At 65.1% G+C, this 55,630-nt stretch carries 55 protein-coding genes, 1 tRNA gene and 1 pseudogene (1 of these 57 cut by a window edge); 24 read left to right on the top strand and 33 right to left on the bottom strand.

Annotated elements, in window-relative coordinates; all coding sequences use genetic code 11:
* Together CJZ82_RS03975 and CJZ82_RS03980 are read left to right on the top strand one after the other, a co-directional pair.
* Positions 1 to 41 carry the end of a hypothetical protein gene (locus CJZ82_RS03975; protein ID WP_094554496.1) on the top strand. 145 nt of this gene lie to the left of the window's left edge, so only the last 41 of its 186 coding nucleotides appear in the window; its start codon lies off the left edge, out of view; the stop codon is at positions 39 to 41.
* A gap of 219 nt (positions 42 to 260) precedes the next feature.
* Entirely contained in the window at positions 261 to 488 is a 228-nt protein-coding gene (locus tag CJZ82_RS03980; RefSeq protein WP_094554497.1) for a FeoA family protein, read from the top strand.
* Here CJZ82_RS03980 and feoB read toward each other — a convergent pair.
* From feoB to CJZ82_RS04005, 5 genes are read right to left on the bottom strand one after another with little or no spacing between them, the layout of a single operon-like run.
* A complete protein-coding gene (gene feoB / locus CJZ82_RS03985; RefSeq protein ID WP_094554498.1) occupies positions 481 to 2,289 on the bottom strand; it encodes a ferrous iron transport protein B in 1,809 nt (602 codons plus the stop codon). The genes CJZ82_RS03980 and feoB overlap by 8 nt on opposite strands.
* Entirely contained in the window at positions 2,286 to 2,939 is a 654-nt protein-coding gene (locus CJZ82_RS03990; RefSeq protein ID WP_094554499.1) for a DUF938 domain-containing protein, read from the bottom strand. Before CJZ82_RS03990 ends, feoB begins: the two co-directional genes overlap by 4 nt.
* 8 nt (positions 2,940 to 2,947) lie before the next feature.
* Positions 2,948 to 3,778, bottom strand: coding sequence for a tryptophan synthase subunit alpha (trpA, locus tag CJZ82_RS03995; RefSeq protein ID WP_094554500.1), 831 nt, complete (start codon positions 3,776 to 3,778; stop codon positions 2,948 to 2,950).
* Positions 3,779 to 3,821: 43 nt separating this feature from the next.
* The gene (locus CJZ82_RS04000; protein WP_094554501.1) at positions 3,822 to 4,157 is read right to left on the bottom strand and encodes a DUF3007 family protein; all 336 of its coding nucleotides are present in this window, start codon (positions 4,155 to 4,157) and stop codon (positions 3,822 to 3,824) included.
* Positions 4,154 to 4,390 (bottom strand): NAD(P)H-quinone oxidoreductase subunit L, encoded by a 237-nt coding sequence (locus CJZ82_RS04005; protein ID WP_094554611.1) that lies wholly within the window; start codon positions 4,388 to 4,390, stop codon positions 4,154 to 4,156. The genes CJZ82_RS04000 and CJZ82_RS04005 overlap by 4 nt, the downstream gene beginning before the upstream one ends.
* Positions 4,391 to 4,465: 75 nt before the next feature.
* Between CJZ82_RS04005 and CJZ82_RS04010 the strand changes: the two genes are divergently transcribed.
* Positions 4,466 to 4,549, top strand: a tRNA-Leu gene (locus CJZ82_RS04010).
* A 108-nt stretch (positions 4,550 to 4,657) separates the two neighbouring features.
* On the opposite strand, the gene CJZ82_RS04015 is transcribed toward CJZ82_RS04010, so the two are convergent.
* The gene (locus CJZ82_RS04015; protein ID WP_094554502.1) at positions 4,658 to 5,251 is read right to left on the bottom strand and encodes a hypothetical protein; all 594 of its coding nucleotides are present in this window, start codon (positions 5,249 to 5,251) and stop codon (positions 4,658 to 4,660) included.
* Between the two features lie 105 nt (positions 5,252 to 5,356).
* Positions 5,357 to 5,596, bottom strand: coding sequence for a DUF3136 domain-containing protein (locus tag CJZ82_RS04020; RefSeq protein ID WP_094554503.1), 240 nt, complete (start codon positions 5,594 to 5,596; stop codon positions 5,357 to 5,359).
* Between the two features lie 354 nt (positions 5,597 to 5,950).
* Between CJZ82_RS04020 and CJZ82_RS04025 the strand changes: the two genes are divergently transcribed.
* Positions 5,951 to 6,358 (top strand): 4a-hydroxytetrahydrobiopterin dehydratase, encoded by a 408-nt coding sequence (locus CJZ82_RS04025; RefSeq protein ID WP_094554504.1) that lies wholly within the window; start codon positions 5,951 to 5,953, stop codon positions 6,356 to 6,358.
* Here the strand turns inward: CJZ82_RS04025 and CJZ82_RS04030 are convergent.
* Together CJZ82_RS04030 and CJZ82_RS04035 are read right to left on the bottom strand one after the other, a co-directional pair.
* On the bottom strand, positions 6,298 to 7,194 hold the full coding sequence (locus tag CJZ82_RS04030) for a transglutaminase family protein (protein WP_094554505.1): 897 nt from the start codon (positions 7,192 to 7,194) through the stop codon (positions 6,298 to 6,300). The two genes, CJZ82_RS04025 and CJZ82_RS04030, sit on opposite strands and share 61 nt — an antisense overlap.
* 478 nt (positions 7,195 to 7,672) lie before the next feature.
* Positions 7,673 to 9,091 (bottom strand): diguanylate cyclase, encoded by a 1,419-nt coding sequence (locus tag CJZ82_RS04035; protein ID WP_255380780.1) that lies wholly within the window; start codon positions 9,089 to 9,091, stop codon positions 7,673 to 7,675.
* Between the two features lie 75 nt (positions 9,092 to 9,166).
* Between CJZ82_RS04035 and CJZ82_RS04040 the strand changes: the two genes are divergently transcribed.
* Genes CJZ82_RS04040 through CJZ82_RS04050 form a run of 3 tightly spaced genes read left to right on the top strand, consistent with a single transcriptional unit; the run spans position 9,167 to position 12,470 of the window.
* Positions 9,167 to 9,817 carry a succinate dehydrogenase gene (locus CJZ82_RS04040; RefSeq protein ID WP_233130031.1) on the top strand — a complete coding sequence of 217 codons (651 nt, stop codon included), beginning with the start codon at positions 9,167 to 9,169 and terminating at the stop codon, positions 9,815 to 9,817.
* Positions 9,817 to 11,727 (top strand): fumarate reductase/succinate dehydrogenase flavoprotein subunit, encoded by a 1,911-nt coding sequence (locus CJZ82_RS04045; RefSeq protein WP_094554508.1) that lies wholly within the window; start codon positions 9,817 to 9,819, stop codon positions 11,725 to 11,727. The genes CJZ82_RS04040 and CJZ82_RS04045 overlap by 1 nt, the downstream gene beginning before the upstream one ends.
* Positions 11,724 to 12,470: a succinate dehydrogenase/fumarate reductase iron-sulfur subunit gene (locus CJZ82_RS04050; protein WP_094554509.1), complete on the top strand. Its 747-nt coding sequence runs from the start codon at positions 11,724 to 11,726 to the stop codon at positions 12,468 to 12,470. The genes CJZ82_RS04045 and CJZ82_RS04050 overlap by 4 nt, the downstream gene beginning before the upstream one ends.
* Before the next feature lie 70 nt (positions 12,471 to 12,540).
* Here the strand turns inward: CJZ82_RS04050 and CJZ82_RS04055 are convergent, their stop codons facing one another.
* Positions 12,541 to 13,353, bottom strand: coding sequence for a transglutaminase family protein (locus tag CJZ82_RS04055; RefSeq protein ID WP_094554510.1), 813 nt, complete (start codon positions 13,351 to 13,353; stop codon positions 12,541 to 12,543).
* A gap of 530 nt (positions 13,354 to 13,883) precedes the next feature.
* Here CJZ82_RS04055 and CJZ82_RS04060 point away from each other — a divergent pair.
* A complete protein-coding gene (locus tag CJZ82_RS04060) occupies positions 13,884 to 15,437 on the top strand; it encodes a bifunctional orotidine-5'-phosphate decarboxylase/orotate phosphoribosyltransferase (protein ID WP_094554511.1) in 1,554 nt (517 codons plus the stop codon).
* A gap of 35 nt (positions 15,438 to 15,472) precedes the next feature.
* Complete coding sequence (locus tag CJZ82_RS04065) at positions 15,473 to 16,846, top strand: cation:proton antiporter (protein WP_094554512.1); 1,374 nt, start codon at positions 15,473 to 15,475, stop codon at positions 16,844 to 16,846.
* Here CJZ82_RS04065 and pyrC read toward each other — a convergent pair.
* Positions 16,843 to 17,913 carry a dihydroorotase gene (gene pyrC / locus CJZ82_RS04070; RefSeq protein ID WP_094554612.1) on the bottom strand — a complete coding sequence of 357 codons (1,071 nt, stop codon included), beginning with the start codon at positions 17,911 to 17,913 and terminating at the stop codon, positions 16,843 to 16,845. The genes CJZ82_RS04065 and pyrC overlap by 4 nt on opposite strands.
* A gap of 53 nt (positions 17,914 to 17,966) precedes the next feature.
* Positions 17,967 to 18,224 (bottom strand): potassium transporter TrkG, encoded by a 258-nt coding sequence (locus tag CJZ82_RS04075; RefSeq protein ID WP_369820015.1) that lies wholly within the window; start codon positions 18,222 to 18,224, stop codon positions 17,967 to 17,969.
* 241 nt (positions 18,225 to 18,465) lie between these two features.
* Between CJZ82_RS04075 and CJZ82_RS04085 the strand changes: the two genes are divergently transcribed.
* The 4 genes from CJZ82_RS04085 to CJZ82_RS04100 are packed head-to-tail and all read left to right on the top strand — an operon-like array spanning position 18,466 to position 22,557.
* Positions 18,466 to 19,536 (top strand): amino acid ABC transporter substrate-binding protein, encoded by a 1,071-nt coding sequence (locus CJZ82_RS04085; RefSeq protein WP_094554514.1) that lies wholly within the window; start codon positions 18,466 to 18,468, stop codon positions 19,534 to 19,536.
* A complete protein-coding gene (locus CJZ82_RS04090; protein WP_094554515.1) occupies positions 19,533 to 20,522 on the top strand; it encodes an ABC transporter permease subunit in 990 nt (329 codons plus the stop codon). Before CJZ82_RS04085 ends, CJZ82_RS04090 begins: the two co-directional genes overlap by 4 nt.
* Before the next feature lie 4 nt (positions 20,523 to 20,526).
* Complete coding sequence (locus CJZ82_RS04095) at positions 20,527 to 21,810, top strand: amino acid ABC transporter permease (RefSeq protein WP_094554516.1); 1,284 nt, start codon at positions 20,527 to 20,529, stop codon at positions 21,808 to 21,810.
* A gap of 3 nt (positions 21,811 to 21,813) precedes the next feature.
* Positions 21,814 to 22,557, top strand: coding sequence for an amino acid ABC transporter ATP-binding protein (locus CJZ82_RS04100; RefSeq protein WP_304442151.1), 744 nt, complete (start codon positions 21,814 to 21,816; stop codon positions 22,555 to 22,557).
* Positions 22,558 to 22,625: 68 nt separating this feature from the next.
* Here CJZ82_RS04100 and CJZ82_RS18825 read toward each other — a convergent pair whose 3' ends face one another.
* On the bottom strand, positions 22,626 to 23,564 hold the full coding sequence (locus CJZ82_RS18825) for a glycine betaine ABC transporter substrate-binding protein (protein ID WP_369820016.1): 939 nt from the start codon (positions 23,562 to 23,564) through the stop codon (positions 22,626 to 22,628).
* Positions 23,565 to 23,653: 89 nt separating this feature from the next.
* Positions 23,654 to 24,202, bottom strand: a pseudogene (locus CJZ82_RS18830) (ABC transporter permease); the annotation flags it as partial.
* Between the two features lie 247 nt (positions 24,203 to 24,449).
* On the opposite strand from CJZ82_RS18830, the gene CJZ82_RS04110 reads away from it, so the two are divergent.
* Positions 24,450 to 24,788: a P-II family nitrogen regulator gene (locus tag CJZ82_RS04110; RefSeq protein WP_094554517.1), complete on the top strand. Its 339-nt coding sequence runs from the start codon at positions 24,450 to 24,452 to the stop codon at positions 24,786 to 24,788.
* A 76-nt stretch (positions 24,789 to 24,864) separates the two neighbouring features.
* Positions 24,865 to 25,602 (top strand): GAP family protein, encoded by a 738-nt coding sequence (locus CJZ82_RS04115; RefSeq protein WP_094554518.1) that lies wholly within the window; start codon positions 24,865 to 24,867, stop codon positions 25,600 to 25,602.
* 10 nt (positions 25,603 to 25,612) lie between these two features.
* Here CJZ82_RS04115 and CJZ82_RS04120 read toward each other — a convergent pair whose 3' ends face one another.
* From CJZ82_RS04120 to CJZ82_RS04145, 6 genes are all read right to left on the bottom strand, one after another.
* Positions 25,613 to 26,014, bottom strand: coding sequence for a fasciclin domain-containing protein (locus tag CJZ82_RS04120; RefSeq protein WP_094554519.1), 402 nt, complete (start codon positions 26,012 to 26,014; stop codon positions 25,613 to 25,615).
* Positions 26,015 to 26,046: 32 nt separating this feature from the next.
* A complete protein-coding gene (locus CJZ82_RS04125) occupies positions 26,047 to 27,339 on the bottom strand; it encodes a CO2 hydration protein (RefSeq protein WP_094554520.1) in 1,293 nt (430 codons plus the stop codon).
* Positions 27,336 to 28,817 (bottom strand): NADH-quinone oxidoreductase subunit M, encoded by a 1,482-nt coding sequence (locus CJZ82_RS04130; RefSeq protein WP_094554521.1) that lies wholly within the window; start codon positions 28,815 to 28,817, stop codon positions 27,336 to 27,338. The genes CJZ82_RS04125 and CJZ82_RS04130 overlap by 4 nt, the downstream gene beginning before the upstream one ends.
* A 27-nt stretch (positions 28,818 to 28,844) precedes the next feature.
* On the bottom strand, positions 28,845 to 30,671 hold the full coding sequence (locus tag CJZ82_RS04135; RefSeq protein ID WP_094554522.1) for an NAD(P)H-quinone oxidoreductase subunit F: 1,827 nt from the start codon (positions 30,669 to 30,671) through the stop codon (positions 28,845 to 28,847).
* Positions 30,672 to 30,840: 169 nt separating this feature from the next.
* The gene (gene ppsA, locus CJZ82_RS04140; RefSeq protein ID WP_198949651.1) at positions 30,841 to 33,267 is read right to left on the bottom strand and encodes a phosphoenolpyruvate synthase; all 2,427 of its coding nucleotides are present in this window, start codon (positions 33,265 to 33,267) and stop codon (positions 30,841 to 30,843) included.
* A gap of 27 nt (positions 33,268 to 33,294) precedes the next feature.
* Entirely contained in the window at positions 33,295 to 34,437 is a 1,143-nt protein-coding gene (locus CJZ82_RS04145; protein ID WP_094554523.1) for a histidine kinase, read from the bottom strand.
* 145 nt (positions 34,438 to 34,582) lie between these two features.
* On the opposite strand from CJZ82_RS04145, the gene CJZ82_RS04150 reads away from it, so the two are divergent.
* On the top strand, positions 34,583 to 35,368 hold the full coding sequence (locus CJZ82_RS04150; RefSeq protein WP_233130034.1) for a Tic22 family protein: 786 nt from the start codon (positions 34,583 to 34,585) through the stop codon (positions 35,366 to 35,368).
* A gap of 30 nt (positions 35,369 to 35,398) precedes the next feature.
* Here the strand turns inward: CJZ82_RS04150 and CJZ82_RS04155 are convergent, their stop codons facing one another.
* The 5 genes from CJZ82_RS04155 to hemH all read right to left on the bottom strand — a co-directional run bounded on the left by CJZ82_RS04155 (position 35,399) and on the right by hemH (position 39,715).
* On the bottom strand, positions 35,399 to 35,614 hold the full coding sequence (locus CJZ82_RS04155; protein ID WP_094554525.1) for a GIVxVP protein: 216 nt from the start codon (positions 35,612 to 35,614) through the stop codon (positions 35,399 to 35,401).
* Positions 35,611 to 35,997, bottom strand: coding sequence for a hypothetical protein (locus CJZ82_RS04160; protein ID WP_094554526.1), 387 nt, complete (start codon positions 35,995 to 35,997; stop codon positions 35,611 to 35,613). The genes CJZ82_RS04155 and CJZ82_RS04160 overlap by 4 nt, the downstream gene beginning before the upstream one ends.
* Before the next feature lie 23 nt (positions 35,998 to 36,020).
* Positions 36,021 to 37,793: a biosynthetic-type acetolactate synthase large subunit gene (gene ilvB, locus CJZ82_RS04165; protein WP_233130051.1), complete on the bottom strand. Its 1,773-nt coding sequence runs from the start codon at positions 37,791 to 37,793 to the stop codon at positions 36,021 to 36,023.
* A 184-nt stretch (positions 37,794 to 37,977) separates the two neighbouring features.
* Complete coding sequence (locus CJZ82_RS04170; RefSeq protein WP_233130035.1) at positions 37,978 to 38,577, bottom strand: M23 family metallopeptidase; 600 nt, start codon at positions 38,575 to 38,577, stop codon at positions 37,978 to 37,980.
* Positions 38,540 to 39,715: a ferrochelatase gene (hemH, locus tag CJZ82_RS04175; RefSeq protein WP_094554527.1), complete on the bottom strand. Its 1,176-nt coding sequence runs from the start codon at positions 39,713 to 39,715 to the stop codon at positions 38,540 to 38,542. The genes CJZ82_RS04170 and hemH overlap by 38 nt, the downstream gene beginning before the upstream one ends.
* A 142-nt stretch (positions 39,716 to 39,857) precedes the next feature.
* Between hemH and CJZ82_RS04180 the strand changes: the two genes are divergently transcribed.
* The 5 genes from CJZ82_RS04180 (at position 39,858) to CJZ82_RS04200 (ending at position 44,224) form a co-directional block, all read left to right on the top strand.
* Positions 39,858 to 40,979 carry a site-specific integrase gene (locus tag CJZ82_RS04180; RefSeq protein WP_094554528.1) on the top strand — a complete coding sequence of 374 codons (1,122 nt, stop codon included), beginning with the start codon at positions 39,858 to 39,860 and terminating at the stop codon, positions 40,977 to 40,979.
* A 46-nt stretch (positions 40,980 to 41,025) separates the two neighbouring features.
* Positions 41,026 to 41,703 carry a cob(I)yrinic acid a,c-diamide adenosyltransferase gene (gene cobO, locus CJZ82_RS04185; protein ID WP_094554529.1) on the top strand — a complete coding sequence of 226 codons (678 nt, stop codon included), beginning with the start codon at positions 41,026 to 41,028 and terminating at the stop codon, positions 41,701 to 41,703.
* Positions 41,704 to 41,783: 80 nt separating this feature from the next.
* Positions 41,784 to 42,497 (top strand): UMP kinase, encoded by a 714-nt coding sequence (gene pyrH, locus CJZ82_RS04190; RefSeq protein WP_094554617.1) that lies wholly within the window; start codon positions 41,784 to 41,786, stop codon positions 42,495 to 42,497.
* A 24-nt stretch (positions 42,498 to 42,521) separates the two neighbouring features.
* Positions 42,522 to 43,061, top strand: coding sequence for a ribosome recycling factor (gene frr / locus CJZ82_RS04195; RefSeq protein WP_094554530.1), 540 nt, complete (start codon positions 42,522 to 42,524; stop codon positions 43,059 to 43,061).
* A gap of 2 nt (positions 43,062 to 43,063) precedes the next feature.
* Positions 43,064 to 44,224 carry an NAD(P)/FAD-dependent oxidoreductase gene (locus CJZ82_RS04200; protein ID WP_094554618.1) on the top strand — a complete coding sequence of 387 codons (1,161 nt, stop codon included), beginning with the start codon at positions 43,064 to 43,066 and terminating at the stop codon, positions 44,222 to 44,224.
* On the opposite strand, the gene CJZ82_RS04205 is transcribed toward CJZ82_RS04200, so the two are convergent.
* The 5 genes from CJZ82_RS04205 to CJZ82_RS04225 form a co-directional block, all read right to left on the bottom strand.
* Positions 44,221 to 44,595 carry a Crp/Fnr family transcriptional regulator gene (locus CJZ82_RS04205; protein WP_094554531.1) on the bottom strand — a complete coding sequence of 125 codons (375 nt, stop codon included), beginning with the start codon at positions 44,593 to 44,595 and terminating at the stop codon, positions 44,221 to 44,223. The genes CJZ82_RS04200 and CJZ82_RS04205 overlap by 4 nt on opposite strands.
* 3 nt (positions 44,596 to 44,598) lie before the next feature.
* Positions 44,599 to 45,777, bottom strand: coding sequence for a transaldolase (locus CJZ82_RS04210; RefSeq protein WP_094554619.1), 1,179 nt, complete (start codon positions 45,775 to 45,777; stop codon positions 44,599 to 44,601).
* Between the two features lie 64 nt (positions 45,778 to 45,841).
* Positions 45,842 to 47,698: a penicillin-binding protein 2 gene (locus tag CJZ82_RS04215; protein ID WP_094554532.1), complete on the bottom strand. Its 1,857-nt coding sequence runs from the start codon at positions 47,696 to 47,698 to the stop codon at positions 45,842 to 45,844.
* Positions 47,699 to 47,700: 2 nt separating this feature from the next.
* On the bottom strand, positions 47,701 to 48,219 hold the full coding sequence (locus tag CJZ82_RS04220; RefSeq protein WP_198949652.1) for a hypothetical protein: 519 nt from the start codon (positions 48,217 to 48,219) through the stop codon (positions 47,701 to 47,703).
* Positions 48,220 to 48,278: 59 nt separating this feature from the next.
* Entirely contained in the window at positions 48,279 to 49,646 is a 1,368-nt protein-coding gene (locus tag CJZ82_RS04225; protein WP_094554620.1) for a CPBP family intramembrane glutamic endopeptidase, read from the bottom strand.
* 172 nt (positions 49,647 to 49,818) lie between these two features.
* Here CJZ82_RS04225 and CJZ82_RS04230 point away from each other — a divergent pair, with 172 nt between their 5' ends.
* Together CJZ82_RS04230 and CJZ82_RS04235 are read left to right on the top strand one after the other, a co-directional pair.
* Positions 49,819 to 51,174 (top strand): histidine phosphatase family protein, encoded by a 1,356-nt coding sequence (locus CJZ82_RS04230; protein WP_198949653.1) that lies wholly within the window; start codon positions 49,819 to 49,821, stop codon positions 51,172 to 51,174.
* A complete protein-coding gene (locus CJZ82_RS04235; protein WP_094554534.1) occupies positions 51,174 to 52,439 on the top strand; it encodes a dihydroorotase in 1,266 nt (421 codons plus the stop codon). Before CJZ82_RS04230 ends, CJZ82_RS04235 begins: the two co-directional genes overlap by 1 nt.
* Here CJZ82_RS04235 and lepB read toward each other — a convergent pair.
* Complete coding sequence (lepB, locus tag CJZ82_RS04240) at positions 52,381 to 53,058, bottom strand: signal peptidase I (RefSeq protein ID WP_094554621.1); 678 nt, start codon at positions 53,056 to 53,058, stop codon at positions 52,381 to 52,383. The genes CJZ82_RS04235 and lepB overlap by 59 nt on opposite strands.
* 214 nt (positions 53,059 to 53,272) lie before the next feature.
* On the opposite strand from lepB, the gene CJZ82_RS04245 reads away from it, so the two are divergent.
* A complete protein-coding gene (locus CJZ82_RS04245; protein ID WP_233130037.1) occupies positions 53,273 to 54,814 on the top strand; it encodes a hypothetical protein in 1,542 nt (513 codons plus the stop codon).
* On the opposite strand, the gene CJZ82_RS04250 is transcribed toward CJZ82_RS04245, so the two are convergent.
* Both CJZ82_RS04250 and CJZ82_RS04255 read right to left on the bottom strand, forming a co-directional pair.
* Positions 54,723 to 55,151, bottom strand: coding sequence for a Spx/MgsR family RNA polymerase-binding regulatory protein (locus CJZ82_RS04250; RefSeq protein ID WP_094554535.1), 429 nt, complete (start codon positions 55,149 to 55,151; stop codon positions 54,723 to 54,725). The two genes, CJZ82_RS04245 and CJZ82_RS04250, sit on opposite strands and share 92 nt — an antisense overlap.
* Positions 55,148 to 55,510 (bottom strand): 2Fe-2S iron-sulfur cluster-binding protein, encoded by a 363-nt coding sequence (locus tag CJZ82_RS04255; protein ID WP_094554536.1) that lies wholly within the window; start codon positions 55,508 to 55,510, stop codon positions 55,148 to 55,150. Before CJZ82_RS04255 ends, CJZ82_RS04250 begins: the two co-directional genes overlap by 4 nt.
* Between the last annotated feature and the right edge of the window lie 120 nt (positions 55,511 to 55,630).

The following is a 55,630-nucleotide window of genomic DNA, read 5'->3' on the forward strand; positions in this document are numbered from 1 at the left end:
CCCTGGATCAGCTCCAGCAGCTGGACACAGCCAGCAGCTGAACAATGTTCCGCGCTTGAGCTCCATACCTCCGTGCCTGAGCTCCATTCCAAGGAGACCCGTAGTGATTCCCATCCGCTTCCTGATCTGCTCCCGCCTCCTGGGCGGCACCACCCGCCTGCTTCTGCTTGGAGCGCTCACGGCCGCCCTCGGCGAACTCCTCCTGCTCTCCGGCCTCTGATCGCCGCGCTGCTTCAATCCAGACAGCCCTGAGCGAGGACATGAACCTGGCTGACGCGCCGCTGGATCAACCTCTGGAGCTGCTCAGCCTGCCCAGTCGTCCCAGCCTCGAGAGCCGCCTGCGCGCCATGGGGGTCAAGCCAGGCTGCCAGCTGATGGTGATGCGCCGGGGACGCCCCGGAGGAATCCTGCATCTGCGCATGGGACTGCTCGATTTCATGCTGCGTCGAGCCGATGCCGCTCAGATGGGAGTGCAGCCACTCAGCTGAAGCCGAGGCGCACCCCCCCCTGGTAGAGGAGAAAAGACATCACCCAGGCCAGGCTGAACGACCACAGCAGCGACAGCCCCACGAAGCGACCGCTGCGGCTTTCCTTCAGCTGTACCGCCACCGTGGATAGGCATGGGGTATAGAGAAGGGTGAACATCATGAAACTCAGGGCCTGCAGCGGCCGGATCGCCCCCACCACCGCGGTGGCCAACCCGCTCTCACGGGTGGCATAGATCACCGCCATCGCCCCCAGCAGAATTTCCTTGGCAATAAAGCCGAAGATCAGTGAGATCGTCAGCTCCGGGTTCATGCCGATTGGACCCAGCAGTGGTTGTACCGCCCGTCCGATCTGGCCTGCAAACGATTGACCGGAGAGGTGATCGACCCCGAGGGGGAGATTGTTGAGCAACCAGATGGCGATCACTCCCAGGATGATAAAACGGCGGGTGGTGAAGAAGAAGGTCACCATTTCGCGCCAGGCGCGGCTGAGCACCGTGCCCAGGCTGGGAGCCCGATACGGTGGCAACTCCAGGACGAACCCCCCCTCACTGGGGAACACCTGCTTGAACAGAAGGGCGGTAAGCACCGCAGCAGCGAAGCTGACCACATAGAAACCGAAGATCACCGCTCCAGCTGCCCACCTGGGCCTAGGGAAAAAGGCGCCTGCCATGAACACAAACACCGTCAGCCGAGCCTGGCAGAGGGAAAACGGAATCATCAGCATCGCCAGCCAGCGCTGGGGCCTGTCACGAATCACGCGGGTGCCCATGATCGCAGGCACGTTGCATCCGAATCCCATGATCTGCAGCACGAAGCTGCGGCCATCAAGGCCCAGCCAATGCATCACCCCATCCATCAGGAAGGCCGAGCGGGCCAGATAGCCCGAGTCTTCAATCAGGGCGATCATCATGTAAAAAAGAAAGATGATCGGCATGAAGCTGATCACCGTGGTGGCTCCCATCCACAGCCCTTCGCTGACCAACCGTCTGAAAAAATCCGGGAGCGCCAGGCTCTGCAGGGCCGGTTGCAACAAATTGGCCTCCAGGCCATCGAAGAGCGTGCCCAGTTGGGTCTGGATCGGTCCTCCCACGGCATAAATCAGCTGGAAGATCGCCAGCATCACCATAAAAAAACAGAGCACCCCCAGCAGCGGGTGCAACAGCAGCTGATCCAGGCGATCCCGCTGGGGATCCGGGTTCGGTTGGTCGTGCCCTTCGATGCAGCTCGCCACCAGCCGGGCCCGCTGCGCCTCCAGCTCCGTCTCAGACAGCAGCCGGGAAGGTCCTGGCTGGAGCTGGGCATAGCCGTGGATGCACTCCAGCAACGACTCGAGTCCCCGGTCGTGGCGGGCGCTGATCACCAGCACCGGCAACCCCAGGTCCGCCGCTAGACGCTTCTCGTCGATGCGGACCCCGAAGCGCTGGGCCTCATCGCCCATATTCAGCGCCAGGATCAGGGGCAGCCCAGTGGCCTGGAGCTCCAGAGCCAGCCTCAACTGGGTGTCGGCATGGCTGGCGTTGAGCACCGCCACAGCCAGATCCGGACGGGTGGCGCTGAGAAAGCGGCGCACGATCGCCTCATCCTCACTGCTGCCGCGCAGGTCGTGGATACCAGGCAGATCGATCAGGTCGTAGGGGCGGCCGGTGGCGTCGGCAGGCAGGGAACCGCGCAGAAGCTCCACCGTGAGCCCAGGCCAGTTGGCCACGTGGGCATGGCCGCCCGTGAGCCTGTTGTACAGCGTCGACTTGCCGGTGTTGGGAAGACCCAGCAGGGCCACCTGGACCGCGGCGTCGGTGGTCACGGCTGGGGCTCGGACTCCGCAGCCGCCACTCGGCGGAACACCAGCAGCCGGTTGTTGGCGGGCATCGGCAGATCATCGATGGCCTGCAGACCGCAGTCAGCGGCCAGGGCGGTGAGCTCCAGGGCATCGCGGACGCCCATGGCGGGATCAAGGCTGCGCAAGTGCTGATCAAAAGCGGCGTTGCTGGGGCTGGTGTGACGGCCGCCCTCGTGGAAGGGGCCGTAGAGCAGCAGCAGGCCCGAGCACCGCAAGACCCGGGCACTGCCCTCCAGCAATCTCGGAACGGCACTCCAGGGCATGATGTGAGCTATGTTGGCGCTGAAGACCGCATCGAACGGTCCATCAGGCCAGTGCGGCTGCAGCACGTCGAGTTCGACGGGAGGGAGCAGCCAGCCCAGCTGAGCGTCGGTCTGTCCCTCGAGTTGGCAGCGGCGGCGCAGATCGCTCAGGTTGATGGTCCTGTCGCTGGGTTGCCAAACCACCCGCAGATGGCGGCAGACATGGACTGCGTGCTGGCCCGTGCCGGAGCCCACCTCGAGCACCCGGTTTCCTTCAGCCAACCACTGGCTAAGGGCTGCCAGGATTGGCTCCTTGTTGCGTTCGCAGGCCTCCGAAAAGGGCAGCGCAACGCGTGATTCCTCAGGTGCCATGGCAGGCCTCAGGTGTCGAGGGCCCGGCGCAGGCCGGCGATGAATGCCGCGGCAGCGCGAGCCGGATCGGTGCCCTCCTGATGAGCCGCGGCCATCACCTTCACCAGAGCACTGCCCACGATCGCGCCATCGGCGCCCCAGTCACGCACCTGCCTGGCTTGCTCGGGGCCCGAAATTCCGAAACCCACCGCCACGGGTCTGGGGCCCAGGCCCTTGAGCTGTCGCACCAGGTCGCCCACCCGGCTCTCAAGACTCGTGCGCACCCCGGTCACCCCCGTCACGCTCACCAGATAGGTGAAGCCGCGACTGGCCTCAGTGATCCTCGCCATCCGCTCGGCCGGGGTGGTGGGAGCCACCAGAAGCACCAGATCGAGGCCATGGCCAGCGGCAATGGGCGAGAGACGCTCCGCCTCCTCCAGGGGTAGGTCGGGCACCACCAGCCCGGCGGCCCCGGCAGCGGCAGCTTCACGGCAAAAATTCTCGAGCCCGCGGTTCAGCAAAGGATTGGTGTAAGTGAAGAGCACCACAGGAAGCGTCAGTTCACCCTTCAAGCTGGAGAGCATCTCCAGGACAGCCGTGGGGGTGGTGCCGGCGGCAAGGGCCCGGCTTGCGGCAGCCTGAATCACCGGCCCATCTGCCAGGGGATCGCTGTAGGGGATGCCCAGCTCGATCAGATCGCTTCCCTCAGCCTCAAGGGCCAGCAGAGTGTTGCGGGTGGTGGCCAGGTCAGGGTCCCCTGCCATCAGAAAAGGCATCAGGGCACATCTCCCCTGCTGCCTGAGACCGGCGAATCGCCGCTGGATCGGTGTGCCTGCAAGGGTGGCGGAAGCAGCACTCATCGGGGCCGTGATGCGGGGGCGGTCAGGCTCCGAGCCTATGGGGTCAGGCCGCGGCGTCGTCCTGCCACTGACCGATCTCGCGCAGCAGCTTTTCCTGCTCCCCAGGGCTGAGGGCATCGAATTCTTTCTGCAATTCCTCAGTGGTGAGAGCATCAAAGGCCGCGCGGTATTGGCGCCGCTGCTCCATGAAACTCATCTTTCCGGTGACTACCCGCAGCAGGTAGGAGCCCGTCCAGCCCAAAACCAGCAGGATCAGCAGGGCCTCGGCGGCGATGCCGGCTGAAAAGCCCTCGAATCCCGCCGCTTTGAAGCCCCAATAGCCGAGCCCTCCTGCCAGGAACACTCCCAGCCCGATCAGAAGTGCCTGACCACGGTTCATTCTCCCTGACCCGCCATGCGCAGATTCAGAAAGGGTGCGAACAGGATCAGGCCGGGAAAGAACAGAAACACCAGGCCGTAGACGGCCGTCCGCTCGATTTTGCCCATCACGGTCCAGCGCTTGTGCATCCAGGCGTAGAGCGCCAGGGGCACCACCACCAGATAGGCGCCAGCAATAACCGCATAGGCGCCCAGCACCAACAGAGTGTCGGGGGAGAGCATCCCAAGAGTCATCGTCATCGAACTGAGCAACCCGGGCAGCGGCACGACCGTGAAGTCAAGGTGGCGCAAATCTAGGATCCAAACGTCGGGGGCATGGCGAAATTGGTAGACGCAGCGGATTTAAAATCCGCAGACGGCGACGTTGTGGGGGTTCAAGTCCCCCTGCCCCCATCGCCACAGCGCCTTCTGGACTGGGCCCATGCCGGCGGCTGCATGTGTAATGAGCCGATTGGGATCTGCCCCACAGCGGCAATCTGAGGGTGCTCTGAGCCCCCTTGCTCAGGGTGCAGCAGGCAGGGCTGCTGGCTTGGCAGCTGGTTTCGCAGCGCCGGGCTGGGACGGGGCTTCGCTGGCGGGGTTGGCCAGCGGCCGGGCATTGGCGCAGAGGTTGGCCACCATCTGGTCCTCGCCTCCTATGGCAGCTGATTCGCTCAGGCTCAACGGCAGCCGCCACGACTCCCACTGGGCATCGGCGACCTGTCGGCTGATGCGCAGGCTGGGGCAGAAGACCGCCACATTCCCCGTGATCGGTGGGTCTCCGCAGCGAAAGTTGGTGGTGCGAACCCCTTTTGCGCTCAAGCGCCAGGCGGTCCAGTCGTACTGGCAGGCCCCGAAGCTGCGCCAACGGGGGGCCTTCAGCCTGCGGATCTTCTCCAGCAGCTCCCTTTCCCTCGCGGTCGGTGCATCAGCTGGCTCAGGAGCGGCCTCCACCGCCGGCGTGGCCACAGCTGGAGCTGGTGTCTCCCCTGACTCTGCTTCTGGTGGAGCCTCTTGCTGAGCCAGGGCATGACCACTGGCCAGGTCAGGGAGAGTCAGCAGCACCAAAAGCACGGCACCGATCCAGGAGGCCGCCCTGAGAGGGTGCAGCGACAACGAAAACCTGCTGGATGCTGAGAGTTTCATCCGTCGAGGGCTGAGGTCGCATCCGTCAGCCTGTAGCAGGTCGGGCAAACTGACAAGCAGGCTGTTTGACGCGGCCTATTTAGGGGCTTTCTTCTGCATATGCTCACGCCGCAGCAATGTAAAGAGATAATCAGGAGCCTTGTACATGCTCGGCAGGCAATTGTGGAGCGTCTCCAGGCGACTCCAGCAAACTGTCCGTTGAATTTCCTGAGAAGTTCTCTCCTCCATGATCAACATTTTCATGGCTTTGCAATAGAGGTGGTAGTTCGCCTCAAGCTCGCCGACCGTCAGGGAGGCTGCTTCAGTCATGGCCATTGAGAACCGGTTTTTCAGGGGGATTGGATCGCCTGGATCCTGGACGGGACACTGGGTCGATCAGAGCATCCGTGGGCCGAGATCGATCCGGCATTCAGGAGCTCACGGATGCAGACCACTCTAAACCTCGGCTGGGGCTTTTCGTTCACCGGCATCTCACACTTCGCCCGTCATGCCCCCATAGGAAGCCTTACAGCGACAGTTCTGTAACTAGGCGTTGGCGGCACAAGCAACCAATGGTTGAAAGATATCGTCACCGGATTTAGCCACAATCCACTCCATTCATGAGGGGAAATACCTAGAGATGCGGTGTTCCAGCTCCTTCGCCAGACTTGAAAGCCCGGTCAGCACAGCATGCAAATTGGCGATGAGCGCTTCGTGCCTTGCCGCGATGGCGCCCCCACTCTCACCAGCGAGGAGCTGGAGAACCTCCTGCCCAGCCTGAGCGGTTGGCGGGTGGTTGACCACCACCATCTCCACAAGGTCTGGTCGTTTCCCGATTTTCAATCGGCACTCGACTGGCTCAACCGGGCCGGGGCGGTCTGTGAGGCGGCAGGGCACCACGCCGATTTCTGCCTGGGCTGGGGCCGCGTTGAGGCTGCGATCCGCACTCACGATGTGGATGGCATCACGCGAGCGGATGCGGATCTGGCCGCCAAGCTCGATACCATTGGCAAAAAGCAGCCCAACCCCTACGGGGGCTATGCCGCCTCCTCGCCGGGTTCGGGCTCTGGGTCGGAAACCTTGAGCTCAATGATGTAGCTGAGCTGGGAGCCAACGTCGGTGCCCCGGTAGGTGCCGGTGGTGGGAGCGGCCATCAGGTGGTCGTGTGAAGCCGCCAGAGCCACGTGGCCATCGGCCACCGCCAGCCCAAGGCTGGGGTCGTAGCCGCGCCAGCCACCGCCTGGCAGGTACACCTCGGCCCAGGCGTGGAGTTCATGCTCGCTCACCTCCGGCGGGTGATGCATGGAGTAGCCGCTCACAAACCGTGCTGCCAGACCCTGGCTGCGGCAGGCCATCACGTAGAGCATGGCGGTGTCGCGGCAGGCTCCGCAGCGGCTTGAAAGCGTGTCCTCCGGGCTGAATGGCTCACCATCCAGGCGGCCGATGTGGTGAAAGCCGTGGTGAATTTCGTCAGCCAGCCGCATCAGAAAGTCCGGGGTGGAATGCTCCACCTCAGCGGCGATCCCCGCCGCCCAGGCACCTACGGGAGTGGAGTCAGGTTCGCTGACCCCTGACGTGGTGGAGAGGCTGGGAGCCAGGGAGGCCGCTTCAGCGGCGGGGTAGGAGGCCGGCAGTCGTTGGGCCGGGGGGTGGGTAAGGATCCAGTCGAAGGGATTGCAACGCAGGGTCTCCACCACCGAGAGCACCTGAAGCTGCAGATGCTCTCGCTTGTCGCTGAACCAGAGCACCCGCGCGTCGGTGCCATCGGGTTCCAGGATCAGGCTGTGACCTGCAGGAGCCTCCGTCACGGTCAGTTCATGGGAGATCAATCGCTGGGTCACGTCCTGGCGTGGACTGAGCCGCACGATCATCGGCTCGAGAAAAACCGGCCGCTCATAGCTGAACCGGATGGAATGTCGTATCTCGAACAGCATGCCGATGGTTGCTTGGGCTGAAGGATTCCTCGCCTCGGTGACCGGTGTCAGTCGGAGGCGGGGGAGTGCTGACCGGATCAGCGCCGGCCGAATAAGTCCTCCCAGCTGGGAGGAGATTGGTGCTGGGTGCCTGCTGACTTGAGGTTCTTACGTTTGGCGCTGGCCTGGTTCAGGCCATGGCTGGAGGCATGCCTGATGGAGCATCCGGCGGAAGACAGTCCCGCTGGGAAAAGGTTGATGGTCATGGAGAAACAAGTGTGATCTGGTCATGGTTTCGGCACCGGTCGCTACCCGCAGGTCCTGATCGGACCGTCGTTGCGGATGGCTCTTGGAACCTGATGGCTGCCCCGGGAAGCAAAAGGGCTGGCGCGTTGCTGGGTCAGACTCTGTGCGAACTGCGCGGCTCGCCGGCTTCAGCCTGACTCAGACATCATAACCCCATGAAGCGGTCAACCGGTTGAGCGCCTGCACGCGGTCGTTAATTCAGCAAGGAGACGATCTGGTCTCGGCCGTTGGTCTTGGCCAGCTCCAGGGCTCGCTCGGCCCGCTGCACCAGGTCGCCGAAGCTTGTGTCGTCGTGGGCGAGGGCTGACACTCCGCCGCTGATGCTCAGGTGGTAGCCGGAGCGGGAGAACACACCGCCCATCCTGCTGACAGCGTCGCGAATCCGCTCGGCAAGCTGCAGGGCCGCCTCGCTGTCCTGGCCGATCAGCAGGATCACGAATTCCTCATCACCAAGGCGGGCGATGAAATCCTGCTCACGCAGAAAACCCTTGCAAAGGTGACTGAAATCGAGCAACACCTGGTCGCCGGCAGGATGTCCCCAGCGGTTGTTGATCTGGCGAAAGTTATCAATGTCGAGGCAGATCAGGGCCATGGGATCAGCGGCGCTGCGGGCCTGCTCCATCTCCCGCTTCCCAACGCTGAACAGGGCGCCGCGATTGGAGAGCCCCGTCACGGGACAGAGGCTGGAATCGTGGCGCCATTCGATTTCGCGCATCACCACGTCGGCCAGCATTCGCAACTGCTGCTGCTGCTCGGTGCTGAACTCCCTTGGTTTCTGATCGATCACGCAGAGCGTGCCCAGGTTGTGGCCTTCTTTGGTACGCAGGGGGGCCCCGGCGTAGAAGCGGATGCCAGGCGGGGAGAGCACAAGGGGGTTACTGCTGAAGCGGTCGTCCTGGAGGGCATCGGGCACAACCATCACCTCATTGCCGGCAATGGTGTGCGCGCAGAAAGCCACTTCCCGCGGGGTCTCGCTCACCTCAAGCCCTTCGCGGGAGAGGAACCACTGCCGGTCGTGATCCACCAGGGAGATCAGAGCGATGGGCATGTCGAAGATGGCGCTCGCCAGTTTGACGATCCGATCGAAGTGGTGATCGCCGTCATGATCAAGCAATTGATGGCGTTGCAGTTCCCGCAGGCGCAGGCCCTCATCGGCTGGAACCGGGTAGGAGCGGGCCAACCCATCGCTTGTTGTCTGGTTCACGTCGTCTGCCGCAGCCCTGGTTTCAATGTAGGCAGAGCCGATCCGCAGGGTTGCACAGGGGCCACCAGGGGTACGGCTCCAGGGTGAGCTGCTGGATCCGGCTTGCTCAAGCCGGATCAGGGCTCCATCGCCGGGCCCGTCGGTGAGCACGTGCAGTTGGCCGTCGGGACCTTCACGCACATCCCTCACCCGATCCCCCACCGGCAGGCTGCTCTGGCTCAGCACCTCCTCGGACGGGCTGAGTTGGTTGCTGGCAAAGCGAGGATGCATTGCCACATCCAGCAGGCCTCCCTTACCCAGAGCCAGTACAGGCGGAAGTTCGGCGATTGGCTTTGGATCGAGCACTCCCTGGCGCACCAGGCGCAGCCGCCCAGGCCGTTCGGTGATCAGCAGGTCGCCAGTGGGCAGCCCGGGGCGACACCCAGGACCAACACGGCCAGCAGCAGCAGCTTCGTTAAGATCGCTTCAGGCCATTGCGTGGGCTTGAGGTCAGTCACTGGCATGGCCCAGGCGATTCCGATCACGGCAGCGATTCTGATTCTGTTCGTCCTGGCCCATGGGCTGGGCACATCCCTGGCTCTCCTGGATCCAGCTGGCTTCGAGCGCTATGCAACGGCCCTGCATCACGCCGCCTGGCTGCTGCCCCTGGAGCTCACCCTGGCCCTGGCGGGCCTGGTCCACCTGGCCCTCACCCTCCAGCGGGTGATCACCAACCGCCGAGCCCGGGGGGTGGTGCCTTACGGCCAGTGGCGTAGCCGGCGTCTTCAACCTCTGATGGCCCTGGCTGGCCGGAGCGCCCCGTTCAGCGGTGCACTGCTGCTGCTGTTCCTGGCAGTGCACCTGGGTCAGCTGCGCTGGCACAGGCCAGGCGATGGCCTGGAGCTGCAAGCCGTTCTGCTGGCGCTGGCCTCTCCCTGGGCCCTGGGGCTCTACGTCCTGGCGGGAGTGGCCCTTGGCATTCATCTGCTTCACGGCGCCGAAAGCCTGTTCCGCTCTCTGGGCTGGGTAGATGAGACCAACGCCACAGGGCTGCGCCTGGCCAGCCGTGCCCTGGCGGCCCTGATCGGCGCTGGCTTCGCCCTGCTGCCGCTGGCACTGCGGGTCACAGGCGCTCTGGCAGGGGGTGGGTTCTGATGCGTCTCGATCCCCAGCTGCCGCAGGGCCCGGTGGCTGATGCCTGGAGCCGGTGCCGTCAGGATTTGTCGCTGATTGCGCCGGCGAATCGGCGCCATTTCAGGGTGCTGGTGGTGGGCAGTGGCCTGGCGGGCGCATCCGCCGCCGCCAGCCTGGCTGAGCAGGGCTATCAGGTGAGGCTGATCACCTACCACGACAGCCCCAGAAGGGCCCATTCGGTGGCGGCCCAGGGGGGCATCAACGCTGCCCGCAACTATCAGAACGACGGCGACAGCGTCGAGCGGCTGTTCCGCGACACCGTAACGGGCGGTGATTTCAGGGCGCGCGAGGCCGGCTGTCACCGACTGGCTGAGATCAGCGGTTCGATCATTGATCAGTGCGTGGCCCTGGGGGTGCCCTTCGCCCGTGAATACGGCGGAACCCTCTCCAACCGCAGCTTCGGTGGCTCCCAGGTGAGCCGCACCTTCTACGCCCGCGGTCAGACGGGCCAGCAGCTGCTCTACGCCGTGGTCCAGGCCCTGCTGCGGCAGGTGGAGGCTGGCCGGGTGGAGCTCTGCCCCCAGCGGGATCTGCTCGATCTGATCACCCTCGAGGGCGTGGCCCGCGGCGCCATCTGCCGCCACCGGCTCAGCGGTGCCCTCGAGACCCACACGGCCCATGCGGTGCTGCTGGCCAGCGGCGGCTACAGCAACGTGTTTCACCGCTCCACCAACGCAGTGCGCTCCAACGCCAGCGCCCTCTGGCGCTCCCATCGCCGCGGCGCCCTGATGGCGAACCCCTGTTTCACCCAGATTCACCCCACCTGCATTCCCAGCGGCGATCCCGACCAGAGCAAGCTCACCTTGATGAGCGAAAGCCTGCGCAACGACGGGAGGGTCTGGCTGCCGCGGCAGCCGGGGGATCAGCGACGGCCTGATCAGGTACCGGAGGCTGAGCGGGATTACTTCCTCGAGCGGCTTTACCCCAGCTACGGGAACATGGTTCCCCGGGATGTGGCCTCCAGGCGCGCCCGCGAGCTCTGCGGGGCCGGCCATGGGGTGGGGCCGGCCGGCCGCTCGATCTATCTGGATTTCAACGAGGCGATCGAGCGCCAGGGACGCGCCGTGATTGAAGCCCGCTACGGCAACCTTTTCTCTATGTACGAGCGCATCACCGGAGCCGACCCCTACCGGGAGCCGATGCGCATTTATCCAGCTCCTCACTACACGATGGGCGGCCTGTGGGTGGACTACCACCTGATGAGCACGATCCCGGGCCTGTTCGTGCTGGGGGAGGCGAACTTCTCCGAGCACGGCGCCAACCGGCTCGGTGCCAGCGCCCTGATGCAGGGTCTGGCCGATGGCTTGTTCATTGCCCCAGCCACCGTGCCGGCCTGGCTGGCCGAGCATCAGCACCCCGTGATCGACCCCGAACACCCCGCCTGCCGCGCGGCCTTGGAGAGCGTGCGGCAGCGCATCATCCGACTGCGATCAACCGGTGGCAGCCAACCGGCGGAGGGGCTGCGGCGTCGACTGGGGGCCCTGCTGATCGAGAGCTGCGGCATCAGCCGCTCGGCCGCTGGTCTGCGCTCGGGGCTGGCGGAGGTGGCAGCTCTGCAGGCAAGCTTCGATCAGGACCTGCTGCTCCCCGATCCCGGCACACCCCTGGATCCAGAACTGGAGAAGGCCCTGCAGCTGGAGGATTACCTCGAGCTGGCTGACCTGATGCTGCGTGATGCCCTGGCGCGAGAGGAGTCGTGCGGGGCCCATTTCCGTGAGGAGCACCAGAGCGAGAGCGGCGAGGCCTTGCGTCGCGATGCGGAGTTCAGCCACATCGCGGCCTGGGAATGGCGGGCTGATGGACCACCGATCCGCCATCAGGAACCGCTGCACTTCAGCCTGATCAGCCCCACGGCTCGCAGTTACCGATGAGCGGCCCTTCCAGCCTCAGCCTCACCCTTCGCATCTGGCGTCAGCGCCAGGACGAGCCGACGGGGCGCTTCCTCGACCATCACCTCACGGACCTGAGTCCGGATCTCTCCCTGCTGGAGGCCCTTGATCGCCTCAACCAGCAGCTGCTGCTGGAGGGCGAGCGGCCGGTGCACTTCGATCACGACTGCCGTGAGGGCATCTGCGGGTCCTGCGGATTCATGATCAACGGCCAGGCCCACGGGCCCCGGAGCGGCACGACCGTTTGCCAGCTCTACCTGCGCGACTTCAGCGATGGCCAGGTTCTCACTCTCGAGCCGTGGCGTGCCCGGGCCTTCCCCCTGATCCAGGATCTGGCGGTCGATCGCTCCTCCCTCGATCGGCTGCTGATGGCCGGGGGCTATGTGTCGGTGAACATCGGCAGCGCCCCTGAGGCCAATGCCCTGCCGGTCGGCCTGGATGTGGCCGCCCAGGCCTTCGAGGCAGCCAGCTGCATCGGCTGTGGGGCCTGCGTGGCAGCCTGCCCCAATGCGTCGGCCAGCCTGTTCGTGGCGGCCAAGCTGGCCCATCTCGAGCTCCTGCCCCAGGGCCAGCCGGAAGCTCCCCGGCGCTCCAGACAGATGCGCCAACGCATGGAGACGGAGGGCTTCGGAGCCTGCGGCAACCAGCTGGAGTGCTCGGCGGTCTGCCCGAAGGAGATTCCCTCCAGCCTGATCAGCCGCATGAACCGCCAGGCCAGCGATTGAGAAACCAGGGGGGTGACTGCACTCTCCGGCCGGGTATGTGGGTACGTTCAGGTGGGCCTGATCGCCCCGCTCAGACTGCCGCCAGGGCTTGGGTGATCACCTCGAACCTGGTCAGGTCGTGGGGGCCGAAGGAATGCAGAAACGGCACGTCGCCGGCGTCGCGGCCGCGGCCGATCAGCACCCGGCCGATTCGCGGGGTGTTGTAACGGGCATCGAAGACGTGCCAGCCCTCCTCCAGATAGACCTCGAACCAGGCGGAGAAATCGATCGGTTCCGGCCCGGGCGGCACCCCCGTGTATCCCACGTAGCCGGTGCAGTAACGCGCCGGGACATTCAGGCTGCGGCAGAAGGCGATCGCCAGATGGGCGAAGTCGCGGCAGACGCCCTGCTCCTCCTCCAGCACCTCGAGCGCGGTCTTGGTGGGGCGGGCCTGGCCCATGTCGAAGTGGATATGGCTGTGCACCCAGTCGCAGATCGCCTGCACCTGGGGCCAGCCCGCGGGAATCTCGCCGAACAGGTCCCAGGCCGTCTGATCCAGCCGGTCGGTCTCGCAGTAGCGACTGGGGCGCAGGAACTGATAAGTCTCAGGTGGCAGGGCCTCCACTGGCACCACACTGAGATGGGGGAGCACCGGATCGGGCATGCCGCTGCACGCCACCAGCGCCCGCTGGCTCAGCTGGGTATCCCCTGCTGGGGCCACCAGGCGACAGCACCTATTACCGAACCCATCCACGAACTCCGTCACCGATACGGCAGGGTTCGAGACCAGCGGATCGTCGCTAACCAGATCAACCAGGCGGCTGGTGTGGGGCTGCACCATCAGCAGCAGGGGTGTGGGCTGCTGACAGGCCACCGTCAGATCGCAGCCGACCGTGATCCTCATTGCGCTGGGGGGATACGACCCGGTCTTGAATCTGCAAGGAGTCTGGCGATGGCCCCACGGTTGCGCGAGCCGATGTCAGGAGATGCGGCCCCAGACTTTCCGGATCGGGGCCGATCGAGAGGTCCGATGGGAACTTCTGGGGATCTTGCGGCAGCCTTGCCCATCAAGGCCCCTTGCAGACTGCCTGTAAATTCTCAGAAAAGGACTGAGACCTCAGGCAGCAGCCTGAGCGATTGAACTGAACTCCTCAAGCCGCTGGCATTAAACGGGTAAGGCAAAGTCTCACTCTGCCCCTGGTGCTGAACGTCCGTTAAGTGGCGCGTTCTGCTCATCCATCGCCAAGGCATGCGACCACCACCGCCAGATGGAGCTGCACCCCAAACAGTGCACCGCTTCTGGCCTCACACCGCCGAGCACCAGTCAGGAACCCACATCAGCAATTGATCCCCGAACGCCGTCCACGCACCGGGCCAACGGTTGAGCGGCCGGGGGGTGGCCTGCACTGCCATGCTGGCCCAGGGGCAGGCGTCATGAGCTTTTTCGTCAAACTCACCGAAGCGATGGCCAGCCGCCAGTCGCTGCTCATCACCGGCTTGGATCCCAATCCGGAGATGCTGCAGACCTGGACGCGCCACAACGCCGGCAGCGGTTCCTTTCTGGCCCAGGCCCGCCGCTGGATCAAGGCGGTGATCGAGGCCACCTCCGACAACGTCTGCGCCTACAAACCGAGTCTGGGTTTCTACCAGGCCCTGGGGCCGATCGGCCTGGAGTTGCTGCGGGAGGTGCGCGAACTGGTGCCGCTGGAGCTGCCCTTGATCCTCGATGCCAAGCACGGCGATCTCAACAGCTCCTCGGCCCTGGCCCACTACATCTTCCGCGACCTCGGCGTGGATGCGGTCACCCTCTCCCCTCTGGCGGGGCAGGACATCGCCGCCCCCTTCCTGCTCTACCCGGACCGGGCGGTGGTGCTCACCTGTCACAGCTCGAACCCCGGCGCCCGGGTGGTGCAGCACCATCCCAACGAGGACGACCCGCTCTTCATCACGATCGTGCGCGAAACCCAGCTCTGGGGCACCCCGGAGCACCTGTTGCTGGAGGTGGGAACGAGCGATCCGGCCGTTCTGGCGCGAGTGCGGCGGGAAGCACCAGAGCGTTTTCTGATCCTGCGCAGCCTCTGGGGCGAGGAAGAGCGGCTGGAGGCGTTGCTTCAAGCCGGTCTCAATGCTTCCGCCGATGGATTGCTGCTGCCCCTGCCCCAGCACCTGCTGGTGGAGGAGGGCATGGCTGCGGGTACCCAGGCCCTGCGCGAGCAGATCGAGACAATGCGAGCCAACTGGGATGGAGGATCGGCCGATCGCTGTGAGCTCTGGTTGCCCGCCCCCAGGGCAGCGGCGGCGTCAAGCAGCCTGCTCGATGCCAAGAGCCTTGAGCTGCAACGGCTGGAGGATCAGGACCTCGATGAGCAACGGCTCGATGAGCTGCTGGTGGATCTGTTCGACATCGGCTGCCTGCTCTTCGGTGAGTACGTGCAGGCTTCAGGTGCCGTCTTCAATTACTACATCGATCTGCGCCGGATCATCTCCGATCCGAATCTGTTTCACCGCGTGCTGCATGCCTATGCGCAGCCACTGTCCCACCTTCAGTTCGATCGAATCGCCGGCATTCCCTATGGATCCCTGCCGACGGCCACGGGGCTGTCGCTGCAGCTGCATGTGCCTTTGATCTATCCACGCAAGGAAGTGAAAGCTCATGGGGCCCGGCGCCTGATTGAAGGGGATTTCGAAGAGGGCGAAACCGTCGTCGTCGTCGATGACATCCTGATCACAGGCGGCAGCGTGCTGGAGGGCATCGCCAAGCTGGAGTCGTCAGGGCTGAAGGTGCGCGATGTGGTGGTGTTCATCGACCACGGGGGTCAGGCTGTCTCCCGTCTGGCCGCTGAGGGCTACACCTGCCATGCGGTAGTGGGTATCGAGCGGATCACCGCTGCGCTGCGCGCCGCTGGGCGTCTCAGCCAGGACCAGGCCGACCTGCTGGCGGAGCACACAACGCCAGCCTCTGCCCCAGCCAGACCGGCCAAGGTCTGAGAGCATCACCACGATGACTTGCCACTGATCAGCTGATGCTCCACCCACCAAAGTTGATCCAGCATCTGGCGGCCATTCCCTCGGGTCAGGCGAATGCCCTGGATCTCCCTATCCATGCTCAGCTGTTGTTCATCGGGATCCTGTTTATTGGAACCCTGGCCATCAGCCGCCTCTCCCCGAAAATCGGTATTCCCGCCATCCTCGGAGTTCTGTTGCTGGGCCTGTCGATCAACGTAAGCAGTCTCGACATCACCCATGCCCAGGCGGCAAACTTGCAGATGCTCGGACTGGCGCTGCTGTTGTTCTATGCCGGGCTTAAGACTGATCTGGCGGCCATCCGGGGATTCTTCGAATACGGAATCATGCTCGCCGTTGGTGGTGTGGTGATTTCTTCATTACTGCTGGGTGGCTTGATCTGGCTTCTCGGTTTTCCCTCTGCCAGCTCTATCAGCATGGGGCGCGTGGAAGCCATTCCGCTCGGTGCGGCGATGCTGATCGCCGCCTGCCTTGGCTCCACCGACGCGGGAGCCACCTTGAGCGTGTTGCGATCGGTGCGGCGCAAGGTTCCCATGCGACTTCAGCACCTGCTGGAATTTGAATCCTCTGTGAATGATCCCTCTGCTCTGCTCTTCTATGGGCTGGTGGTTGGCATCTTTGTCAGCGCAGGTGCTGCTGCCGGGGCTTCCAGCCTGGAGAGCACGGTGCTCACCCAGGTCAAGATCTTTCTTCAGCAGATCGGCATCGGCCTGATTGTGGGCTTTGTGTTCGGTTACATGGCCCGTTTCGTGATCAATTATCTGGTGGAGGATCGCGCCCAGCTGCTTGTCGTGGCTGTGTCGATCGCCTTCGTGGTCTATGGGGTGACAACACTGCTGGGGGGCTCGGGATATATCGCCATCTATGTGAACGGACTGTTTCTCACCAACACTGTCTATCGCTCACCCGAGATCAATCACGTCACCATCCAGGAGGTCCTTCTTCCCTTCAACACAATGACGGAGATCGCAATCTTCCTGATCTTCGGTCTTCTGGTCTATCCCCCCGATCTGATCGATGCACTGCCGATCGGTATTCTTGCGGCATTGGGCCTGATGCTCGTGGCACGGCCCATCAGTGTGCTGATCTTTCAGCCGTTCTCACCCTTCAGCATCAAGGAATCGTTATTGGTGTCGTGGTGCGGCCTGCGCGGCGCTGTTCCCCTCGCCCTTGCCCATGATCTGAGCCTGGCGATCCCCAGGATCCGGGGCATCAATCCATCCATCGTTGCGGAGCTCAGCCAGAACGCTCAGAGCATCATCTTCATCGTTGTGGTGATCAATCTTTTCGTCCAGGGCATGAGCCTTCCCTATCTGGCCCGTGTGCTCGGGCTGGTGCCTGCCTCCCCGGCCAAGCCCGAGTTGATCTCCTAGCGAAACCCTGCCCTGATCTGCCAGGGCAAGGTTTGGCCGGCCTGAAAGGGCACCAGCGGCTGGGGCGAATCTCCCTCCCCCCCCAGCTCCAGCATCAGGGGAACCTCCAGGGGCTGGCGCACCAGTTCGATCGTGCCCCCGTTGAGCGGCAGGCCGTAGAAGCGGGGCCCGAACACCGAAGCGAAATCTTCCAGCCGCTCCAGGACACCCTCCTGCTCAAACACCTGGGCGTAACTCTCGAGCGCGTGGGGCGCATTGAAGATGCCGGCGCAAACGCAGGCGGATTCCTTGGCGCTGCGGGAGTGTGGGGCTGAATCGGTGCCCAGGAAAAACTTCGGGTTGCCGGAGGTGGCGGCCCCCCGCAGCGCGATCCGGTGCAGTTCTCGCTTGGCCACCGGCAGGCAGTAGGCGTCGGGACGCAGTCCGCCCAGAAACATGGCGTTGCGGTTGATCTGCAGGTGGTGAGGGGTAATCGTGGCGGCCAGGGTCGCTGGCCCTGCCTCGACGAAGGCCACGGCCTCGGCGGTGGTGATGTGCTCGAACACCACCTTCAGCCCCGGGTGACGTTCCAGCAGGGGCTCGAGGTGGCGTTCGATGAACACCGCTTCTCGATCGAATACATCCACTTCGGGGTCAGTCACCTCCCCGTGGATGAGCAGAGGCATGCCGATCCGCTCCATGGTCTCCAGCACAGGCGCAATGCGGGACGGATCGCTCACCCCGGCCTCGGCATTGGTGGTGGCCCGGGCCGGATAGAGCTTGGCAGCGGTGAAGACACCGTCTGTGAAGCCGCGCTCCAGCTCACCTGGATCGATTGTGTCGGTTAGGTAAGCCGTCATCAGGGGCTCGAACTCATCGCTTTGAGCCACCGCCGAGAGGATGCGCTCGCGGTAGGCCGCTGCGGCCGCTGCCGTGGTGATCGGTGGCAGCAGGTTGGGCATCACGATCGCCCGACGGAACACGCGGGCCGTGCTGGGGGCCACGGCCCTCAACATCGCCCCATCGCGCAGGTGCACATGCCAGTCGTCTGGTCGGCGGATCAGCAGTCGGTCGGGAAGGGCCGCCATGGAGCCGGTGCCGCGCGGAGACAAGTCATTCTCCGCCCCGGCTGTCGACTTGCTCAGAGGTACAGGTCTTCGTGCTGGTAGGCGATGCCCGACGTGGGGTGGCTGCCGAAGATCGCTGAGAGCAGCAACAGGATGCCGATCCGGCCCACGAACATTCTCACCATCAGCACCAGCTGGCCCCAGCGGTTCAGCTCTGCGGAGACCCCCACATCCAGACCCACGGTGGCGAAGGCGGAGATGCAGGTGAACAACTTCTCCAGACAGGAGAACGACTGCCCGTCGCTGCCGGCGGCACGATCAAGAACCAGCACCAGGGCCCAGCAGGCCGGTGAGCACAGTGAACTGGGGCACAGTCAGGCGTGAGCGTCGTTGCTGGAAGCGCGTTCCAGCAGCTCGCGGATGGGATTGGGGCTCGTGCTGGTGGATGGCCTGAAGGGGGAACTGGCGCTGCCTGGCAGCCATCGATTCCGCATAGAGCCATCTATCAGCCCCGGTTAGCGGCAGGTCCGTGGCAGAGCTGGCAAACTGCGCCCACTGCTTTGCTTCCGGTTGATGCAACCCTCGCCCCGCTGGCTCCTCGCCCTCCCCTTACTGTTGGCATTCACCCTCACTGGTTGCGCCGACGACAGTGGCAGCGGAGGCGGTGTTCAGAGCATGAAGCTCTCCGCCATCCGAGGTCGCGACAAGCTTGTCTGCGGCGTGGACGGGAAGCTGCCAGGCTTCAGCTTCCTGGGCCCCGATGGCACCTACAGCGGGCTCGATGCAGACACCTGCCGCGCTGTGGCGGCGGCTGTGCTGGGCGACCCAGCCAAGGTGGAGTACCGCGATCTCAACTCAAGTGAGCGCTTCGCGGCACTGGCCAGCGGTGAGGTGGACATGCTGGCCCGTAACACCACCATGACCCTGAGTCGTGATTCGGCCGGCGGCAACGGCATTTCGTTCGGGCCCACCACCTTCTTTGACGGCCAGGGCCTGATGGCCCCGGTGGCAAGCGGCATCAGGACCCTCAAGGATCTGGCTGGCAAACCGATCTGCGTGGAGAGCGGCACCACCACCGAACTCAACCTGGCCGATCGCATGCGGGAGCAGGGCATCGCCTACACCCCGCTCAAGTTCCAGACCGGCGACCAGACTTACGCGGCTTACCTGGGCGGCCGTTGCGTCGCCGTCACCAGCGATCGCTCCCAGCTTGCAGCCAAGCGCAGCAGCTTCCCCAAACCCGATGAGCACATCCTTCTGCCGGAGGTGATGAGCAAGGAGCCGCTCACCCCCGCCAGCGTCAATGGCGACCCCGCCTGGGCCGATGCCATGCGTTGGACCGTGTTCGCCCTTTTCCAGGCTGAGGAGCTGGGCATCACCAAGGCCAATGTGGCCGCCAAGGTGGCCGAGGCCAAGGCCAACAAGAACCTGGCCGACCTGCGCCGCTTCCTTGGGGTGGAAGGTGATTTCGGCAAGCAACTGGGTCTGCCGGCTGACTTCGTTCCCAAGACGATCGCAGCGGTTGGCAACTACGGCGAAATCTTTGAGCGCAACGTGGGCAGCGGCTCCCCGCTCAAGCTCGAGCGGTCCGAAAACCGCCTCTGGAGCAAGGGTGGTCTGATCTATTCGCCGCCCTTCCGTTGAGCGCCACCCTCAAGCGAATCCCCTGGTGGCGTGACCGCCGGGTCGTGCCCTGGATCGTTCAGGCGGCGGTGGGCCTGGTGTTGCTCCTGGTGATCACCCTGCTGGTGGGCAACCTGGTGCGCAACCTCACCGCCGCCGGGATGTTGCTGAGCTGGCGCTGGCTGGGCCAGCCGGCCAGCTTCGATGTGGCCGAGAGCCTGATCCCCTTTGACGCCTCGATGCCCTATTGGCGGGCCCTGCTGGTGGGACTTGTGAACAGCCTCAGGGTGATTCTGGTGGGACTGGTGGGGGCCACCCTGCTTGGTACGGCCATGGGCATGGCCTCCTTCAGCGGCAATGGCTTGCTGCGGCGCCTGGCCCGGGTGTACGTGGAGGTGATCCGCAACATCCCGCTGCTGCTGCAGCTGTTGTTCTGGTACTTCGTGGTGTTCCTCGCCCTCCCCAACGGCACCGCCGCCTTTCAGCTGCCTGGCATCGTGCTCTCGAAGTCCGGGCTGTATCTGGCCTGGTTCGCCCAGGGCTTCAGCTGGCAGGGGCCGGAGCTGGTCAATGGGGTATGGCAGGCACCACTGCGCCTTTCGGTGGAGTTCACAGCCCTGCTCACCGGCCTGATCACCTACACCGGCGCGTTTGTGGCCGAGGTGGTGCGGGGCGGCATCGCCTCGGTGTCGAAGGGCCAGTGGGAGGCAGCCACCTCACTGGGCCTGCACTGGAGCGCCAGCATGCGCTCGGTGGTGTTGCCCCAGGCCCTGCGGGTGATAGTGCCGGGCCTGAACAGCCAGTACATCTCCCTGGCCAAGAACTCCTCCCTGGCGGTTGCCGTGGGGTACGTGGATCTGTACTCCGTGTCGGAAACCACCCTCAACCAGACCGGACGGGCCCTCGAGGTGTTTCTGCTGCTCCTGGGCTCGTACCTGATCATCGATCTGCTGATCTCTGCCGTGATGAACGGCGTGAATCAGCTGGTGCAGATCCGGGAGCGCTGAGCTGATGACCTCCATCCAACCCGGGCCGGAGTCCGGAACCAACCCACCCCTGCGACCAGCCAGGCCGGCACCGGAGTCGGTTCAGCCCAGCTGGGCCGGTGCCCTGCGCCAGGAACTGTTCGCCAGCCGCACCGATGGCCTGGTTTCGGTGCTGCTGATCATGGTGATCCTGGCGGCGGTAGCGGGGCTGATGCGCTGGGCACTCGCTCAGGCCCAGTGGGCCGTGATCCAGACCAACACCAGCCTGTTCGCCATCGGTCGCTACCCCGTCCAGCAGCAGTGGCGCCTCTGGCTGCTGGTGGTGCTGGTGGCAGCCCTCAGCGGCGTGAGCTGGGGCTTGCTGCGAGCTTTTCCGCGGGCAGATCGCAGCGGCGAGATCTGGCCGTTCAACGACCGGCTGGCGGTGGCTCTGCTTGGTTTCCTGGCGGCCTGGCTGCCGGCGGCTCTGGCCCTTGGTCTTCCCCTGCAACTGCGCTGGTGGTTAATCACCGCCCTGCTGGTGACCATGCGCTGGCTGGCGGGCCACTGGGGGCGGAGCTTGCCTTCGCGGCTGGTGAAACTGGTGCCCCTGAGCTGGCCTCTGCTCTACCTCCTCGGCATGATACTGATCGCCGGCGGACTGGGCTTTCCCCGGGTGCCGCCGTCGGAGTGGGGCGGGCTGCTGCTCACCTTGCTGATGGCCAGCTTCGCGATCCTGCTCAGCTTTCCGATCGGCGTTGTGGTGGCCCTGGGGCGCCGCAGCAGCCTGCCGTTGCTGCGCTGGAGCTCGGTGCTCTACATCGAGTTCATCCGCGGCGCCCCGCTGATCACCCTGCTATTCCTGGGCCAGAACATCCTGGGTTACATGCTCCCCGGCGGCTGGGCACCGGATCGGGTCTGGCGGGCCGCCTGGGTACTCACCTTTTTCTGTGGCGCCTACCTGGCCGAGGCGGTGCGCGCCGGCCTCTCTGCCGTGCCCCCCGGCCAGCTGGAGGCAGCCCGTTCCCTGGGCCTCTCGATGCCCCTGGCCCTGCAGCGCGTGGTGCTGCCCCAGGCCCTGCGCATTGCCTTGCCGGCCGCCGTGGGGCAGTTCATCTCCCTGCTGCAGGACACCACCCTGCTGTCCCTGATCGGCCTGCTCGATCTGCTCGGCACCGCCCGAACCGTGATGGCCAATCCCGAGTTCCTGGGCAAGAACGCCGAGGTGTATCTCACCCTGGCTGTGCTGTTCTGGTGCTGCTGCGCCGCCCTCGGGCTGGGCAGCCGGGCCCTGGAGCGCCGCCTCGATCCCACCCATTCCCCCGTCTGAGCCATGCCATCCACCCAGCCGATGATCGAGGCCCGTGGGGTGCAGAAGTGGTACCCCAATGGCTTCCACGCCCTGCGCGGCGTCGATCTGAGCGTGTCGAAGGGAGAAGTGGTGGTGATCATGGGCCCCTCGGGCTCCGGCAAGAGCACCTTCATCCGCACCTTCAACGCCCTTGAGGAGTTCCAGGAAGGTTCCATCAGCGTGGATGGGATCGCCCTCTCCAACGACCTGCGCAACATCGATGCGATCCGCTGCGACACCGGCATGGTGTTTCAGCAGTTCAACCTCTTCCCCCACCTCACGGTGCTGGAGAACCTCAGCCTGGCCCCGGTGGTGGTGCGCAAGCGGCGGCGAAGTGAGGTGGAAACCCAGGCCATGGCCCTGCTGGAGCGTGTCGGCATTGCTGAGCAGGCCAGCAAATACCCAGGGCAGCTCTCGGGCGGCCAGCAGCAGCGTGTCGCGATTGCCCGCTCACTCTGCATGGAACCGAGGATCCTGCTCTTCGATGAACCCACCAGTGCCCTGGATCCGGAGATGGTGGGCGAGGTGCTGGAGGTGATGCGCGGCCTGGCCGCCGACGGCATGACAATGGTGGTGGTGACTCATGAAATGGGCTTCGCCCGCGAGGTGGCCCACCGGGTGGTGCTGATGTCGGAAGGCCAGATTGTGGAGGAGGCCGCTCCTGAAACGTTTTTCACCAACCCCCAGCACGAGCGCAGCCGTCAGTTCCTGGCCCAGATTCTCTGAGGGTCCAGAGGCCTGGAGATAGTGCCGGACTTCGCAGAGGTACCTGGCCGTGATCCCGGGCTGGTCTCTCAATGAACGCCGGATGTCTTGAGGTCGTTAAGGAAGCTGCGCACCACCTGCCCCACAGCTTCTCCGTTCTGGTCCACACGGGCATTCAGCTGCTGCATTGTCTGGGCGTTGAGTTTTCCCTCAAGACTGCCAATGGCGCGGCCGATCTCCGGGTGACGCCGAAGGCTGGCGCCATTGACCACGGGCACAGCCTCGTAGGGCGGAAAGTAGTGGCGGTCGTCCACCAGGGCCGTGAGCCTGAGACTGGGGATCAGGCCATTGGTGGAATCGCCGGCGATCAGATCAACCTGAGCATCGGCCAGAGCGCGATAAGTCAGACCCAGGTCCATCGAGACCGGGCGCTTTGCAAAACGCAGGCCATAGCTGCTGGCCAGGCCCTTGTAGCCATCGGGCCTGTTCAGAAATTCATAGCCGAATCCAGCTCTCCAGCCTGGGGTGTGGACGGCCGCCTGAGAGATCGTGGTCAGCTTGAGATGCCGAGCGGTCTCCTGACGCACCAGCACTGCAAACGTATTTTCGAAACCCAGTGATGGGAACACCTCCAGATCGAAGCGGTCCCGGTAGAGCCGTCGGGTCCGCTCCCACACCGTCCTCGCCTCATGTACGGGCGGTTGCTGCAGGATCGTCATCCAGGCGGTGCCGGTGTATTCCACGTAAGCGGCGATGCGACCGCTGCGGACAGCCTCCTGGCAGATCGCCGTTCCCCCCAGGCTGAACTGCCTGTCCACCTGCAGGCTGCTGTGGCGCTCAATCTGCTGAGCGAGCAACTCCCCCAGCAGGATCTGCTCGGTGAAACTCTTGGATCCGATCGTGATCCGCCCGGCCGCTTCGGGGCCAACGGAGAAGGGTGCAAACCCCAGCCAGGTAGCTGCCACCAGAGCAACCAAAATGCCCCCAGGCCGGCAGCCAGCCAGGAGCGGCGACGTCCCCATCCCCATGGCTTCAGCGGCCAGCGCCGTGGCGTGCGTCCCTGCAACAGGCCGATGGCGGTATCCGCGGCGAGGGCCAGCAGCGCAGCTGGAATTGCCCCCGCCAGGATCAGGCCATTGTTCACCGTGGCCAGCCCGCGGAAGATGAACACGCCGAGCCCGCCTCCACCGATCGCGGCGGCGATCGTGGCGACCCCAACGCTGATCACTGTGGCCACCCGGATCCCGGCCACGATCACCGGGAGGGCCAGGGGCAGCTCCACGTGGCGCAGCACCTCTCCCTTGCTGAGACCCAGGGCCTGGCCGGCTTCGCGCAGGCCCGGGGGTACTCCGGCCAGGCCCGTCACGATGGAGCGCAGCAGGGGCAGGAGCGCGTAGAGCACCAGCGCCACCACAGCCGGCACGGGCCCGATGCCCCCCAGAACGGGCACCGTGATCAGCAGGCCGAAGATCGCCAGGCTGGGGATCGTCTGGATCATTCCCGCCAGGGCCAGCGCCGGGCCTGACCAGCGAGGGCGCGACTGAATCCAGAGGCCGGCAGGCAGGCTGATGGCCAGGGCCACAGCCATGGCCAGGCCCACCAGCAGCAGGTGTTCGCCGGTGCGTTGCAGGATCTCCGCGATCAGATCCCTGCTGGGGGCGGCCATGGGTGAGAACGCCGCGGACGATTCTTCAGCTTCGCAGGGGTTTGGTAAGAGCCCCACCGACCAGAATCCAGTCCCTGGGGAAAGCCGTCATCCGAATCGGCTCCAAGCGGCCGCAGGGCCGAATTCTGTCTCGACAGCTACAGAGAGGAGCCGCCTTGACACGCATTGTTCGCTTGAATGCCCCTGCGGCTGGGTGTTCCCCACCGTGCTTCCATCCCTTCACGTTGTCATCTCACTGTCTTCCATCATGAAAAAGGTTGAAGCCATCATTCGCCCAATCAAGCTCGACGCTGTCAAAACGGCTCTCGTCGATGCGGGCATTATCGGCATGACCATCACGGACTGCCGTGGCTTCGGCCGCCAGAAGGGTCAGGTGGAGAGTTATCGCGGCACCGAATTCACCGTGGAGTTCATCAACAAGGTGAAAGTTGAGGTCGTGGTCGACGACGACAAGGTAGATACAGCCATCGAAGCGATTGCGGGCCCTTCCCGCACCGGCGAAATCGGTGATGGCAAGATCTTCGTGACGAATGTGGAGAAAGCCGTGCGCATCCGCACGTCGGAAACGGGCACCATCGCCCTCTGAGCTGCCACCTGCCCCTCGCGCTCCGGGGCGCCAGACCAGTACGGTCAATGACGTCACTTCGGCGTTGGCGCCCCCTGTGCCCAGCCTTGATCTGTTCGGCCCTGCCCCCCACCTGAGCGCTGCTGCGCTGTTTGGTCAGTCATCACTCTTCGGGTTCGGCATTGCCTTCAGCCCGTTGCACATTGCTGTGGTGGTGCTTCTTCTGCTGGGAGAATCCCCGCTGAGGCGTGCCTTGGCCTTCGTGAGTGGTTGGGCCAGCGCCAATGGACTGGCGATCGTGGCCCTGATGGTGGTGGGCGACAACCTGGCCCTCGCTCTCAATCACGGAGAACGGGGTCAGGTGATCATCGATCTGGTCGGTGCTGCAGTGTTGATGGCACTTGGCCTCTATCAACTCACTCCGGCCGCTGCCATCGGCGAGCAGGGCATGGCGATGCGTCTGATGAGTCGGCTGCCTGACTTCAGTGCACCGATGCTCGTCCTGATTGGAGCGGCAAGCGCCCTGCTGACCCCAGAAAATCTGGTCTTCTACCTCAAGGAAGCCGGCTTGTTGTTGATCAATCAGCCGGGGGTCAGCACCGACCTGGAACTCACCGGTGTGTTCGTGGCGGTGGCCAGCTCATTACTGCTGCTGCCGCCCCTGGCCTGGATCGCCACAGGCGGCAGTATCCGTGTCCCCCTCAGCCGACTTGAGGGTTGGATGGAGCACCACGGCGAGTGGCTGGTTGGTGTTCTGGCCCTGATGATCAGTGCCTATCTGATCTGGGAGGGCCTGCATGGACTCTGGTTGATGCAGGGAGCCGCACCCCTTTGAAAAGGAGTGGTCAGCCCGGCAACATCACCCGGTTGATCACATGCACGATGCCGTTGTCGCAGACCACATCTGCGGCATTCACAGTGGCATTTTTCACCTCGAATGGATCGGCGCGCCGGATCGGCAGCGGTGCTCCCTCCAGGGTGGTCCATTCCGGTTGGCTGAGCAGCTGCTCGCGGGTATACTGACCCGAGAGCACGTGATACTTGAGGATCCGCGCCAGTTGGGGTGGGTTCTGCACCAAGGTCTGAACGGTGCCGGGCGGCAAGGCGGCAAAGGCATCATCCACCGGAGCAAACACGGTGAACGGTCCCGGGCTGGCCAGGGCCTCAAGCAACCCTCCAGCCTCAACGGCCGCCAGCAGGGTCTGAAAACAGCCCGCCGCACGGGCGGTGTCGAGAATGTCAGGCACGGTGGTGGTTGTCAGAGGGACGGTGGATCAACTCAGCGGTAGTCCTGGGTCTGCACATCGCGCAGCCGGGCTTCAGGCCTCAGGAAGCGATCCATCTGGCTTTCGAAGAAACGTCGGTTGGCGAGAAGATGCTCTGGATCGGGATCATCCAGGGGATAGAACAGTGCCGCCCTCAGGGCCTGGATCACCGCTGAGGTCACGTTGTACATCGAGCGCTGAAAAGTGATGCCCAGCTGAATCAGCTGATCTTCCTCGCCGCGACGATGCTTGAGGTAAATTTCCTTGAGATAGGGGGGCAGGAAATGCACCATATCCTGCATCAGCAGGGTAGGGGGAATGCCGGCAGACCCCACTGGAAACACATCGGCATAAAGGATGCCGTAGTGAAAGTCGGCCTGTACGTCTGGCACTTGACCAGCTTGGGCATTATAAGATTTGGTGCCACGAAACGGCGCGGTGCGATAGAAGACAGCCTCTACATAGGGCAGGGCAGCTTCGTAGAGCCAGGTGAATCCTTCTGATTTGGGGATGATCTCCAGACACTCTCCATCGATGTAGACATGATGGTAAATCGGACGTCCCGCCACGGCAAAGATGCCATTCACCAGGAAGTTCATGGCGTCAGGTACCCCGGCAAAGCCCCCTTCGTCATAGATATCACTCATCTCGAAGAAGACGGGTGCCATCACCTCCCAGAACAGGCCGAGGTTGGCGTAATAACTGAGCTTGCGCACCTGCTCCAGAAACATCTCCGGAAACAGCTTGTGCAGACCCAGCATCAGGGGATTGCCCTTGAAGTAGGCCTTAATTGCCCGATCGGCATTGGCCTTGTAGGTGTCGCTCTCCAGGTAGTCGTAGAAGCGCCCGCCCATGCCCTGGTGCCAGAACATGGCATCCATGCAGGCCTCGGCGAACTCCATGTTGATGCGGTCATGCCAGAGGTGATGGAGCAGTTTGGGCATCCGCCGCGTTTCACCTTTCGCCATGAACTCCAGCAGCTCGGGGTGAGCTCCGGCCTCGCCCCGCCAGATGCGCAGGTCGGCGCTCTCGCCGGCATAGGAATTGGGGAGATCGAGGTACTCCTGGCTGGGAAAGTATTTGAACGCCGGCAGGGGATTGAGGAATACACGCTCGGCGATGTAAAGGAGATCCCGCCAGTAGAAGTCCATCGGCACGGCGTAGGCCTTGTAGATGCCGATGATCTGGGTAAGGTTTTCTGGGGTGTCCGGCAGCATCGAACCACCGGCTTCAAGCCTCTCCACCACTTCGGAGAAGGGGTGGGTGGAGGGGGGGAGCAGCGTGGGCCTTGAGGTCAGCACCGTCATGAGGGGAGCTCCTGAAGGAGTGAGGTGGCAGGGAGGGACGCGATCAGTGGGTGGTGCAGAGCCAGGGATGTGGTGACGGATTCACTCCAGCCCAGGGTGAGCGGCGGCCAGAGGCCACCCACCAACACCAGAGTGGAGAGGGCCAGGGCAGGTAGTCGCTCGGACCAGGTGGTGGCTGGATAGAAGGCCTTGGCGTTGTCAAGCTTGCCGAAGCCCACCCTGTTGAACAGGCGAACCGCGTACACCGCAGTTAGACCGGAGGCGAACAGGCAGCCGAGGGTGGGCAAGGGGAACATGGTCCAGCTGCCCTGGAAGACAACCAGTTCCGCCACAAAGCCCACCATGCCGGGCAGACCTGCGGCGGCCATCAGGGCCAGCAGGAAAATCCCCAGGGTGAAGGGCAGGCCCCGCAGGGGGTTGAGCAGGCCGGACAGTTCGGCGATCTCGGTGGTGCCGGTCTTGGCTTCGATCAGACCAACCACGCAGAACAGCAGTGAGGAGATCAGGCCGTGGGCCAGCAGCTGGGCGACGGCTCCCTGAAGGCTCAAGGGGGTGGCGGCCGCCATGGCGAGCAGCAGCAGACCCATGTGGCCGAGGGAGCTGTAGGCCACCAGCCGGCGCATGTCGGTCTGGGCGATGGCGTTCAGAGCTCCATACACAGCACCGGCGGTGCCCGCCACAGCGATCAGAGGCGACCAGGCCTCCCAGGTGTCACCCATGAAGCCCACCCCGAAGCGCAGCAGGCCGTAGGCCCCGAGCTTGGAGACCGCTCCGGCCAGCAGCATCGCCACCGGTGAGGAGGATTCGCTGTAAGCCAGGGGCTGCCAACCATGCAGGGGGACCGCCGGTAGCTTCAAGCCAAAAGCCAGGATCAGCAGCCCCAGGATCCAGACCTTGGAGCCCTGGGGCAGCACCGCTGTCGCCAGGTCTGCGTAGGCGAAGCTGAACCCATTGCGATTGAGCAAGCCAAGGGCCAGCACCGCCGCCAACAGGGCCACTCCCGAGGCGGCGCCGTAAAGCAGGTAGCGAATCGCGGCCTCGCGGCTGCGCTCATGGCCCCAGATCGCGATCAGCAAGGTGGTGGGAATCAGGATCAACTCGAAGGCCAGCACGAAGAGCAGCCCGTTGCGGGCGAGCAGTGCCCCCTGAAGCCCGAGGTTGGTGGCCATCACCAGGGAGAAGAACAGCCGCTGCCGCGGCATCCCCAGGCTGGTGGCAGCAACGGCCATCAGGGTCAGCAGAGAGGTGAGGCCCACCAGGGGAAGCGAAAGGCCATCCTGGCCGAGATGAAAGTCGAGGCCGAGCTGGGGCAGCCACGCCAGCCTCAGATCGCTTGCGGGCTCCGTCACCATCCTGACCAGAAGCAGCAGCTGCAGACAGGGGATCAGAAGGGCCAGACGTCGGGGCGAGGGCCCAGCTGGAGCGACGACCATCGCAAGCGCGGCCGCCAGCGGAAGCAACAGGAGCAGAAGCAACATCGGAGTTGACGGCTGGGGAGTCGGGCTTCAGAAATGAAGTGGGGAGGGTGCCAGGGCCAGCTGACGGACGAGGAACCAGACCCCCATCAGCAGCACGCCCACGAGCACGGTGAGGGCGTAGCCCTGCACCCGGCCTGAGGTGCTGTAGCTGAGCCGGCGAGCCCCTTCCATGGTCAGACCGCCACTGCGGTCGCTGAAGCCATCGACCAGACGGCGATCAACCCAGCGGCTGGCCGCTGCCAGCACAACCACCAGACCCACCACGGTGCGGCGGTAAAAGGTTTCAGTGTGCAGATCGGCCGCCAGCCAGTGCTGCAGGCCGTCGAGAGGATGGGGTAGCTGCTGCCAGGTAAGGGCTCCTCCCAGCAGGGTCGAGGCAAGCAGAGGCACGGCCATGGGGCTCCAGTTGATGGCGCCGAACTCGGTGGGTGCCAGCAGCACAGGCAGATGCAGCACCATTCCCGCTCCAACCATGGTGGGGAGCACCATCAGCCAGAGCACTTCGGCCGAGCGGATCGTGAACACCGAGGGGGTTCCTCCCCAGATCCGCCGGAAAATTCGCACCAGTCCGGCGCTGATCAGGGCGTTGGTGAGCAGCAGGACCGCCAGCAGGGCAGCCGGAGCAGGCCCATCGAAGAGGGAACCGGCCAGTTGGTTCAAGGCTCCAAAGCCGGCCAGGGGAGGCAGGGCCACAAGGCCGGCCGCACCCACGAGAAAGGCCAGGCCCGTGAGCGGCCGCCTCGACCAGAGCCCCCCCAGCTGGGTGAGGTCCTGGGTGACATTGCTGGTGATCACCGTGCCCACCGCCATCAGCAGCAGAGCCATCGGCAGGGGATAGATCAGCAGCATGTGCCAGGCCGCATCCACGGCCCCGCAACCCACGGCCATGAACAACAGGCCGAACCAGCTGCTCACCAGAAACGAGAGGGCGCGTTTGATGTCGACCTGGGCCAGGGCGATCAGGGCACCCACCAGAGCCGTGGTGCCGCCCACCACCACGAGAAAAGCCTGGGCTATGGGGCTGATGGCCAGCAGGGGTTGAAGACGAAGCAGGACCCAGGCGCCACCGGCCACCACCACCGAACTGCGCAGGATCGTGGAGGGCAGAGGACCCTCCATGGCCTCATCCAGCCAGAGGTGGAGGGGAATCTGGGCGCATTTGCCCATCGGGCCAGCCACCAGGGCAATCAGGATCAGGGTGAGGACCGGCGAAGGCTCAGCCTGAGCGGCCCACACAGCCAGGTCATTGAAGTTCCAGCTGCCCGCCAGCGGCAGCAGGGCGATCACACCCGCGAGCAACACGAGGTCGCCCACCCGTTTGGTGAGGAAGGCATCCCGGGCCCCCTTGATCACCAGCGACTGGTTGTACCAGGTGCCGACGATCAGGTAAGTCCCCAGGGTGAGCAGCTCCAGGACGACATAGGAGAAGAAGAGCGAATCGGTGAGCACCAGGGCGCAAAGGCCTGCTTCGAAAAGATTCAGCGAACCAAAGAAGCGAGGCCAACCCCAATCCATTTCCAGGTAGCCAATAGCATAGACCTGTGCGAAGAGATGAACGCCGCAGATCATCGTCATGGCGATCAATACGCTGCGATCGATCGTCGCGTCAAAATTGATCGTGAGCCCGGCGGTGGACAGCCAGGTCCAGCTGAAGCTCAGCGAGCGGCCTGAACACCCAATCCAGGCAAGGAGGCCATGGCCGAAGGCCAGACCATTCATCAGCAGGTTGAGATACCCAGCAGGCCTCGGACCGCTCTGGCTGATCAGGCCAGGAGACCAGAGGAAGGAAAGCAAACCGCCGAGCAACGGGTATAGAGGAATAAGCCAGGCCGTCTCGAAGAAGGGGACGGTCATCGCGTTGTGCGGTGCGCGGGAGATTCGCAGAACCTTAGGGCTTCCGGTGCGCTGCTGAGAGCCAATGAAGTTGCATTGCCTATGGCTCCGTTAAGCGTTGTTGATCGGCTACATCCCCGATCAGAGCTCCCGACTCAGGACCTGTCCCGGCAAATTCCAACCAGCTGCTTCAGCTTGCCGCCGCCAGTTCGGCCTCGATCGCCGCGATCGCCAGACGAGTAGCGATCACCGCATCGGGATTGAGGCTGATCGAATCGATGCCTTCCTTCACGAGAAAGCGGGCAAACTCGGGGTAGTCGCTGGGGGCCTGGCCGCAGAGGCCGATCGGACGACCGCAGCGGTGGGCAGCGTGGATGGCGAGACGGATCATCTCCTCCACGATCGGATGACGTTCATCGAAGAGGTCCGCCACCAGAGAGGAGTCGCGGTCGATGCCCAGGGTGAGCTGGGTGAGGTCGTTGGTGCCGATCGAAAACCCATCGAAATGCTTCGAAAAGGCTTCGGCGCCGATCACGTTGCTGGGCAGCTCGCACATCACATACACCTTGAGATCGTCCTTGCCGCGTACCAGGCCGTGGCGGGCCATCTCCTTGAGCACCCGCTCACCCTCCTCCGGGGTACGGCAGAAGGGCACCATCGGGATGGTGTTGCGCAGTCCCATCTGGCGTCGAACCCTCAGCAGGGCGCGGCATTCCAGACCGAAGGCGGCCCGGAATCCCGGGGAGGTGTAGCGAGCAGCTCCCCGCCAGCCGATCATCGGATTGGCTTCGCTGGGCTCGAAGGCCTGGCCACCGAGCAGGCGGGCGTACTCGTTGCTCTTGAAGTCGGAAAAGCGCAACACCACCGGCCTGGGATGGAAAGCCGCCGCGATCCGCGCCATGCCCTGGGCGAGCCGGTCCACGTAGTACTCAGTGGGATCGTCGTAGCCGGCAGTCAGGTTGGCAATGGCCTCGCGCTCCGCTGGATCGCTCACCCGCTCGGGCTGCAGCAAGGCCATCGGGTGAACCCGGATGTGGTTGGCGATGATGAACTCCAACCGGGCCAAGCCGACGCCATCACAGGGGATGGCCGCGAAGCGGAAGGCCTTCTCCGGGTTGCCCACGTTCATCAGGATGCGGGTGCGCGTGGGGGGCAGCTGCTCGAGCTTCTGCTCCTCCATCTCGTAGCGCAGAAGTCCCCGGTAGACCATGCCGTCCTCCCCTTCGGCGCAGCTGATCGTGATCGCTTCACCATCCTTGATGCGCTCCGTAGCGTCACCACAGCCCACCACGGCGGTGATGCCCATCTCCCGGGCAATGATTGCGGCGTGGCAGGTGCGCCCCCCCTGGTTGGTGATCACCCCCCTGGCCTTCTTCAGGATTGGTTCCCAGTCGGGATCGGTGCGCTCGGTCACCAGCAGATCACCCACTTCGAAGCGGTCGATGCCACTGGGGTTGAGGATCACCCGGGCGCGGCCACTGCTGATCGAGGCGCCGATGGCGCGTCCCTGGGTGATCAGCTCCGCCTGATGGGGCTTGAGATGCCAGCGGCAGAGCACCGATCCCGAGCGTCTGGATTCGACCGTTTCAGGACGTGCCTGAAGAATGAAAAGCTCACCGCTTTCCCCATCGCGGGCCCACTCGATGTCCATCGGTGTGGCCGTCCCATGGTGAGCGCTGTAGTGGTCCTCGATCAGGCAGGCCCAGCGGCCCAGGGTGAGGGCCTCTTCATCGCTGATGGCATAACGGCCGCGCTCCGGGGGCGGCACAGGTTCGTTGCGTACCGTGCCGCCTTCGCCATACACCATGCGGATCGCCTTGCTGCCCAGGCGCTTGCTCACGATTGCGGCATAGCCCTCACGCAGGGTGGGCTTGAACAGCAGGATTTCATCGGGATTCACGGCTCCCTGAACCACGTTCTCGCCCAGGCCATAGGCCGCATTGAGCAGCACGGCGTTGCGGAAGCCGGTTTCGGTGTCAATGGTGAACATCACTCCAGCGGCGCCCAGATCTGAGCGCACCATCCGTTGGACACCGATCGAGAGGGCCACCTCCAGGTGATCGAAGCCATTGATCTGGCGGTAAGAGATGGCGCGATCGGTGAACAGGGAGCTGTAGCAACGCAGGCAGGCGGCCAGCAGATCCTTATCTCCTCGCACGTTCAGGTAGGTCTCCTGCTGGCCGGCGAAGCTGGCATCGGGCAGATCCTCCGCAGTGGCACTCGAGCGCACCGCCACCGGCCCGGCCCCCAGTCCGGCGTAGGCCGCCGCAACTGCATCGCTGAGCTCCGGTGGCAGGGCCGCCCCAAGAATCAGCTCCCGTGCGCGCTGGCCGGCCTGCTGCAGAGCTGTGAGATTGCCGCTGTCGAGGTTCGCCAGAATGTCTCTCAGGGGAGCCTCAAGGTCATTGCGCCTCAGGAACAGGCGGTAGGCGGCTGCAGTGGTGGCGAAGCCACCAGGCACCTTCACTCCCTCGCTGGCCAGCTCCCGGATCATTTCCCCCAGAGAAGCGTTCTTGCCGCCCACTTCAGCAATGGCGTCGATGCCCACCTCCTCAAAGGGCCGCAGCAGGGGTGCTTCGCTCAGGGGAGACGTGAGGGTGGCCTGATTGGGGTCCATGGCGATCGACTCGCACAGAAACTCACGTTAGGAACGGCTGGCCCCCGGGTCGGCTTTCAGCGGCGTCAGCCGCAACTCACCGGCCGGAGGAGTGCCGGGTGCGAGATCAAGGCGGCTGGCGGCCCCGCGCAGGGCCACCGGCTTGCCGGCACGGCGGGCCTTGAGAGCGTCGCAGAGATCGAGGGGTCTGGCCTTGGAATCCAGCCAATCCAGCGTCCAGCTCCTCGACTTCTGCCCTGCGAGCGAAGAGACCGCCACCAGCTGGCCTGTGTCGAAGCCGGCGGCCTCCACCAGTCCAGGGGTGTAACCATGGCGCTTCTTGAAGGCCAGCTCGAAGCGGTCCCAGCCCGGCCCGCGGCTGAGCGAGTCGACCCCCAGTTGGGACAGGGGCAAGGGCTCACGCACAGGGAACGGCCAGACCAGAGTCAGGTTCTCTGGGAGGTCGAGTTTGGCGACGGCCCGGGCCAGGGGGCTGCCGGGGGTTGTCATCACCACCAGGGAGGAAGGGGTGTACCAGCCCACGTCATCGCGCAACTGGGCCAGCACCTTGACGTCGGGATCCACGATTGCCTCGGGTTCGTTGGTGGGACCGACGGTCCAGCCTCCGCTGCCCTGAATCGTCTCGACGAAGCGATCCGCCAGGGCCGCCTGCTCCGCTCCACCGTCATGAATGACCATCACCTTGCCCTTGTTGTCCTCCAGCAGGCCCCTCGCCAGGCGGTCGGCCTCAAGGCTGCGGGACGGCAGCACCGGCCAGATTCTGTCGGCGCCCACCTGGCTGGGGAGCCGCTGCAGGGAGTAGCCCCGTTGCAATGGCAGCAACACGTTCACCCCCCGGCTCTGGGCGAGCCGTCCGAAGGACAGCAGATTGACCGCAGGGGGAGCGATCAACAGCTCAGGCATCGGGACACCGAGCAACAAAGCTTCGGGATCCTGCTCCGGCGGAAGCCAGCCCAGTCCCAGGGTGGGGGAGCGCAGGCCACAGGTCCTGGTTTCCTCCATGGCCAGTCCGTAGCCGCGGCGGAGGCTATCTCCCACCCCCGCCAGCAACCCCTCACTGGGCAGCAGCATCAGCACCTCCTGGGGGAAGGGGGTGCTGGCCGCCAGGCTCTGAACCCCGACGAGCACGGCCGCCAGACCGACACCGACACTCCAGAGGGGAGGACGCAACCCGTGCTCTGGGGAGGGTGGTGGCCCGCTTCCCAGTCCGCCAGTGGTCATGGCCCATACCGTCCAGCCCAGCGAGATTACGTGCCGCTCCGTTCCTAGGCTTCGCTATCTCGATGAGGGACGCATGCCGGGCCCAACCGTTCCATTGCAGGATTCACGTCTCACCTCCCCAGAGCGATCGTCTCGTCGTCGTCGCCTGATTGCTCTGCTGAGCAGCTGCGGTCTGGGCTGCGCGGGGCTGGTGGGCCTGTTTCAGCCCCTGCCGGCGCTGGCCATTCCCCAGCAGGAGGCCATGAAAAAGCTGGCTGTGATCCCGGTGTTCGTGCTCACCGATTCCAAGGGAATCCCCCTGCCCCTGCAACGGGACAAGGCCCTGGTACTGCCTCTGTTCCTTGATCGGGGCAAAGCCGAGCAGGAACTGGCCGCCTTTCTCAAGACCAACCCCACCATCAAGGCTGGGGTGCTGCCCATGCCCATGAACGTGGCGCTGGAGCGGGTGCAGGAGCTCAACAAGTCGCTGAAGGACCGCAAACTGCTCTCACCGGTGGTTCCAGCACCATCAGATCTGAGCCAGGCCCGCACGCTGCTGGGCAAGCAGGGCCTTGATCAGAAGGCGATCCAGGAAGGGCTCTCCGTGCCGGTGTTCTTCACCAAGCCGCTGATCACCGTCAAAACTCCCCAGGGGGAACGCGGACTCTTCTTCTTCGACTACGCCTCGTTGCAGAAGGCGATGGCAACCATTCCCGATCGCAACAAGCTCACGATTCAAGCCGCAGATCTCAGTGCCGTGATGGATCAGATCGTGAAACAGAGCAAGGACACCTATGCCTTCTACCCAACACCGGAGTACTTCCGCTTGGTGCAGCAACAGTCCAGAACCCAGGGGGCTGGCCCAGCTGGGGCTCCCCCGGCAGTGGCCCCACGCCGATGAAACCCATCATCAGCAAAGGAGTCTGACCACCTAATCCGAGCTGTCCTCCTGTTCGGTCTCCGGTTGGGCCTCAGGCAACAGCTGGGTGAGCAGACCTCCGGCCAGGAGGACCGCAGCGATGGCCAGAGCCAGGGGCCGGTTCGCTTCCGACCCTTCGCCGTTCCAGAGGGCCGCGCTGAGAAAAGCACCTCCAAGCAAAAGGGTTGGGACCAGCACGATGCCTTTGGCAGTGCGATTCAGGCTCATGGTTGCTTGGGGTCGTCCTCGCTGGACGGGCAGCCTTGTGGGCGAATCAGCGACGGCAAGGGCTGGGCCAGGCCTGCGCTGATCAGGCCTGAGCCCAGGTCATCCCCTCCCCGCAGCACCTGAACACGGGCGAGCAACACACCATCTGCGGAGCCCAGGGGACGAAGGTTCACCCGGGTGCGGCGTGGCAGCTCCTGGCGCAGCCAGTCTTCAGCGGCCCTTGAGTGCTCGGGGGTGACGCTGATGCAGCCCAGCTGAACCGGGTAGCTGCGGTTCTGATCGCCTACCTGGAGCAACACGCCACTGCGCACCTGCAGTACCTCAGCGGCAGCGGCAGGCAGGGCGGTCAGGGGGTTGAGCAGCAGGCCCAACACCAGGATCAAGGCAAGAAGCAGGGGAAGGGGACTCAGAGCTTGGCGCCGCAGCTGGGACAGAAGAGATGGGCACTTTCGGTGCTGAAACCACAGGAGCCGCACTGGCGCGTGGTGTCGATCGCCAGCTCCGGATGGGTGGGAAGGCCCACCATCTGAGCATTACTGGCGCCGGGTGGCACCATCGGATAGCAGTTTTCGTTGCGGCGTACGCGCACGTCGATCAGGGCAGGGCCTGGATGGACCAGGGCCTCAGCCAGCTGCTCGCGGAAGCCGTCTCGCTCGCTGATTCCCACCCCTCTCACGCCGAAGGCCTCGGCCAGACGGGGGAAATCAGGCATGCCGCGGGTCATCTCCGAGGCGGAGTAACGCTCGCCGTAAAAGCTCTCCTGCCACTGCCTCACCATCCCCTGCCAGCCGTTGTTGAGGATCACCACCTTCACGGGCAGTTCGTACTGGGAGAGGGTGCCCAGTTCCTGGATGTTCATCAGGATGCTGGCGTCTCCGGCCACACAGATCACCTGGTCGTCCGGGAAGGCAACCTGCACGCCCATGGCTGCCGGCAGCCCGAAGCCCATGGTGCCGAGGCCGCTGCTGCTGATCCAGTGGCGTGGTGGATTGTTCAGGTACTGGGCGGCCCACATCTGGTGCTGGCCCACATCGGTGGTGACGAAGGCATCCGGAGCGAGATCACGCAGAGCAAGCACAACCTCCTGGGGGGCGATGGCCCCTTCCGGGGTGGGGATCACCAACGGGTAGTGGCGTTTCCAGCGGTTGATGCGCTCCAACCAGGGGCCAGTGCGACCGTGATCGGTCTCACCTGCCGAGGCCTCCAGCAGAGCCTCCAGGGCCAGACGCACATCAGAGACGATCGGTACGTCAGGCAGGCGGTTCTTACCCACCTCGGCCGCATCGATATCGATGTGGATCACCTGGGCACGGGGGGCGAAGCTGTCGAGCCGTCCGGTGACCCTGTCGTCGAAGCGGGCCCCCGCTGCGATCAGCAGATCGCATTCGGTGACGGCGAAATTCGCATAGGCGGTGCCGTGCATCCCCAGCATGCCCACCGAGAGGGGATGGCGCTCATCGAAAGCCCCCTTGCCCATCAAGGTGGTGGTGACCGGTAGCTGGAAGCGCTGGGCCAGGGCGATCAATGAGGAGTGGGCTCCGGAGCTGATGGCGCCGCCACCCACATACAGAAGCGGGCGGCGCGCCTGGCGGATCAGCTCGATCGCCCTGGCGATCGCCTCAGGCGCGGGACCATTGGGCAGCAGGTATCCCGCCGGAATGGCCGCGCCCGGCTCCACGGGGGTGTAGTCAAACTCCTCAAGGCCCACATCCTTGGGTACATCGATCAGCACCGGGCCAGGCCTGCCCGTGGAGGCGATCAGGAAGGCCTCGGCCACGATCCGGCCGATGTCCACAGGGTCGCGCACCACCCAGGAATGCTTCACGATCGGCAGGGTGATGCCGAAGATGTCGGTTTCCTGGAAGGCGTCGGTGCCGATCGAGGCGCGGGGCACCTGACCGGTGATCACCACCATGGGCACCGAATCCATCTGGGCTGTGGCGATGCCGGTGACCAGATTGGTGGCCCCGGGTCCAGATGTGCCGAAACAGACACCTACCCGGCCGGTGGCCCGGGCGTAAGCGTCAGCGGCGTGGGCGCCCCCCTGTTCGTGTCGGACCAGCACATGCTTGAGCCAGCCCCGACTCTCGGCCTTGTGCAGGGCGTCGTAGATGGGCAGAATCGCTCCGCCGGGATAGCCGAACACGTCGGTGACGCCGTGGCGGTGAAGCGCATCCATCAGGGCGTCGGCGCCGCTGAGCCTCCCGGGCACAGCTGGTGCAACAGCCTCAGCAGGAATCAGAATCTGATCCGCCGGGACGGGCGCTGCTGTGTTGGCCGAGGTGCTGACAGTTGTCGAGGTCACGGTGGTCACGGTCACGGTGGCGGGCAACACACGTAACGAAGAAGGTCAGCGTAGGAGCTCACCTCCGACCTTGGGAGAACTGTTGCGGGGACTGTGGCTTCAACCGCCGGCCGCGCACCATGGCGCGCAGGATCAGGCCCGGATCGAGCCAGGTGCCCCGGTAGCGGATTCCCCAGTGCAGGTGGGGGCCCGTGGTGCGCCCGCTCAGGCCCACATGAGCGATCAGCTGACCGGCCCGCACCGTCTGGCCAGGGCGCAGCAGCACCGGGCCACTGGCGTAGACGCCGCCTCGCACCTCACCGGCCAGGTGGCAATACATGTGCTCATAGTCGCCAGAACGGATCACCACCCCCACGCCGCAGCCGCCGGCATGGAAGACATCCGCCACCCTGCCGCCCCACCAGTTGCGGATGGGGGAGCCCAGGGGAGCGGCGATGTCGAGGCCGGAATGCATCTCCCGGCCACCACCAGGCCCGTTGCGACGGCCGAAATGACTCGTGTAGCCAGCGAAGTGGACGATTGGAAACACCCCGCGCGCCCAGCGCAGATCCGAGCGGGCAGGCGGGATCAGCACCAGCGCCAGCTGCAGACCAAGCAGCCCGGTCGCGATGCATCGGCGTTTAGAGAAGGCCGAGGGCATGGAGCGGACCACGTCCACTCAGGAGCTCCAGCAGGAAAGCCGAGAACCCGAGCATCGCCAGACGGCCGTTCCAGACCTCTGAACTGTTGTTCCAGCCCCAGGCCCACTTGTCCTGGGGGTAGAGCTTCACCTGGGTCGCCAGGGCGGCAGCCTGATCCAGATTCACTTCGGGGCCGGCCTGGGCCTGCTGCACCAGATCGGCCAGGCCCTTGATGAAAGTGGGGTAGGTATCGAGGGCGGGCACGCGCACGAAATTTCTGATGCCGGCTTCGGTGGCGATTTCCCGGTATTCGATATCGATTTCCTCGAGAGTCTCGATGTGCTCGCTCACGAAGCTGATGGGCACCACCACCAACTCCTGGACCCCCTCCTCACCCAGCCGCACCAAGGCTTCATCGGTGTAGGGCTTGAGCCATTCCACAGGGCCCACCCGGCTCTGGTAGGCCAGGGTGTAGGGATTGCCATGGCCGAGCAGTTGTTCCAGTTTGGCCATCACCAGCCTGGAGCAGGCCTCAATCTCCTGCTGATAGGGGTCACCGGCATCCTCCACATAGCTCTTGGGCACGCCATGAGCGCTGAAGAACACGTGGGCTGAGGCTGGGTCCTCGCAGCTGCGCACACCAGCGGCGATCAGCTCCGCCATCGCCAGCACATAACCGGGATGGTCGTACCAGCTGCGGATGCAGCGGATCGGCAACTTGCTGAAGGCGGGATCGGCCTGGCGCAGGCGCTGCAGTTCACGGAAGCTCGAACCACTGGTGCTGATCGAGAAGTGGGGATAGAGCGGCAGCACAACCACCTCATCCACGGCGTCTGCCTTGATGTCGCCTACAGCCGATTCGGTGAATGGATGCCAGTAACGCATCGCCACATAGGTGGTGGCCTGGACGCCCCGATGGCGCAGTTCACTCTGGAGCTCGCGTGCCTGCTGCTCGGTGATGCGGCGCAGGGGGGAGCCGCCGCCGATGGCGCGATAGGCCTCCTTCGACTTGTTGCTGCGCAGGGTGCTGATCAGCCAGGCCAGGGGTTTCTGCAGCAGGGGCGTCGGCAGCCGGATGATCTCCGGATCAGCGAAGAGGTTGTAGAGAAAGGGGCCAACGTCTTCGATCCGCTCAGGCCCGCCGAGGTTCAGCAGCAAGACGCCGACCCTGGCCATACCTGAACTGATCCTCTGAGTAGATCAGAGCGTAACCCTGCTGCTGCCCGCTGGCGGCAGCCCAAGCTGATCGATATCGTCGGCGCGCCCATCGCCGACTCCAACTCCTCTGACCCCATCCCTTGCCGCGATCGATGCGGAGCTGAGCCAGGAGAACGCCCGACTGGCGGCCAGCGGACTGGCCCTGCGGCTGGAGCGGCGGGGGGGACGGCTGGCCCTGCGCGGTCCCCTGCCATGCCCGCGGGGCGGTCCCCTGCGGGTGCAGCGCCTGAGCCTGGGCCTGGAGGCCAGTCCCAGTGGCCTGATCCAGGCCAGGCGGGAACTGAAACGGGTGAACCAGGCCCTGCGCCAGCAACGCTTCGACTGGGGCGACTGGGGCCGTCCCTGCGCAGCGACATCGGCGCTGGAGCGGCTGAAGGCCTTCGAGCAGGCCTTTTTCGCTGACCCCCGCCGTCGGCGCAATCCCGCCGGCAGCCGCACCACCTGGAGCGCCGCCTATCAGCCTTACCTGCGCAGACTGCGCGACCGGCTGGAGCAGGGGGAGCCTCTCGGCAGCGCGCAGCTGGTGCAGGTGCTGGAGGCTTACCCGCCCGCCAGCCGCAGCCGCGGGCAGTGCGGCACCGCCCTGGCGGCCCTGGCCCGGCATTTGGAGCTCCCCCTTCCCGATGACTGGCGCGAGCGGGCTGCCGGCTATGGCCTGCACCAGGCCCAGTACCGGCGCCTGCCCAGTGATGCCCAGCTGCTGGAATGGGTGGAGCGCATTCCCAACCCCCGCTGGCGCTTGGTCTACGGCCTGATGGCGGCCTATGGCCTGCGCAACCACGAGGTGTTCTTCGCCGATCTCTCCGCTCTGGCCCCGGGTGGCGACCGGGTGATCCGGGTGCTGCCCACCACCAAGACCGGGGAGCACCAAGTCTGGCCCTTCCAGCCCGAATGGGTGGACCGCTTCGAGCTGGCCATCCTCGGGGAGCACAACGACCGGCTGCCTGCGGTCTGCACTGATCTGAGGCGCACCACCCTGCAGCAGGTGGGCCGCCGGGTGGCTGAGCAGTTCCGCCGTTACGAGCTGCCGTGCACTCCCTACGACCTGCGCCATGCCTGGGCCGTGCGGACCATCCACATCGGTCTTCCTGACACGGTGGCGGCGCGGATGATGGGCCACTCGGTGGCAATCCACACCCGTACGTACCACCACTGGATCACCCGCCGGGACCAGCAGCAGGCGGTGGATGCGGCCCTGGCCCGCCAGCGGCTGACCCTCTGAGCCGGCCTGCGCGCCAGAGTGAGCAGCGGTTATCGCCTACAGCGCCATGTCCAACTCTGCTGCTGCCGACCCGCTCGATCAGGTGGCCGCTGAGCTCGGTCCCGGTGGGGATCTCGCCCCTGAGCGTGACGCCGAGGCCTACCGCCGCCGCATGCAACGGCGCCGGGAGGTGCAGCAGCAGCGGGTGGGGGAACGCAGCCTCGAAAAGGGACTTGTCCTGGTGTTCACAGGCGATGGCAAGGGCAAGACCACGGCCGCCCTGGGGCTGGTGCTGCGCACCCTGGGCCATGGCGAGGGGGTGGCAGTGGTGCAGTTCATCAAGGGTGGCTGGCAGCCAGGGGAGGCCCGGGCACTGCAGCTCTTCGGCGATGACCTGGCCTGGCATGCTCTCGGGGAAGGCTTCACCTGGGAGACCCAGGACCGGGAGCGGGACCGGCAACTGGTCCAGCAGGCCTGGCAACGCTCTCTGGTGTACCTGGCGGATCCCGCCCGCAAGCTGGTGGTGCTCGATGAGGTCAACGTGGCCCTCAAGCTGGGCTATCTCGAGCTGGATCAGGTGCTGGAGGGCCTCGATCGCCGCCCGGAGCTCTCCCACGTGGCCCTCACGGGTCGGGGGGCGCCCCAGGGCCTGGTCGACCGTGCTGATCTGGTCACCGAGATGAAGCTGGTGCGCCATCCCTTCCGTGAGCAGGGGGTGAAAGCCCAGGCCGGCATCGAGTTCTGAACCGGATGGCTGGCGCTTCTGCGCTTGCGAGCGCGGTTGCTACTGTGCCGCCGACTGTGTTCGCCGTGCGCTCAATTTCGATGGCTTACCAGCGCGTTCTGCTCAAACTCAGTGGCGAGGCGCTGATGGGGGAGCAGGGCTACGGCATCGATCCCGCCATCGTCCAGGCCATCGCTGCGGATGTATTGGCTGTGGTGAAGGCCGGCAAGGAACTCGCCATCGTGGTGGGGGGAGGCAACATCTTCCGAGGCCTCAAGGGTTCTTCGGCCGGCATGGACCGGGCCACCGCCGATTACGTCGGCATGTTGGCCACTGTGATGAACGCCATCACACTCCAGGACGCCCTGGAGCGGGTGGGCGTGCCCACCCGGGTTCAGACCGCCATCGCCATGCAGGAGATCGCCGAGCCCTACATCCGGCGCCGGGCCATCCGTCATCTGGAGAAGGGCCGGGTGGTGGTGTTCGGCGCTGGCTGCGGCAACCCCTTCTTCACCACCGACACCACCGCCGCCCTGCGGGCCGCCGAGATCAACGCCGACGTGGTGCTCAAGGCGACAAAGGTTGACGGGGTGTATGACAAGGACCCGGCCCGCCACAGCGACGCCATCCGCTACGACCAGCTCACCTTCCAGGACGTTCTCAGCGGTGAGCTGGCCGTGATGGACAGCACAGCCATCGCGCTCTGCAAGGACAACGCCATTCCGATCGTGGTCTTCGACCTGTTCGGGCCTGGCAACATCGGCCGGGCCATCGCCGGCGAGCCGATCGGCACCCGCATCGTTCCTGCCGGCTGACGCCGCACTATCCCCGCACCGCCCATGGATCTCGACGCCAGCATGCGCAAGTCGCTGGAAGCCACCCAGCGCACCTTCAACACCATCCGCACCGGCCGGGCCAATCCTTCCCTGCTCGACAAGATCACCATCGAGTACTACGGCACCGAAACGCCCCTGCGCTCGGTGGCCAGTCTCTCCACCCCCGATTCCCAGACCATCCAGATCCAGCCTTTCGACACCGCTGCGATGGCGGCCATCGAAAAAGCCATTTCCATGAGTGATCTTGGCCTCACTCCCAACAACGACGGCCGTCTGATCCGCATCAACATTCCTCCGCTGACTGCCGAGCGGCGCAAGGAATTCTGCAAACTCGCCGCCCGCTACGCCGAAGACGGCAAAGTGGCCCTGCGGAACATCCGCCGCGACGCGATCGACAAGATCAAGAAGCAGGAAAAAGACGGGGAGCTCTCCGAAGATCAGAGCCGCGATGAACAGGAGAAGGTGCAGAAGCTCACCGACCGCTACATCGTCGAACTGGAGAAAAGCCTCGCAGACAAGGAAGCCGACATCCTCAAGGTGTGAGCGTGGCCAGCGCTGCCCCCCGGCCAGCCTGTGATGCCGACGTGGTCGTGGTGGGTGCCGGAGCGGCCGGGGCGGCAACCGCCTACCACCTCGCTCTGCGGGGCTGGCGCGTCAGGCTCCTCGACGCTGGCAGCCTGCCCCGGCCGAAGCCCTGTGGCGGCGGCATGGCTGCCTCCGTGCAGCGCCTGTTCCCCTTTGATCTCGGTCCTGCCGTCGATCGGGTGATCACCAAGGTGCGATTCACCTGGTGCCTGGAGGATCCCGTGATCGCCGAGCTGCCTGGGGAGGCACCCTTCTGGATCGTGCGCCGCTCCCGTCTAGATCATCTTCTGGCCGAGCAGGCGGTGGGCTGTGGGGCCGATCTGCTCGAGGCCACGGCCGTGGAGAGAATCACACGGGAAGGGGATCACTGGCGCGTACACACCTCGGCGGGCGGCTGGATCAGCTGCCGGGCGGTGGTGATCGCCGATGGGGCTCGCTCGGCCTTCGGCCAGCCACTGGGCCTGGGGTCGCCCCAGCCCCGCTTCGCCTCCGCAGTGTCGGTGGAGGTGGACGCTGAAGTGCTTGAGCCCAACACGGCACATTTCGAATTCGGCCTGGTGCGCCATGGCTTCAGCTGGATTTTCCCGCGCCAGGGGGGCCTCAGCATCGGGGTGGGCAGCTTCATCGGCCGTGAGCCCCTCGAGAGCGAGGCCGTGCTGGCCCGCTTGCTGCCCAGTTTCGGGCTGCCACCCGACAGTGGCGAACGGCGGCTGTCTCCCCTGCGGGTCTGGGACGGACATCACCGGCTCCACCACGATGGCGGCGCCCTGGTGGTCGGAGATGCGGCCTCACTGGTGGATCCCTTTCTCGCGGAAGGACTGCGTCCGGCTCTACTCAGCGGCACCCGCGCCGCCGAGGCCCTCGACCGCTGGCTGGGCGGTGAAGCCGGCGCCCTTGCGGGCTACAGCGAGCGCATGCGCACTGAATGGGGCCAGTCGATGGCCTGGGGACGACGCATCGCCCAGGTGTTCTACCGGCTGCCCCGTGTGGGATATCAACTGGGGGTGAAGCGGCCCACCGCTCCGCGGCGCATCGCCCAGATTCTCTCCGGGGAGATGGGCTACGGCGACATCGCCCAGCGGGTGATCCGCCGACTGATGTTCAGCCGCAGTCAGAGTTAGCGCAGGCAATCCTTGAGCTGGCGCAGACGCTGGTCGATCGAGCTCAGTAACTCGATGGCGAACATCGGCGATTCCTGAACGGCGAAGAGGAACTTTTCCCGGTTCATCACCAGGATCCTGCAGGGACTGATGGCCTTGGCATTGCCGAAACGGCGGTGATCAGGGGTGACCAGCGCTCCTGCACCGAAGACATCGCCTTCCTTGATCTCCTCATGGCCGGCATCACCATTCCAGCTGAGTTGCACGCTGCCCTGCAGCAATCCGAACATGCAATCACCGGATTCTCCGGCCTTGAAGATCAGATCGCCTGGTTCGTAGTCACGCACCTCGCCCTGGGTGGCCAGGGCGCGCAGGGTGTCAAGAGCATTCATGGATCAGGCACCGGCGGCCGTAAGGGCCAGGGGGGCTCCCAGGCCACCACGGACGTCTTCTGGCACCAGCTTGCCGTCATGGTCGGTGTCGAGAGCATCGAAGACCGCATCGCTGCCCAGCCACTCTTCCCGGGTGATGCAGCCGTCGCCATCCATGTCGTTGAGCAGGAAGATCTCCTGGGCCGCGTGAGCGAAGGCGGCCTCCCCTTCCAGCTCGCCAAGGCGATGGGCCAGCTGGGCCTCGAGGGTCTCAATCGCCTTGCTGAAGCCGCGGATGCCCTCATCGAGCTTTTCGCTGGCCATCCGATCGGCCGCCATGGCGGCGGCGTAACCGGAACTGTCCAGGCTGAAGCGAGCTTCGGTGGGTGCAGGGTTGAGGGGATCGAGCTTGCGCGGCAATGGAGATTCGGTCTGGCGAAGCTGATCGAGCAGCTTGGGGGAGATCGTGAGCAGATCGCAGCCGGCCAGCTCGATGATCTCCTCGATGTTGCGGAAACTTGCCCCCATCACTTCCGTGCGGTAGCCGTAGGTTTTGTAGTAATTGAAAATCTTGGTGACGGAGATCACACCGGGATCCTCCGGCCCCGGATAGTGATCGCGGCCGGTGTCCTGTTTGTACCAATCGAGGATGCGACCAACGAAGGGGGAGATCAGGGTGACACCCGCCTCGGCGCAGGCCACGGCCTGGGTGAAGCTGAACAGCAGGGTGAGGTTGCAGTGGATGCCCTCCTTCTCCAGCGCTTCAGCGGCCTTGATGCCCTCCCAGGTGGAAGCGATCTTGATCAGCACGCGCTCTTTGCCGATACCGGCCTCGTGATAGAGGCCAATCAATTTGCGGGCCTTCTCGATCGTGGCCTCGGTGTCGTAACTGAGCCTGGCATCCACCTCAGTGGACACCCGCCCTGGAACGATCTGCAGGATTTCCTTGCCGAAGGTGACGCAGATTTCATCAAGTGCTTCCAGCACCACCTCTTCGGCGGGTGCGGCGGGCCCTATCACCTTCCTGGAGGCCTTGAGGGATTCATCGATCAGCCCCTGATACAGCGGTATCTGGGCGGCGGCCAGGATCAGGGAAGGGTTGGTGGTGGCGTCGCGGGGGGTGAACTGCTTGATCGCTTCCAGTTCACCGGTGTCAGCGACGACCACCGTCATGGCAGCGAGTTGATCGAGCAGGTTGGGCATGTCCCCATGCATCAGCATCTGCCATCAGGCTAGCCAGGCTCAGCCGAGCCCACCCAGAGCGTCCTCAACCCCGCACCGTTGGCGGGCTGGCTGGCTTCTTGCCGGAACTGGGAGGCACTTTCTCGAGCACGAGCAGAGCTTCGATGATCTCCTTGGCTACCGGAACCGCCACGGTGGAGCCGTAGGCACTGTCCCCCTGGGGCTCATCCACCACCACCAGCACCACATAGCGAGGATCGTCGATCGGCAGATGGGCCACGAAGCTGGTGATACGTGCCCCCGGGATGTAGACCCCGTTGAGGGCTTTCTGGGCGGTGCCGGTCTTACCGCCGATGCGGTAGCCGGGCACCTGAACGCCCTTGCCACTGCCCTTGTCCACCACTGTTTCCAACCAGGCCATCACCTGCTTGGTGACGGAGGGTTGCATCACCTGAAGTCCATTGGAGGCAGGAGCTTGGGCCAGGCTGTCGCCTGAGCGGAGGCCACGGGTGATGTGGGGGCTCACCAGTCGCCCTCCATTGGCAATCATGGCGTGCAGCTGAAGCAGCTTCAGAGGCGTGAGCGAGAAGCCCTGGCCGAAGGCGGCCGTGGCCGGCTCGATCGGCTGGGTGGTGAACTGCTCTCGGGTCTTGAGCTCGCCAGCCACGGCTCCCGGAAGGTCGGTATCAGGGACAGTGTCGATGCCGATGCGGCGCATCCACTCCCAGTAGATGGAGGGCTTGAGGTGGCGCATGGCCTGCACCATGCCCACATTGCTCGAGACCTGCAGAACAGTGGCGAAATCCAGGGTGCCGTTCGCCCGTCGGTCGTGGTTGAAGATCGGCCAGCCTCCGATCGTGAGCTGGCCCACGTCGTTGACGGTGCCGTTGGGTTGGATGGCCTTCTCCTGCAGGGCGATCGCCAGATTGATCGGCTTGAAGGTGGAGCCGGGCTCGTAGAGATCCTGAACCGCCCACTCACGGAACAGCCCGGGGGAGAACTTCCAGAACTGGTTGGGCTCGTAGCTGGGACTGGAGGTGAGCGCCAGCATTTCGCCGTTCCGCACATCCATCACCATGGCGGACCCGCGCTTGGCCTTCCACTGCTTCAGCTGTTTGGAGAGGGCCTGCTGGGCCACCTGCTGCAGACGGGCGTCGAGGGTCAGCTGCAGCCGCAGATCATCGGTGTAGAGAACACCTGACTGGAGACCATCGGGCAGGGGTGTGCCGTCGGCGCCGCGGCGCAACTGACGGATGCTTTCCTGGCGGCGCAGGTCTTTGTCGCGGCTCTGCTCCAGGCCGGCCTGGGCGACTCGCTCCAGGTTGAGGAAGCCGACGACATTGGCGAACAGCTGACCCTGGGGATAGATCCGCTGGGGATAGGGCTCGAGGTCAAGGCCACTGATACCCAGCTGGCGCAGACGTCGCGCAGTTTCTGGATCAAGATCAGTGGCGAGCTTGACCCCGGTTTTGCGACCGCCGATCGTGCGCATCAGATCGGAGGCAGGCACCAGCAGCACCTTGGCAAGCTTCTGGGCCGTCTCGGAGCTGTTGCGGATCAGGTTGGGATCGTCACCCGGAAAGTTGAAATAGCGGGGATGGGCCCAGAGGGTGAAGCGCTCCTCGTCGATGGCCACCAACCGGCCGTTGCGGTCGACGATCGGCCGGCGCTTGCCGATCGGCTTGGTCTTCTGGGTCTGGATCGACCGGGCCAGCTGTTGCAGCCGGTCACCCTCTTTCACCTGAAGCCAGGCCAGTCGTCCTGCCAAGCCGACCATGGCCAGGCAGAGGGTGAGATACACAATGAGCAAGCGGCCAGCCGGCACCGGTTGCAGCTGGATCACCCGACGCCGGCTGCCACGCGAATTTTCCGCCTCAGTGGCGCTGCGTGCTCCTCCATGCAGGGGTATGGGGGCGGACCCAGTGGCGGAGCGACGCGCCACCCTCAATACCCAGCCCGAACGATTTGGGGGTCGAGGCTGATCCGGCTGAATTCCACGCCGAGCGAGCGGGGATCAAGAGATTGGAGGTTGAAGGGCTGGGACTGAGAACTGATCTGAGGCTGGCCCACAGGGGAGCTTGGATGGCTCTGGGACGACCTGGCGCTTGGAGAGGGCAGATGGATCAGGCGCTGAAGGCTGGTAGGCACCAGCAGGCCCGGGCGGCGGGCCATCTCCAGGTGGTGTTGCTCCAGGACGGCCGTGGATTCCTGCAGACGGTGTTCCAGCACCTGGGTTAATTCCAGTTGCTCAAAACTTCTGGTCCATTGCCCCTGCCAGTGCAGGGTGAGGGCGGTGAGGCCCACCATCGAGAGGCCCAGGGCCACGAGCAGGCCATCTGACGCTCTGTGCAGACCTGCCAGCCAGGGGGCCTGGCGCACAACACGCCTGGCGGAGAAGGAGCCCTGGATCAGCTCCAGAGAGCGGCGCCTGAAGAAGGGCTGGGGCGACGGAACGGCGACCACCGGAAGCTGACGAATCTTCGCAAGTGAACCATGGGGCGCAAGGGGCAGCAAGGCAACGATCAGCGAGCCAGCAAGAGCAGGTTTGAGAAAGTGAGTCCGTTCCAGAGAGCATGCAGCCCCACACAGGTGCTCAGGCGTCCGCTGCTCAGACGCAGCCAGCCCAGACCCAGGCCCAGGGTGAACAGGGGAGGGAACTCTCCGAGGCTGAGATGGGCGATGCCGAAAACCGCGCTGCTGAGCAACACCGCGGACAGGGGACCGAGCTCCCGTCCCAGCACCGGCAGCAACACTCCCCGGAAGATGGTTTCCTCGAACAGCGGGGCCAGCACGATCGCCGTGAAGGCGAAACAGGCCAGCGTCAGACCGTTACCGCTGCGCAGCACCAGCTCCAGCAGAGGATTGCTTCCGCCTATGTCGCTCCAGACGAGCTGCTGGAGCCAGCCGACCAGCGCCACCAGGGGCAGCACGATCAGCAGATACTTCACCGACTTGCGCAGGGCTGAACCCAGAGGTCGCCAGCGGAACTGCAGCCAGCGCCCCTGCGGGGCCTCGCCCCTCGAGCGCAGCAGCCAGAAGAGCATCAGCAGCGGCGCGGCCATCAGGCCGAGGTACATGGCGAGCACCGTGATGCCATCAGCGAGGGGAGGCTTGATGGCCAGTGCCGAGAGAGTGGACTGCAGCAGGGGGCTCAGCAGCACGGGCGTGAGGACTTCCCCCAGCAGCACGAACCCTCCGGCGATCAGCAGCACCACATCGATCACCCCCAGATCGGGGCCGACCAGGCCAGGCAGCGGCTCTTGCTTGCCGCGCCAGCGCAGCCAGCCTTCCCGCAGCAGCAGCACCAGCCCAACCAGCAGGGCCAGGGCAGGCAGCAGGTTGATGCCCAGGAGCTGGAGCAGGGCTCGCCGCTCGGCGGCAGGCTCGGCGCAGTCGCTGGTGTCCGACAGCACCTGGCAGCTCAGCCGCCTCACCAGAGGGTCCTCGAGCATGCCCAGCGCCTCGGCAGGCATGTTGCCGCCTTGGGGCACCATCAGCAGCTGCTCGATCAGGGCCTGATCTTCGGCGCTGGCAAGCCGCTGCAATTGCAGCAGCAGGGGCCGGGCGGCGGCCGGTTGTCCCTGGCGCAACTGCAGCAGTGCCCGCTCCAGCAGGCTGATCCTGGCCTCCCGTTCACCCGACGCCTGAGCGGAGGCTGAGCCCGTGGTGCTGTCGCCACCCTCCTGCGCCTGCTGCTCCAGTTCAGCCAGTAACAGTCCCCCCGGGTCCACGCCCACCAGGAGCGGCTGCAGCGAGGGCGAAATGGCCGGTGCGGCCAGCGCACTCAGCTCCAGTTGCCGCCTGGACAGGTCGTTACCCACCGATGGGCGCTCCAGGCTTTCCAGCAGACCGTTGAGCCAGAGCAGCAGGCTCAGCACCAGGCTGACCATGGCCAGCCCCACTTTCAGGGACCCGGCCCGTCCTCGCCCCGCTGTTGCCACCCCGACTCCTCGCACTGGCCCGATTCTCCCTTGAGCCCGACAGGCGGCCGTAAGCGCAGGCAACGATCAGCCGCTCAGGAATCCCTCCCATACGATGACGGCGCTTCCAGCTCCAGACCCCGTGCCCCTTCGGCTCCTGCTCGTCCGCCATGGACTCAGCAGCTTCAACACCGAGCGCCGCATCCAGGGCCGGGATGATCTCTCCTCCCTCACCGACGAGGGCCAACGCCAGGCCCGCCTCACTGGCGCAGCGCTGGCTGACCTTCGCCTCGATGCCGTCTACAGCTCCCCCCTGAGCCGGGCCGCCAACACGGCCGCCCAGCTGCTGGAAGCCCAGGGGGGTGGGCTCAGCGCCGAGTGTGACGACGACCTGCTGGAGGTGGATCTGGACCCCTGGTGCGGCCTGCTGGGAAGCGAGGTGAAAGAGCGCTTTCCCGAGTCCTACCGCCTCTGGAGAGAGGCTCCCGATCAGCTGGAGCTGGAACGCTCCGATGGCAGCAGATTCCAGCCGATTCCAGAGCTGATGGACCAGGCCCGCCGCTGGCTGAATCGCCTGGAGCGCGAGCATCTGGCTCAGGTTGATCAGCCGGGAGACGATCTGACCACGGTGCTGGTGGTGGCCCACAGCGCCATCCTGCGCTGCCTGGTGATGCAGTTGCTGGGGCTACCCGCAAGCCGCTTCCAGGGGCTGCGTCTCGAGAATGCCTCCCTCTCGGTGTTCAACCTGCAGCGTCAGGTCAGCGGCGTGCAGGTGCAGATCGAATCGCTCAATGTCACCGCTCACCTGGGCACCCGACTGCCGCCCAAGGGACCAGGGGCACGCCTGTTGCTGGTGCGCCACGGCGAAACCGACTGGAACCGCCAGGGTCGCTTCCAGGGACAGATCGACATTCCCCTCAACACCACCGGTCTGGCCCAGGCACACTCCGCGGCCGACTTCCTGAGCACCGTGCCGATCCAGAAGGCCTTCACCAGTTCGATGGCCCGGCCTCGCCAGACCGCCGAAGCCATCCTCACGGCCCATCCCGAAGTGACGCTCCACAGCCAGGAGGGCCTGGTGGAAATCGGTCACGGCCGATGGGAGGGGCGCCTGGAGCAGGAGATCTCCCAGGAATGGGGGGAGTTGCTGCAGCAGTGGAAAGATGCGCCCCACACCGTACAGATGCCCGAAGGTGAGAATCTGCAGCAGGTCTGGGACCGCTCTCTGGCTTGCTGGAATGCTCTCGCCGCTGGCTTGGAGGCGGACGAGACTGCCCTGGTGGTGGCCCATGACGCCGTCAACAAAACCATCCTCTGTGCCCTGCTGGGCCTGACCCCAGCAGACATCTGGATGGTCAAGCAGGGGAACGGCGGGGTGAGCGTGATCGACTGGCCGCCGCCGCAGAGTCCTGGCGGAACCCTGCCGGTGGTGACCTGCTTGAACCTCACCACTCACCTCGGTGGCGTGATCGACCGCACCGCCGCCGGCGCCCTCTGATGACGGCCCACCTGCTGCGGGATGTCCAGCTGCTGCAGGGGCCCGACCAGCCACTCCAGCGCAGCGATGTGCTGCTCGAGCAGGGGGTGATCACGGCGATTGGTGCCAGCTCGTGGGACGGGGCGGCACGCCTGGGCCTCAGCCCCCTGCCCGCTGGCTCCTGGCTGTTGGCGCCGGCCTTGGTGGATCCCCACAGCTTTCTGGAGGAACCTGAAGACGGCCGCGCCGAAACCCTCGAAAGCCTGGTCCGCTCAGCCGCGGCGGCTGGCTACGGCACCGTGGCCCTGCTGCCGCGGGCCCGCAACTGGCGTGATCGCCCCGAATGCCTGCACCTGGCGGCTGAGCCCCCGTTCGACCTGCGCCTGTGGGGGGGGTTCAGCCTCGGTGGCCGCGGCGAAGGGCTCTCCGCCCACGCCGATCTGCTGGCCGCCGGTGCCCTTGGACTGGCGGAGGAAGGGGAGCTGCCGCCTCTGCCCCTGCTGGAACGTGGACTGAGCATCGGCGAATGCGCTGATCGCCCTGTGCTGCTGGCCCCGCGCAACGCCAGTCTGGATCACGGGGGCTTCGTGCGAGAGGGGGTGGAAGCCCTGCGGGCGGGCTGGCCCGTGGATCCGCCCCTGAGTGAGACCATCCCCCTGCAGAACCTGCTGACCCTTTGGGCCCTCCTGCCCCAGGTGCGCCTGCGCCTGGCGAATCTCTCAACCGCCGCTGGCGTGAAGCTGCTGCGGGCGGCCGATCCGGCGCCGATGGCCACGGTCTGCTGGTGGCATCTGGTGGCCGACAGCGGCAGCCTTGATCCGGTGGCCGAAGGCTGGCGGCTGGTGCCCTCCCTGGGCACCCCCGAAGACCGCCGTGCCCTGGTGGCGGCCCTGGCTGATGGGGTCATCAGCGCGGTGGCGGTCCACCATCAACCGCTTGATCCAGAAGAGCAACTGCTGCCTCTGGATCAGCGCCGGCCTGGCCTGGCGGGTCACCGCTACGTTCTGCCGCTGCTATGGCATCAACTGGTGCGGGAGCAGGGCTGGAGCCCCGAAGCGCTCTGGCGCGCCCTGTGCTGGGGACCGGCCCGGCTGCTCGATCTGGAGGAACCAGGGCTTCAGTGCGGCTCCAGGCGCTGGATCCTCTTCGACCCGGAGCTGGAGTGGACCCCAGGAAGCGATGGCTATGCCTCCAGGGCGGCCAATCAGCCCCTGGGGGGCGAGGTGCTCAGGGGGCGGGTTTTGGCGACGGGGCTGCTGCCCCGGCTTTGGCTGGGTCCCCGCTGAGGGGATCCGGATCCCCCAGCGGGCCAGTGCGATCAAGCGGCCAGAAGCGGTAGAAGGCCCGGCCGATGATCTCCTTGCGGGGCAGGAAGGGACCACCCGGCCAGAAGCGTCCATCCCAGCTGTTGGCGCGGTTGTCACCGAGGGCCAGCACGGCTCCAGGGGGCACCACGGTGTCGAGGGTGCGGCAGGGGCCGGTGCCCTGGCTGTCGATCGGGCAGAAGTTCTGGACGTAGGGCTCGCGGATGCTCTGGCCGTTGATGCTCAGCTGCCCGCGGGGGTTGACCACTACCCGGTCACCGGGGATCGCCACCACCCGTTTGATGTAGGCATCGCATGCCGGCTCCTGCAGGCCGGGGATCGAGCCGATCAGGGGCAGATTCACCAGCAGGCAGCCCAGGGGGCTGGGGCGTCGATTGGCCTGGAGGGCGGGGTCGAAGTGGAAGGGGGAGTGGAACACCACAATTTCGCCCCGCTGGGGGGCACGGCTGCGAAACGAGATCTTCTCCACCAGAAGACGGTCCTGGATCTGCAGCCCGGGCAGCATGGAGCCCGACGGGATGAAGCGGGCCTCCAACAGAAACTGGCGGATTCCCAGGGCCACCGCCAGGGTGAGCAGCACGCTGCGCCAGAACGCCCAGGCGCTTTCCGAGCCGTGGACCGATTGCTGCTCTGGCTGAGGCCCCTTTTGCGGCTCGGGTTCAGGTGTCCCCGCAGGTGTGGTCGGTGATGGGGAGTCCTCGGCGCTCAATGCTCTCCTGCTGGAGCCGGTCACCATAGGGCTTTGGAGCGGGGCGATCCCCCTCTCTACCCTTGGTCGATCGACGCTGTTCTCCATGGTGCGGCCGCGCTGGCATCTGAGGTCCTCGACAGGCAGCAACCGCCTTGGGCATCACTGGGATCAGTTCGTGGCCCTCTGGGCGGCCCTGAATCTGCTCTGGGTCTGCTTCGACATCACTTACGTGCCCCTGCGCACGTTCTGGCTGCAGCGCAACCTCTATCCCCTGCCCTCGGCGCCACTGGTGCTGCGTCTTGGATTCCTGCCCGACATCACGCCCCTCTACGACCCGGTGAAGGGGGTCGAACCCCACCGGGAGACCCAGGCCTATCTGAACGCGTTCGATCAGATGGACCGCGCCCTGCTGGCGGGTTCCACAGCCAGCGACCTGCGCAAGCGACAGGTCGCGCTCACCGATCAGATGATCGATGACAATCCCTTCCTGGCTTCGGGTGGCTCCGGCACGCTTGAGAAGATCAAGAACCGCCTGCGTGAGCGCGCCGACCAGGACTCGGCCAAGCAATCGGCTGGGCTGCTGCTGGGAGACGACTGGCTGGGGCGCCAGCCCTGGAGCGAGGAGCGCCTCTTCTGGCAGCAGCAGGTGCTGCCGCTGGTGGCCACCAACTACTGGCGATCGATCGATGAGAACGGCCGTCCCACCGACCAGTTCTGGCGGATTGATCTGCTCCTTTTCCAGAGCGTCTTCCTGGCGGACATCCTGCTGAGGGCAGCACGGATGCGCCGCCGCCTGCCTGGCCTGAGCTGGGGGGATGCCCTGCTGCGGCGCTGGATCGATCTGCCGCTGCTGTTGCCGTTCTGGCGCTGGCTGCGCCTCATGCCGGTGGTGGAACGGCTGCAGACCAGTGGTCTGGTGAACATGGAGCCCCTGCGAGCCGTGATCAGCCGGGGGGTGGTGGCCCTCCTGGCCGTGGAACTGTTCGAGGTGTTGGCCCTGCAGCTCATGGATGGGGCCCAGGGGTTGATCCGCTCTTCTCAGTGGCCCCATCGGATCCGCCGCCTGCGCAGCCATCAGAGCGTGTCGATCAACGACGAGCGCGAGCTGGTTGAACTGTTGCGCATCTGGGGGCCCCTGCTCCTCAGCGAGGTGGGTCCGCGGCTGGCACCCCAGCTGCAGGCCGTGCTGGCCCATGCCCTGCAGCAGACGCTTCAGACGATGGTGGTGCCACCGGGGCTGCGCCAGCTGCAACTGCTGATGCAGGTGGAGCAGCAACTGACCCAGCAGCTCGCCTCCGGCATGGTGGACAGCGTGATGGAGCTCTCGCGGGGAGCCGGCGCAAGGCTGCAGCGGCGCGACAACCGCCAGATTGATCTGCTGCGCGACTGTGTCGATCGCTTCTGGGACGAGCTGGCCGAAGCCCTGGAGCGTGGCCCGGTGCTGGAGCGCAGCCAGCAGCTGATGTGTGCCCTGCTGGAGGAACTCAAGCTCACCTACCTGGCCCAGATCAACCGTACGGGAATCGATGCCCTGATCCGTGAGCTGGATCAGCTCACGGTGCCGCCGGTGACGGCAGCTGAGAACCAGCCGATGGGAGCAAAGGCTTCAGGGCCTGCTTCCACAGCTCAGGATCAAAGCCCGTGAGCACGGCAACCCCTTCTGCCAGCAGAAGGGGTCTGCGGATCAACTTGCCATCGGCGGCCAGGGCAGTGATGGCTTCGGAGCGAGACATCGCCTTGACCTTGGCGGCGCCGAGGGCGCGGTAGCTGGCCCCGCTGGTGTTGAACAGCCGGCGGGGATCAGGAAGGCTGGCCCAGACTTTCTCAAGTTGCTCCCGAGTTGGAGGTGAAAGCGTGATGTCCACAAGATCCACCTCGACACCCTCCTGTGCGAGCCATTTCAGGGCCCGGCGACAGGTGGAGCACTTCGGGTAGCTGTAGAGCTTTGGGCGTCCTTCGCTGAAGGAACCGTCCAGGCTCACTTCAGGCCGACGAGTGATTTGAGAGCACCCACCAGGCTGTTGGAGCCCTTGCCCACTGCGGCGTCCGGGCGGGTTCGGATGGTCACGTCGCCGTTGACGCTGGTGCGGCAGCTGAGGCGGAAGTTGGCGGGGCGATCCGACAGGTAGACCTGCTCAACATCGCTGCGGGGCGAAAGATTCTGGGCGCCCTCAAGCACTTCGACGACGCAGGTGCCGCACTGACCAAGGCCACCGCAGTTGTTGAGGTTGTTCAGACCCTTGTAGGGGTTGATGCCGGCATCAAGTGCCACCTGGCGCAGGTTGGCCCCCTCAATGCAACCAACCTTCTGGTCTTCATTATCGAAGCGAATGGTGGGCACAGGTCGCAGGGGCTACTGACGCGAACCAACTTACCGTCCGGCGGGTCTTGGACGACCAGCCTTGAAATGGATGTTGGCCCGGGCGGTGGGGCGTCGCTGCCTACGATCCAGTGGAGCGCG

The organism is Synechococcus sp. 1G10, assembly GCF_002252625.1.
Classification (GTDB): domain Bacteria; phylum Cyanobacteriota; class Cyanobacteriia; order PCC-6307; family Cyanobiaceae; genus Regnicoccus_A.

Bases quoted from the DNA above. Each gene is read 5' to 3' on its own strand.
- CJZ82_RS04020 (WP_094554503.1), bottom strand. From the start codon at position 5,596: ATGGCCATGACTGAAGCAGCCTCCCTGACGGTCGGCGAGCTTGAGGCG.
- CJZ82_RS04125 (WP_094554520.1), bottom strand. From the start codon at position 27,339: ATGACGGTGCTGACCTCAAGGCCCACGCTGCTCCCCCCCTCCACCCAC.
- CJZ82_RS04210 (WP_094554619.1), bottom strand. From the start codon at position 45,777: ATGCCCAACCTGCTCGATCAACTCGCTGCCATGACGGTGGTCGTCGCT.
- CJZ82_RS04100 (WP_304442151.1), top strand. From the start codon at position 21,814: ATGCCATCCACCCAGCCGATGATCGAGGCCCGTGGGGTGCAGAAGTGG.
- CJZ82_RS04025 (WP_094554504.1), top strand. From the start codon at position 5,951: ATGCAAATTGGCGATGAGCGCTTCGTGCCTTGCCGCGATGGCGCCCCC.
- CJZ82_RS04155 (WP_094554525.1), bottom strand. From the start codon at position 35,614: ATGAGCCTGAATCGCACTGCCAAAGGCATCGTGCTGGTCCCAACCCTT.
- CJZ82_RS04065 (WP_094554512.1), top strand. From the start codon at position 15,473: ATGCTCCACCCACCAAAGTTGATCCAGCATCTGGCGGCCATTCCCTCG.
- CJZ82_RS04235 (WP_094554534.1), top strand. From the start codon at position 51,174: ATGACGGCCCACCTGCTGCGGGATGTCCAGCTGCTGCAGGGGCCCGAC.
- ppsA (WP_198949651.1), bottom strand. From the start codon at position 33,267: ATGGACCCCAATCAGGCCACCCTCACGTCTCCCCTGAGCGAAGCACCC.
- frr (WP_094554530.1), top strand. From the start codon at position 42,522: ATGGATCTCGACGCCAGCATGCGCAAGTCGCTGGAAGCCACCCAGCGC.
- trpA (WP_094554500.1), bottom strand. From the start codon at position 3,778: ATGAGTGCTGCTTCCGCCACCCTTGCAGGCACACCGATCCAGCGGCGA.
- CJZ82_RS04205 (WP_094554531.1), bottom strand. From the start codon at position 44,595: ATGAATGCTCTTGACACCCTGCGCGCCCTGGCCACCCAGGGCGAGGTG.
- pyrC (WP_094554612.1), bottom strand. From the start codon at position 17,913: ATGGCGGCCCTTCCCGACCGACTGCTGATCCGCCGACCAGACGACTGG.
- CJZ82_RS04005 (WP_094554611.1), bottom strand. From the start codon at position 4,390: ATGACTCTTGGGATGCTCTCCCCCGACACTCTGTTGGTGCTGGGCGCC.
- CJZ82_RS04245 (WP_233130037.1), top strand. From the start codon at position 53,273: ATGGTGCGGCCGCGCTGGCATCTGAGGTCCTCGACAGGCAGCAACCGC.
- CJZ82_RS04045 (WP_094554508.1), top strand. From the start codon at position 9,817: ATGCGTCTCGATCCCCAGCTGCCGCAGGGCCCGGTGGCTGATGCCTGG.
- CJZ82_RS04095 (WP_094554516.1), top strand. From the start codon at position 20,527: ATGACCTCCATCCAACCCGGGCCGGAGTCCGGAACCAACCCACCCCTG.
- CJZ82_RS04000 (WP_094554501.1), bottom strand. From the start codon at position 4,157: ATGAACCGTGGTCAGGCACTTCTGATCGGGCTGGGAGTGTTCCTGGCA.
- CJZ82_RS04030 (WP_094554505.1), bottom strand. From the start codon at position 7,194: ATGCTGTTCGAGATACGACATTCCATCCGGTTCAGCTATGAGCGGCCG.
- CJZ82_RS03990 (WP_094554499.1), bottom strand. From the start codon at position 2,939: ATGGCACCTGAGGAATCACGCGTTGCGCTGCCCTTTTCGGAGGCCTGC.
- CJZ82_RS04085 (WP_094554514.1), top strand. From the start codon at position 18,466: ATGCAACCCTCGCCCCGCTGGCTCCTCGCCCTCCCCTTACTGTTGGCA.
- CJZ82_RS04055 (WP_094554510.1), bottom strand. From the start codon at position 13,353: ATGAGGATCACGGTCGGCTGCGATCTGACGGTGGCCTGTCAGCAGCCC.
- CJZ82_RS03980 (WP_094554497.1), top strand. From the start codon at position 261: ATGAACCTGGCTGACGCGCCGCTGGATCAACCTCTGGAGCTGCTCAGC.
- CJZ82_RS04135 (WP_094554522.1), bottom strand. From the start codon at position 30,671: ATGACCGTCCCCTTCTTCGAGACGGCCTGGCTTATTCCTCTATACCCG.
- ilvB (WP_233130051.1), bottom strand. From the start codon at position 37,793: ATGGATGCGCTTCACCGCCACGGCGTCACCGACGTGTTCGGCTATCCC.
- hemH (WP_094554527.1), bottom strand. From the start codon at position 39,715: ATGGCCAGGGTCGGCGTCTTGCTGCTGAACCTCGGCGGGCCTGAGCGG.
- CJZ82_RS04130 (WP_094554521.1), bottom strand. From the start codon at position 28,817: ATGTTGCTTCTGCTCCTGTTGCTTCCGCTGGCGGCCGCGCTTGCGATG.
- cobO (WP_094554529.1), top strand. From the start codon at position 41,026: ATGTCCAACTCTGCTGCTGCCGACCCGCTCGATCAGGTGGCCGCTGAG.
- CJZ82_RS04110 (WP_094554517.1), top strand. From the start codon at position 24,450: ATGAAAAAGGTTGAAGCCATCATTCGCCCAATCAAGCTCGACGCTGTC.
- CJZ82_RS18825 (WP_369820016.1), bottom strand. From the start codon at position 23,564: ATGGGGATGGGGACGTCGCCGCTCCTGGCTGGCTGCCGGCCTGGGGGC.
- CJZ82_RS04060 (WP_094554511.1), top strand. From the start codon at position 13,884: ATGAGCTTTTTCGTCAAACTCACCGAAGCGATGGCCAGCCGCCAGTCG.
- pyrH (WP_094554617.1), top strand. From the start codon at position 41,784: ATGGCTTACCAGCGCGTTCTGCTCAAACTCAGTGGCGAGGCGCTGATG.
- CJZ82_RS04225 (WP_094554620.1), bottom strand. From the start codon at position 49,646: ATGGTCAGCCTGGTGCTGAGCCTGCTGCTCTGGCTCAACGGTCTGCTG.
- CJZ82_RS04050 (WP_094554509.1), top strand. From the start codon at position 11,724: ATGAGCGGCCCTTCCAGCCTCAGCCTCACCCTTCGCATCTGGCGTCAG.